Raw genomic sequence first — 57,671 nt, forward strand, 5'->3', positions numbered from 1 at the left:
TGCCAGCCTCTATCGCTGTCGTTTTACTCTTTCAGTTCACTTGGATTGGTGTAGTCATCGAAGCGATTGCGAATCGAACATTCCCAAGCCGTGAGAAAGTTATATCTATTATTATTTTATTTACTGGTACATTGTTTGCTGGTGGAGTATTTGAAGGTCTTGGACAAAACTTTTCTACGAAAGGTATTATTTTCGGACTATTAGCTGCCGTCTCTTTCTCATTCTATGTATTTGTAAGCGGGCGCGTTGCTACAGATGTTCCGCCTTATACGAAAAGCTTTCTTATGACAACGAGTGCTACTCTTATTGTATGCTTATTTTTCCCGCCTACCTTTTTAACAGATGGTACCTTACAAGCAGGCCTATGGAAATACGCTTTCTTCCTTGGACTGTTCGGGGTTATTATACCTGTCATTTGTTTTTCAATTGGGGTACCAAAAGTAGGAACAGGACTTGGTACAATATTAGGTGCAGCTGAATTACCAACAGCAATTATCGCTTCTATTACACTTGTTCATGAAGTTGTATCGCCAATGCAGTGGATTGGGATTGTGGTTATATTACTCGGTATTTTTACACCACAACTACTTACTGCTAGGAAAGAAAAAAAACAGCATACGATGCATAGTGCGTGAAAACATCAACTTGTATATAAATGTGAATAAAGTTGCGATATGTTAAACTTTATTACTACCTTCAAAATAACATATGATATTGCGGCTATTATTCTCGTAATCCTTGCTGTGCTTTTCTTTTTAAAAGATAAGAAAGAGGGTTATACAGCATGACAAAAGACCTTTCATTTATTTGAAAGGTCTTTTCCTTATATTTCACTTTACCGCCCCATATAACTTCTCTACCTCATGTTCAATTTGTTTTACATCGATTCGCTCAAATAATGGCTGCACATTATCAATTCGGTTTGGCAACGTGTTTTGAGGTTCCCAATTTACTTTAACACTCGATAATGTATTTCTAACTCTTTCACTTGAAAACGGTAAAAATGGTTCAAGCAGTTGTGCAAAGTTTGCTATCAGATAAACACAATTATAAATTGTTTCCTCACATGAAACTGGGTCCTCTTCTCTTTGTTTCCAAGGCTGCTTTTCATCAAAGTATTTATTTGCAAAGCGTACTGCATCAAATATTGTTTCTAGTGCCACCTTAAATTTAGTTTGTTCAATCGCCTCTCCTACACTTTTATATAATCCTTCTACCTTATCTCTCAGCTCTATATTAATATTTGCTTTTGGCACAATGCCATCATAATACTTTTCAATGAACTTCAATGTCCGGTTCACAAAGTTCCCGTATGCGCCTAATAGTTCACTATTATGACTGTAAATGAATTCACGCCATGAAAAATCAGTATCACGATTTTCTGGTGCATTTACTGTTAAAAAGTAACGAATAGAATCTGGATTATAGCGTTCCAATATATCAGGTACCCATACTGCCCAGTTTTTACTTGTCGATAACTTTCTTTTTTCTACTGTTAAATACTCATTCGAAACGATATGACGCGGGATCGCTTCTTCTCCTATTCCAAGTAATACCGCTGGCCAAATGATTGAATGAAATGGAATATTATCCTTACCATGTACATAATATGTTTTCGCATCTCTATCCCAAAACTCTTGATCAGCTTTCTCTGTTTCGTCAGCCCAGTGTTTACTCGCTGAATAATATCCTGTCACCGCTTCAATCCATACGTAAATTTTCTTATCTTCATATCCTTCCACCGGAATTGGTACCCCTATTGGTAAATCACGTGACACTGCCCTATCTTGTAACCCTTCCTTTAAATATCTCTCTGTTAATTGAATTGCATTGTCGCGCCATGTTCCTTTTTGCTTTGCAATTTCTACGGCCGCTTTAATTTGCTGCTGAAATTTATGCAATGCAAAATAGAAATGCTCTGTTTCCTGTACTGATGGCGTACTACCGCATAACTTACATTTCTTTTCTAACAAATCGAGTGGATCTAAAATAGCGGAACAAGCATCACATTGATCACCCCTCGCTGCTTCATGGCAATGCGGACAAATACCTTCTACATATCGATCCGGTAAAAATTGCGTACACGTTTCGCAATAAGCTTGTTCAACGACTTTTTTATAAATATAACCTTCTTCTAATAGTCGCAAAAAAACTTTTTGAACCGTTTCATGATGATGTTCACTATCTGTGCGTGTATAGCAATCATACGTAAAACCAAGATTATGAAAACATCGCTCGAATTCTTCATGATATTGATCAGCTATTTTCTTTACTGTAACCCCTTCTTGCTTTGCTCTAATTGCAATCGGTGTTCCATTACAATCACTTCCTGAAACATACAACACATTCTCACCTTTAGCCCTATAATAACGCGCTAAAATATCTCCTGGTAACAAACTAGCAATATGTCCAAGATGTAACGAACCATTTGCATACGGCCAAGCGCCTCCAATAAAAATACTCATCTTATATTCCTCCTTTAAAATATAAAAAGCCCCACCCCTATCTTAAAAAAGATAAGGGCGGGGCTGTATAAACAGTCGCGGTACCACCTTATTTCGTCAGTCATTCACATAACTAACCTTAACAAGTACGGAGCTATATGCTCTTATACTGTGGTTTTGATAACGAGTACCAACTCTCGTCGCCGCCTACTATTATCATTTGATAAGTTCAGGACGAAGCTCAAAGGCCATTGTTCAAATGAATATTCTTGCTTCTTCTCAGCTACCGAAGCTCTCTGGAAAGAATGGTTCCATTCTACTTTTCCTTTTCAACGCTTTTATGTATAACACGTATTTTACGACTTAATAACAGAAAAATCAAACTTTTATTTTTTAAAAACAGGAAACCCCACTCATTCACCGAATAACTATATGTTCACAAAAGGAGTGATAACATTGAATCAAAAGCAACTAAGTGCGATTAATGAAAAAAGCTGGAACGCAGCTGCTTATGAAGCTTGGACAAATCGCCACGGGGCGCCAGAGGATTATGCGAAAAAGCTCATGGAAGATCCAATACGCGAGGTAGATCATTATTTACCCTACATACAATCTCCAAAAGGAAAGCGTATTATTAATTTACTCGGATCAAAAGGCAACAAAGCAGTTGCTCTTGCTCTTTTAGGAGCCGATGTAACAGTTGTAGATATTTCAGCAAGTAATGAAAAATATGCAACCGAACTAGCCGAAGCTGCTGGTGTCTCTATTCAGTATATCGTTTCCGACGTACTAGATTTAAATCTATCCCAATCATTTGATATCGTGTTACTGGAACTTGGCGTGCTCCATTACTTTTTAGACTTAAAGCCACTCTTTCATATAATCTCTCACTTACTAAAACAAGATGGGACATTTATACTGCGTGACTATCATCCCGTTTATACAAAATTATTAGGAGTAGATCATCCATCATTTCGAGCAAATGGAAATTATTTCGATGAGGAACTTATTGAAGATGACGTAGCTTATAGTACTCTCCTTACGGAATCACAGAAATACGCTTTACCGAGAACAAAAATTAGGCGCTGGACACTAGGAGAAGTTATTACAGCAATGGCAGAAACAAATTTCAAGGTTGAAAAATTGATTGAAGAACACGGATCTCATCAAAGGTGGGTCTTCCCTTCTACTTCACCCGAAGGAATTGAAGAACGCATACCCGGTCTATATACATTAATTGCGACAACATGCAAAAAAGGATCCCTTCACGGATAGGATCCTTTTTTTGCATGCTTACGCATATAAGTTGAGGTTGGAGATTACCATAATTCTGTAGAATAGGACACAAGATATTTCAACATTCGTCTCTGACTTACGTCGTCAAAAAGGGGTATGACCAACATAACGAAGAGTAATGTTTTAGTTGATAGTGATAATCGTTATCAACTAATTAGAAGTATACAGGATGTTATTTCAAATTACAATAGCCTTTCTGGTTTTTATTTATGAATTTTTTGATATACAAATGTATACATTTTAAGAACATTTACTCATATCAATTTGCCTCCTTCCGTTATCTGCTATAATTTTCACTGAACAGATTAATAACTTCATAATAATGTTTTTATTAATTCCATTTTTTATATTTATAAATTATAATAAATAGTTTTTTGAAGAAAAGGTAGGGGTAACGATGAAATATGTTAGTATTCGAAAAAAACTACTCTTCACACTCTTAAGCATTTGTTCCTTATTTAGCATTGCTCTAATTATTATTCTTATATTCGCTATGAACCAAGCAAATGAAGTTGAAACATTAAAAAATGATGTATCAAAAAGAGCAACCATTTTAAAAGAACGCGGTGATTGGTTCCAGGCGCAAGTTGCTGGCTTACAAGAATATTTACTATCGCACGATCAAAAAGGATTAGATAAATTCAACCGGGAAGGAAAGAAATTAGCTGATACAAGAGAAAAAGTAACAAGTGATAAAAAACTCCCTGAAGGAATGAAAGAGGCCATTTTAATGGGCGCGAAATGGCGAAGCGTCGTAGACAATGAGGTTCTCCCCCTTGCACGTGAAGGGAAATGGGACGAAGCATCCAAAATTGCTTTAGCTCAAACAGATTACGTAAATGACCTTTTAAGTCGTTTTACTAAATATACAAATGAAGAGAACGAAAAACGTGATACATTAATTGCTGAAGTTCAATCTTCTTCATCTCTTATCCAATATATTATTTTCTTCTCACTCATTACATGCACACTAACTTCTATTTTATTAGCATGGTGGTTCTCTGGTAAACTCGTTAAACCGATTCGACAAATTGATGCGAAATTAAAAGAATTAGCTTCTCAAGATGGTGATTTGACTGCTAGATTGAATGTAACTAGTAAAGATGAAATCGGTGATATTGCACATTCCTTTAATCAAATGCTCGCTAACTTACAACGTATAATAAAGCAAGTTCAACAAACATCAACAAGTGTAAAAGAAGCTTCAGAAAATATGTTTATCGAAACAACTGCATCTATGGACACTACCGCACAAATCCAAGAGACTATGAATGCTCTTGATCATAATATTCGTTCGCAAGTGTCTAGCATCGAAGAAAGCTCAACAGCAATGGATGATATGGCAACAGGTGTTCAGCGTATTGCAGAATCTGCCTCTTCTGTTGCTAGCTTAGCTGTTACAACTTCAGAAAAAGCAGATGATGGCAGTAAAGTAATTGAAAAATCTATTACACAAATGAATACAATCAATGAAGCTGTTAACGCTACATCGCAAGTAGTAGAGCGACTCATTACACATACTAATCACATTGATACTGCCCTTCAATCCATTTCTAACGTTGCAGAACAAACGAATCTACTTGCTTTAAACGCTTCTATTGAAGCGGCCCGTGCTGGTGAACATGGTAAAGGATTTGCTGTTGTCGCTGATGAAGTTCGTAAACTTGCAGAACAATCTAAACTAGCTGCAACCGAGATCAACCATTTACTTCATCAAATTCAAGAAGACACAAAAATAGCTAATGAAATGATGACACAAGGTCAATCCGAAGCTTCACAAGGAATCACAGTCATTCGTACTGCTGGCTCTTCATTCTCAGCAATTGTTAACCACATTAATAAAGTCTCTACACAGATGCAAGAAATGTCTGCAACTGCTGAAGAAATGGCCGCAAGTTCTGAGGAAATGAATGCAGCTTTAAATAATATCGCTTCTATTTCAAACGAAGTTGCCGCTGAAACATCACAGACAGCACATTCAGCTGGTGACCAAGTAAATGTAATGAAAGACATTGCTACAAAGTCATCAGAAATGAAAACTGCAGTACAAGAACTTGAAGTTCTCGTTTCTCATTTCAAAACAAATGCATAAAGTGAAACTTTAATCAGTGGGGAGTTTTCTCCTCCCCACTGATTATTAGCCTTCACCAATCGGGCTTTTACGGGTCGTTAATTCCCCACCTAATTTTGAGGGGGAGTTTTACTGCCCGCAAATAGCGGGCAGTAAAAAAGAGGGATTTCTTTTTTTAGCCCCTCTTTTTTACTTTTAAATATATCTTTCTCTCTCCCACTCTGTCTGCTATAATTCCTAAAGGAAATAAGAAAGCTTTATTCCAACTTTAAATAGGAATAAGGCTTTCTTTTAAATTGTTATATAAAGTAATCCTAATACTCGAATTTCACAAAGGAGGTTTTTCAATCATATGAATTTTATTAGCATTCGAAAAAAATTAATGTTCATGATGGGAACGATTTGCGCTTTATTTGGCATCGCATTAGCTTTTATTTTATTCTTTGCTGTTGACCAATCTCATAAAGCTGAAGCACTACAAAAAGATATTTCCCCTCTTGCAACAGAATTAAAAGAACGTGGAGACGCGTATCAAGTACAACTTTCAGCTTTAAGAGGTTATTTACTGCAACACGATCAAGTCGAATTAGACAAGTTTCATGAAATGAGTAAGCTTCTTGAAGATAATAAAGCACAACTTCTTTCTAACCCTAACGCATCCCAATCTGTAAAAGATACTATGGAACTAGGCTCTACTTGGAGAATATTTATTGAAGAAAAAGTTTTCTCTCTTGCAAAAGAACAAAAATGGGAAGAAGCATTACAAGTTGCTTCTAAAGAAAATGGTACGGTTTATAAAGTTATTGGTAATTTCACAAACTATAGCAACGAACAAGCTAAGTTACGTGAACAATCCATTGAAAAAATTGATCAATCTTCACTGCTAATTGAATATATTGTTTTCTTATCACTTGTTATATGTATTATTGTTGCACTCATTCTTGCATGGTGGTTCTCTGGCAAGCTTGTTAAACCAATTGAACAAATTGATACGAAATTAAAAGAATTAGCTTCTCAAGAAGGTGATTTAACAGCACGTCTACAAGTAAATAGCAATGATGAAATCGGTGCAATTGCCACATCATTTAATAACATGTTAGAAAACTTGCAGCATATCATTAATCGTGTTCAAAAAACTTCTGTGGAAGTACAAAATGCTTCCGAAAACATGCTAGAAAAGACCAATACATCGCGTGATGCAACAATAAAAGTTCAAAGCTCGATGTCCAATTTAAATGCCAGCATCCAATCACAAACTTCTAGTATGGAAGAAAGCTCGACTGCAATGGATGATATGGCAATGAGTGTTCAGCGCATTGCAGAATCTGCTTCTTCTGTAGCCGAACTAGCTGTAGCCACGTCAGAACACGCTAACGACGGAAGTACTGTTATTCAAAAATCTATTTCACAAATGACGACGATTCATGAAGCAGTAAATGCTACATCAGAAGTGGTCGAACGTCTAATCACTCATACGAAATATATTGATGCAGCTGTACAATCTATTTCCAATATCGCTGAACAAACAAATCTACTTGCTTTAAATGCTTCTATTGAAGCGGCTCGTGCCGGTGAACAAGGAAAAGGATTTGCTGTCGTAGCTGATGAAGTTCGTAAACTTGCTGAACAATCAAAAACAGCGGCAACAGATATTAACCAGTTGCTACATCAAATTCAAAATGATACAAAAACTGCTAGCTCTATGATGTCTCAAGGTCGCTCTGAAGCATTTGAAGGTATTAACGTCATTCGTGAGGCAGGCTCTTCTTTCACAACAATCGTCGGTCAAGTGAATACAGTGTCTACTCAAATCCAAGACATATCAGCAACTGCTGAAGAAATGGCCGCAAGTGCTGAAGAAATGAATGCTTCACTTAATAACATCGCTTCAATTTCTAATGAAGTTTCAAGTGAGACTGTCGCAACAGCACAATTCGCTGCACAGAAAGTCGTTGTTATGAATGAAATGACCCTAACTGCAAAACAAATGAAACAAACAGTTGAAGAATTAGATCAGCTTGTATCTCATTTTAAAACTGAATAGCTTTCCAAAAAAATATTCCTCCTTTCAAGGGAGGAATATTTTTTTGAGCTCATTTCCTGCACTTTATACGCATATCCATTATAATGAGAATCGATATCATTAATATTTAGGGGGTGCTACACATGTCACAACAAGCATTTGAAGAAAAGTTATACGCGAACTTAGAAGCTGTTATTGACCCTGAATTAGGTGTTGATATTATCAATCTTGGATTAGTTTATGACGTTACAGCAGATGAAAATAATAATGCTGTCATTACAATGACAATGACTTCTATCGGTTGTCCAATGGCTGGCCACATCGTATCAGACGTTAAAAAAATATTATCAACGAACGTACCCGAAGTAAATGAAATAGAAGTAAAAGTTGTATGGAATCCGCCATGGACAAAAGAACGTATGTCACGTATGGCGAAAATCGCATTAGGTATTCGTGACTAAATAAGGAAAAGACCTGACAATCCAGTCAGGTCTTTTTTCTCTTATTATTTTACTCCTACAGCGTCATAAGCTTTCGTTACAGCTTGTACCTCTTTAGAGTTTTTACCGAATAAATCTTCTGCTGATTGAAGTGCAGCTTGGCGCATCATTTTGAAATCAGAGTTTGCAGTTAAATATTTAGTAAGAGCACGGTAGTAGATTTTTTCTGTCGCTTCACGGCCTACTCCTTTTACTTTCACGCCGTAATGGTCTCCACCTTCAGATACTAAATACGCTGCCTTATTGTTAATACTACTGTTAATATGAACGCCGCCATTATCAGCTGTACCAGTATAGCGTTTATTGTAATGATCTGGGTAACCTTCACCAGGTTTTAATGGATTCGGAATAGATGCTGGATCTTTCAGAGATCGAAGTGCATCTCCAGGTTTACCAGGTGTATAAATATCAGCACCTAAATCCCAGCTCTTCTTCTCAACCATGACACCCATGATATCAGATAACGATTCATTTAACGCTCCTGATTCATTTTTATATACAAGGTTTGCTGTATGTTCAGTTACAGCATGCGTTAATTCGTGACCAATAACATCTAGCCCTGCTGATAATGGAATAAATGTCTTACCATCTCCATCACCATACATCATTTGCACACCGTTCCACGCTGCGTTATTCCAAGATTCACCTACGTGAACAGCAGAAATAAGTTTCGCACCTTTATCATCGAAAGAGTTACGGTTAAATGTCTTTTTATAATAATCATATACTTTTCCTGCATTCACATGCGCATCAACTGCCGCTTTATCTTCGAAGAACTTAGATTTACTTGCAATTTCTTCTCCTGTATATCCAAGAATTTGTGAGAATAAATTAAACAAGTTTTCATCCATATTCTCTGCATCAAATGTATGGACACCTTGTCCTCGTGTACCATCAAATAAGTTGAACGCTCCTGTTTTCGTATCTTGAGCAATTTCAAATGATTGTCTAGCCCCTAATACTCCGTAACCAAATCCAGTAATGTGATCTACAGCATTATATTTCTCAATAACATTTCCATTTGTTGCATCAACAAAGTAATGCCAATATCCTGGAGCTGGTTTCGAAACCGACGCTTTTACAAGATATGCAAGATAGTATTGACCATCTTTTTCATACACATATAAATCTTTTTTCACACCATCATAATTCTTTACTTTACCAATTTCTTTCTCAATATTAGCTTTTGCAATCGTTTCTGCTTGTTCCGCACTAATACTTGCAGATGCAGGAATATTTTTATTATCTAAATTTGGAATAACTTGTCCGAAAAATGCTTTTACATTATTCTCTTTATCAAGCGTAACCGTTTGATCTGAACCATACACAGGAATGTTATTATGCTTCTCAACTAACTTCACATGTGTCGTACCTGATTCATCGTCTTTTTCTTCACCAACGACATTGAAATGTTTATCAATATTTCCTGCTAGTTTAAACATATCTTTCTTGCTCTCTAAATATTGAAATACTGTCTCTTTTTTATCTAGACCTTCTGGCGCTTTCCATTCTTCACCTATGTAAGCTGGTGTTTTGAACTCTTGGTGATACTGGATTTTTTGCTCTTCTGCTTTCGTCGTAGTTGCTCCAAATGCCCCAAACCCACTTGCGATAACAGTTAACGCTAATGCTGATGAAATTACTTGCTTTTTCAATCTAACACTCCCCATTCCCCTAAGAATTTTTGACACACTTAATACAATTCTAAATACTTATTCGTATACCTGTTTCCAAACATTGAGAAAGTTTTTTCTGATAATTCAACTCACCAAAAAGAGGACATCGTTTTTCGACGTCCTCTTTCCTATAACTTTTCATTCCGCTATTTATATGCTGGAAAACCCCACTGATTAAAGTTTCACTTTATTGTATTTTCATTTCAATTGCTAAATAGTGAGACTTCTCTTTCGCTTGAATGTGAATATCTTTTTCTACAGCCTCCGCTGCATCACGCATTACAAGTGTTTTACCATTTACAACGCTGCTACCTTCAATTTGTACAAGGTACAATTGACGTCCTTCTTTAACAGGAAAATGCATTTCTTTACCCGCTTCTAATGATAAAGAATATAAATTTGCATCTTGGTGAATACGAATTGGTGCATCACCTTCAGAAGGAGATACCATATGGAACCACTCATTTTCACGTTTACTCCAATCAAATTTAAACTCACCATAGTTTGGTTTATGACCAGCGCGATCTGGTAGAATCCAAATTTGTAATAGACGTAATGTTTCATTTCCTAAATTATGCTCACTATGAAATACACCAGTACCTGCACTCATATATTGAACATGCCCACGCTCAATTGTCCCGCGGTTCCCCATACTATCTTCATGTGTTAATTCACCATCTATAACGTAAGAGATAATCTCCATATCTCGGTGCGGATGCATATCAAACCCAGTTTGTGCCGCTATTAAATCATCATTCATAACACGTACTGCTCCAAAATTCATGTTGTTTGGATTATAATAATTTGCAAAAGAAAAATGAAAATGTGTATTTAGCCAACCGTGATTTGCTCTTCCCATATTTTTATGATCAACTTTTCTAAACATACCCTTCACCTCATATTATCTCGAAATCGAGATAATTATTTTTAATTTTATCACTGCAACTTCTTCAGTAATTCTAATAATTGTTTTTGTTCTTCTCTATTTAACTTATCAAATTGCTCTTTTTGGAATGTTTCTTGCGGCGGGACTATTTCTTCATATAGAACCTTTCCCTTTTCTGTTAATGAAATATATTTCGTCGTACCTTCTTGTTCACGCTGGATCAAATCTAGTTGCTCCATCTTATTTAAAAGTTGAGTAACATTTCCTTTCGTAACAAACAACTTATTTCCAAGTTCTTGCTGTGTTAAACGATCGTGTCCTCCAATTTGAACTAATACATCAAACTGAGCGGCAGATACATTCCACTTTTTCAAATGCTGATTCGTCTCACGAATACTTCTATTATAAAAGCGTGATAAACGAAACCATAATAGTAATCCAAGTCTTTCCTCTGCTTTCATTCCATCACCTCGCTCATTTGATACTATTAGTTTAGAACTAAACTGAATAAAGGTCAATTACTTATTTTTAATTAGCAACAAATAAAAGCACAGTGATTTTTCTCCACTATGCTTCAGATTAAATTTCTATTTTTGTATTCATCTAGCTTCCTCTCCGCGAAATGCCTCGCATCTTTCTCGATCCATCTTTCTTCGTATCGTTCATGTCCAACATATAGTACATCGTCCTTATGCTGCATCGCATGCCTGAATTCATGCAATAGCGTTTTGAGCACTTGCTCATACTCTTCCCACATACAAACGAAAATTAATTGTTTTTCTTTATGATAAAAACCACCTACCGGGAATAAAAACTCCTCTTCTTCTTCTCCTAATGATAAAAGTACATGATTCGCATCACACGTATCACAAAAAATAACTGGCGTTGCACTTACTTCAATAAGAGAAAACAAATCATTTCTTAACTTTTTGACATCCCAAGGAAGCTCCGAATCCAACACATACCAATTCTCAACTTGTTGATATACATTTTGAAACTGGAGTTCCATTTCTCAATAATCCCCTTTCCAAACTCCCTTTCCCTATATGTATGCCACAATATGGTAAATATTAAACATACTCTTTCACCCTTTAAAAAATGACAATAAAAAAGAATCTATGTCAGCATAGATTCTTTTTCCGTAATCACTTTTTTTTCATCATTTTTTTAAATATAAAATAACCAATTGCACAAACAATAGCAGCAAGCGCAAAATATTTCACATATGGCCCAGCTACTTTATTAATACTTTCCCACTCTGATCCTAATTTAAAGCCTAAATAGACAAATACAATTGACCATGGAATAACAGCTAATGTAGTTAGCGTAATAAACTTAGCATGTGACATTTTCGCAATACCTGCTGGTATCGAAATAGCATGACGCACAACGGGAATAAAACGTGCGGTAAAGATAACACCAGTTCCATAACGATTAAACCACGCTTCCGCATAATCAATATGTTTCTTCTGAATCAAAATATATTTTCCATATCGCTCAAGAACAGGTCTTCCTCCGTATCGACCGATCCAATAAATAAATAGCTGTGCGATTACACCGCCAATCGTACCGAACGCAACAGCACCCCAAAATGTAATGCTTCCTGTTGATACTAAATAGCCTGCATAAGACAATACGATTTCACTTGGAATAACCTCTAACATCAATCCAAGCATAATTCCCCAATAACCAAGTCCTTCTAGAAAAACTAAAACTGAATGAATCAACTCTCCTAACATCATTTACCTCTCTTTACTGTTTTCATTGCAAAAAATAAAAGTACAAGCGGTAAATATCTTGTACTTTTATTTTTTAAAATTTAGTTTGCCTTCGTATCCCACTTAAAGATTTTATTTAAAAATTTATATACATTCTTCGACTCTTTCGTAAGAAGAGGTCCTAAAATGGATAGTATAAGCACGTATAGCGCTGAGAATGGTTTCAATACTGACATTAAACCACCGGCGATACCGATATTGGCCATAATGATGGAGAACTCTCCCCTTGAAACGATTGTTAATCCAATATTTGTTGAAGCTTTATGGGATAATCCAGCTTGTCTTCCTGCAATCATCCCTGCTACAAAGTTTCCGATTATCGTCAGAAGTACAGCACCTAACGTTAACCATATTGCTCCGCCCAATGAGAACGGATCGATACTTAATCCGAAACTGAAGAAGAAGATAGCTCCGAAAAAGTCTCTAAATGGAACAACAAGATGTTCAATTCGATCACTATGCTCTGTCTCAGAGAAAACTAACCCTAAAAGAAGTGCCCCGATTGCTTCTGCAACGTGAATTGTTTCTGAAAAACCAGCGATAAAGAACAACGAAGCAAATACTACAATAATAAAGATTTCATCAGAACTAATATTGAGCAATCTATTTAATAACGGCGTAGCCTTTCTAGCTACTACGAAGAATAGAAGCATATATCCTAAAGCAATTCCAATTGAAGTGAGAGCACCTAAGAACGAAGCGTGATCCCCAAGGACTAAGCCAGAAACTACTGATAAATATACAGCAAGGAATATATCTTCAAACATAATAATTCCTAAAATTAATTCGGTCTCATTATTACCAGTTCTTCTTAAATCAACTAATACTTTTGCAACGATAGCACTAGAAGAAATCGTAATAATACCCGCAATAATTAAGATTTCAAGTAACGGGAAGCCCATTATAAATCCGTATAATAATCCAAGTGAAAAGTTAATTAAAATATAAATCGTTCCGCCAATAGCAATCGAACGTCCAGATTTAATTAGTTTTTTCATCGAAAATTCTAATCCTAGATAGAAAAGAAGGAACAGAACGCCAATCCTTCCAAGGAAGGATATCACACTTGCACTTTCAATAAATTTGAGATCGATAACACCTATTGTCGGCGCGTGCGGTCCTACTAACATGCCAAGAACAATTAGAAAAGGAATTACTGAGAATTTAAACTTCCCAGCAATTACCGCCGCAATTGCTACTAAAACTAAAGCTGTTCCAACTTCAAAAATTAAAGTATCCATCTAGTCAGTCCCCCTATTCGAAAGTAATTCATTGATAATCTTTTTAATTTCTTCTCTCTCACCGGAAACTACAAGCATATCTCCTTCTTCAATTACCGTTTCTGGTCCTGGATTAAATAGCTTTTTCATGTTCTTTTTCATAACTGCAATTATCGTTACGCTATATGTTTTTCTTATTTCAAGATCACCAATTGTTTTTCCAATTGCTGGAGCTGCATTCTCCACTTTGAACCACTCAATCGCTAAACCTTCAAAGACCATCTCAACATTTTCTAATGCCCGAGGTTTATATACCATCCCGCCTAATATTGCTGCAATTTGTCTTGCCTCTGAGTCACGCAATGAAATACTTGAGATGCTTTCTTCATGGTCTGTATCAAAATGATACATTTCTCTACGCCCATCATCATGAATGACAATCACCATTTTTTCGTTACCTTTCGTAACGATTTGAAACTTATAACCAATACCTGGAAGTTCACTTTCTCTTATATTCATACTAGTTCCTCCTCAACAATAAATAGTTTTTTATTTGAATTTTCTGTTTTTCTATCTTTTCTTCAACCAACTAATTTTAGAAATTCTAACCAGTCAGGATATCTGTGATTTGGAAATCTTTTATTGTAATAATAAGTGGCTCCTAAAAAGATACTTAAAGATGTAATGATGAAAAATAAATTACTTCTCATTTTCAAACTCTTAAGACTTACTTTCAATAAAGATTCTTCTTTCAAATTATCCCCTCTTTTTCGTTTTAAATTTAGTTTTTTAAAATGTAAATAATTCTAAAAATATAACGATGTAACTTAATCATAACATAAAATATATTTAAGTAACATATTTTTTTAGAAAATTTGATTCTGGTATATTTTTTGCATATAATTTTCTTATTACGAAAAAAAGGAAGTGTATTATATGGTTGATATCTTTAGCAGATTCCTTGAGGTAACGAATAATATTTTATGGTCATATATTCTTATTGCAATGTTAATCGGCTTCGGTCTTTATTTCTCTTTCAAATTAAAATTTGTCCAAATTACTCATTTCGGTGAAATGGTCAGTTTAATTAGTAAAGGGTTCAATCGAAAAGAAAAGAAAAAAGATAGCGTCTCTCCGTTCCAAGCTTTCTGTTTAAGTGCAGCAGCTCGTATTGGTATCGGGAACTTAGCTGGTGTAGCACTCGCAATTTCTATGGGTGGACCTGGTGCAATATTTTGGATGTGGTTTATCGCTATTCTCGGTGCAGCTACTAGTTTTGTAGAATGTACACTCGCGCAAATTTATAAAGTAAAAGATGGAAGCAGGTTCCGTGGTGGCCCAGCATATTACATGGAAAAAGGATTAAACAAACGCTGGATGGGCATCTGGTTTTCACTTCTCATTACAGTTGCATACGGATTAATCTTCAATTCAGTACAAGCAAATACAGTAACAATAGCGTTTGAAAATGCTTTTGGACTAGAACGAACTATCGTAGGAGCTGTATTAGCTTTATTAGTTGCTGTTATTATTTTTGGTGGTATTAAAAGCATTTCACGTATTACAGAAATGATTGTTCCTCCAATGGCAATCGTTTATATTGGTGTGGCTATTTTTGTCGTTATTAAAAACTTCAATATGTTACCAAGCATTTTTCTAGAAATATTTAACGGTGCATTTGGTTTAGACCAAGCCATCGCTGGTGGTATTGGAGCAGCAATCAAGTTCGGAATTCAGCGCGGTTTATTCGCGACAGAAGCAGGTATGGGTAGCTCTCCTAACGCAGCAGCAACATCAGATGTATCTCACCCTGTAAAACAAGGGCTTGTTCAAGCATTAGGTGTTTTCGTAGATACATTCTTAGTATGTACATCAACGGCGTTTATCGTATTATGTTCTGGACTTTACAAAGGATCAAATTTAGAAGGTATTGAATTAACACAACAAGCATTAAGTTCACAAATTGGACCGTGGGCAAGCACTTTCTTAGCGATTATTATTTTCCTATTCGCTTTCAGTTCTTTACTAGGAAACTACTATTATGGTGAAACAAATATCGCATTCATTAAGGAAAGCAAGACATGGTTACTGATTTATCGTGTTGCAGTTGTCGGAATGGTTTTCTTCGGATCAATCGCTGCCCTTCAAACAGTTTGGAGCTTAGCTGATTTCTTTATGGGACTAATGGTATTCACAAACTTAATTGCCATCTCATTCCTTAGCAAATTTGCCTACGCAGCATTAGTAGACTATATAAAACAAAAGAAACAAGGAAAAGACCCTGTTTTCCTTGCAAGTTCTATTCCTGGCTTAAAGAATACAGAGTGCTGGGATGGACAGGATGTAGAAGAAAAGAAACAAGCTATATAACAATAAAAATCCCTATTACCTCACCGTAATAGGGATTTTTATTTACAACAGTTCATAATTTGTTCAAATTAATTCCAGCAAAAGGGTTGATTTATACAAATTACTAGATTATAATAATTATAAATTAGTAATTCGTATAACATAATAACTCAAGAGGAGATTGATCATAATGAATACACAAGTAATCGAAGCATTAAACAAACAAGTAGCAAACTGGAGCGTTTTATTTACAAAACTACACAACTTCCATTGGTACGTAAAAGGACCTCAATTCTTCACACTACATGAAAAATTTGAAGAGCTTTACACAGAATCAGCTACTCACATCGATGAAATTGCAGAACGCATTTTAGCAATTGGCGGCAAACCAGTAGCAACAATGAAAGAATACTTAGAACTATCTTCTATTCAAGAAGCAGCTTACGGAGAAACTGCAGAAGGGATGGTCGAAGCAATCATGAAAGACTACGAAATGATGCTAACTGAACTGAAAAAAGGCATGGAAATCGCTCAAAACTCTGACGACGAAATGACATCTGACCTACTACTAGGCATCTACACAGAACTAGAAAAACACGCTTGGATGCTACGTGCATTCTTGAATCAATAATATATTAAAAGCGGAAGCGGCTCGTTCAGAACAGGAGGGTGTTGGAACTCCTGATTCCGAGGCGCTTTTTGCCTCGAATGAAGGAGTGAAACAACCGACTGTTCTAGCCGCTGGAGCTGGATATGACTTAAAAGCGGAAGCGGCTCGTTCAGAGTCGCTTTTTTCTATGGGGTAATCGCGCAGAAATTATATCAGCGATTTTCTAATTATATCGGCGATTCCATCAAATTTATCAGCGATTTTTGCATTATATCGGCGATTTCGTCAAATTTATCAGCGATTTTTCCAATATATCGACTTACCGACAAATCACGACAATAATAGCACTCCCCTCCACTACTTTTATCAATATATTACAATCTCTTTTATGTTAAAATATAGGAAACACCCTTTAGTAATTAGATCCAAAAAGCTTGTCCAAGTTCATCATTTACTACTTAAATGACGGGAGTGGTTCAGTTGAAAGACTATTTAATTAGAGCATTTTTCGCGTTAATAACAGTTGGGATTCTCTTACTCATAGCTAATATTTTCAATATACGTGTCGAGGTTAAAGACTATGCTTTCCTCGTTGTTGTAGCAATTGGTGGCGGCTGGGGTGGCTGGTACCTGTATAAAAAACAAAATAAAAATAACAATAAAGGCATTCCGAAATAATATGGAATGCCTTTATTCTATATTACATAATTAAGCTTAAACCACTAATAAAAGCAGTCCCAAAAAACATCATAAAAACCCATATTCTATGGTAAATAAAAAGAATTCATTTTGAATATAGAAATAGTCCAAAATCTTGCATAACAGAGGTATTCCCCATTTGCCGCAACATTGTGGCTATATTCCCACGGTGATATGCTCCGTGGGTGACGACGTGTAGTATTGTTTCAGAAACCGTCGTATCCAGGTGCCCAGCATATGGATTATCAACCTCAAACACTTTTTCATAATCTTGTTGACTACTTAAAAGTTCTTTATATCGCTTAGATAATTCATAAAAACTAGTTTCCATTTCCTCAATATTTTTTGTTTCCAGCTGTTCTTTCAATTGGTCTGTGTGTACCATTGCATCACTCATGCTTTTACCAGAAATAATCTCAAGCCAGGCTAAATCTGTGAGGTATATGTGAGACATTACTTTTGCCACCGAAGAAAAACCACTCTTAACTTCCTTATGGAAAATGTCTTGCGGTAGTTCTTTTAAGCGATTTAAAATAACTTCATTTGCCCATAAGTGGTAGTCATACATTTTTAATACAGAATGCCCCATGATTATTTCTCCTCCAATTTTCATTTTAATGATTAGATTATGATACATAACTGATTAAAAATTCCCAAAGGATTACATCTATAAAATTTATTCTGATTTCGATTAAAAAAACCTCTATTAACTTCATAAAAAACATTCCCTATCTTCCACAATCTGACCCTTTAACGGAACAATTCTATGTCACTCAATAATTCCTTATGCACCTTTTATTCAGATGTTCCTTTTTTAAGTCAGCAAAACATACCTCCATCTACTTCCCCTCTTCCAACGATTTCACATCTCACTATCAATATATTTAACCAAATTAAAAACACATGCCTTTTCAAGATAAAATGACATGTGTTTCCGAAATTCTCTATAAAATTGCACTATGATAATTGCTTCCACTTAGTCCCCAAAACAGGACGCTCGTAATTTTGGATTTTATGAATTAATTCGTCAGCCGTCTCAGCTGAAACGATTAACTCTTTATTCGATGGGTTCATAAAGCCTTCTTCAGCTGCGCGTTCAACCATTTGCAGAATCGGTCCGTAAAAGTCTTTAATGTTCAATAAACCAACTGGCTTATCATGTATACCAATTTGTGACCAACATACAACTTCAAATAATTCCTCAAACGTTCCGTATCCACCTGGTAATGCAATGAAAGCATCCGCAAGCTCTGCCATTTTCGCCTTACGCTCATGCATCGTTTCTACTTCAATTAATTCTGTTAGTCCTGTATGAACAATTTCACCACGGAATAAACCACGCGGCATAACACCTGTTACACGTCCACCTAGGCGAAGAACTTCATTTGCCACTTCTCCCATTAATCCAACGCATGAACCGCCATATACAAGCTCATAATCGTTCTCAACAAACATTTTCCCTAACTCTATTGCCTGCTCTTTAAATTCTGGTCTCTCCCCTAAATTTGAACCTGCAAACACACAAATCTTTCTCATCCCTACACCTCGAAACTATATATTGTTATGATACAATGGGTATTGTACAACATATTGAAGGGATGAGAAAGAAATGGATATCGTTGCATTTCAAAGATGGGTTGAGGAATTTTACGAAAAACGAAGCTGGTCACAGTATAATGCCTTTATTCGCTTAAATTTCTTAACTGAAGAAGTTGGGGAAGTTTCACGAGTTGTTCGCGCTATTGAAATCGGACGTGATCGTCCTGATGAAGATGCGAAAACAGAAGAAGAGCTAAAACAAGAACTAAAAGAAGAACTTGGTGATGTACTATCTAACCTTATTATTCTTTCGCAAAAATATGATTTAGATTTACAAGACATTATGGACGCACACGTCACAAAGCTTTCGAAAAGGTTCGAAGCATCCAAATGAGAATATTATCAATTATGGTATAATATTCTTGTCACAATAATAAGGGGGATTTTATGTTATCTAAAAAATTGCACGACGCATTAAATGAACAAATGAACTTTGAATTTTACTCTGCCCACGCTTATATGGCAATGGCTGCTTACTGTACAGGGGAAAGCTATGATGGGTTCGCTAACTTTTTCCTTGTACAAGCTGAAGAAGAGCGTTTCCACGCAATGAAGCTTTACAACTACATTAATGACCGCGGCGAGCGCGCTATTATTACTGGATTTGATAATCCTAATAATGAATATGAGTCTGTATTGAATGCTTTTGAAGTCGCTCTTGAGCACGAGCGTGAAGTAACGAAGCGCATTTATAACTTATCTGATATCGCTTGGGATGAGCGTGAACACGCAACAATTACTTTCTTAAAATGGTTCGTTGACGAGCAAGTAGAAGAAGAAGCTTCATTTGATAGCATCATCCAAAAATTAAAACGTATTACAAGCGATTCAAACGCACTGTTTATGCTAGATGCTGAATTAGAAAAACGTACATTTACGCCTCCAGCTGAATAGTATTTTAATCACCTTAATGAATATATTAAGGTGATTTTTTTATTTTCTCTCTAGCTTAAAATCACCTTAAATTTCCTTGTATTTGACATAGTACCAATAAGAAAATGGTATTATTTTCAATATAAAGTGAAACTTTAATCAGTGGGGTTTTGTTCATCCCCCACTGATTATTAGCCTTCACCAATCGGGCGTTTACGGGCAGTTGATCTCCCACCTAACTTCTTTGCTCCAGCCGAATTTTGAGGTGGGAGTCTTACTGCTCGTTAATGCGGGATAAAATAATATACGAGGAGAGAAAAAATGAATCAGCGTGTAGAAGCTGTTGATGCAATCCGTGGTTTCGCTTTGTTTGGTATTTTACTTGTCAATATGACCTTAATTCAATTTGGATTCTTCGCCAATGAAAAACCAACTTACATATTTGGAAAACTTGATGAAGGTGCTAATTGGTTTATTCAATTTTTCGGCACCCACAATTTCATGTCCCTATTCTCCTTTTTATTTGGTCTTAGCATTATTTTGCTACAAAAAAGTATTATTGTGAAAGGAAAGAAATTCTTCCCCACATACATAAGACGTATTATCATTCTTTTACTGCTAGGCTACATTCATGGCACCTTTGTTTGGGAGGGAGATATTTTATTTGCCTACGGGGTTATCGGGATTTTCTTAATGATGTTCATCAATCGAAAACCGAAAACGTTGCTCATTTGGGCATCTATTTTACTAGCACTCATTATGCTCGCATCTTACCAATCGGAATCAACATCGAACCCCTATGATGATCTCGCACCTTATACCGAAAAGGAACATAAGGTCCATGAGACTGGAAGCTATATGGATCATGTCAACTTTAGATTGACTGAAAATCCTTTTGATTATATGGGGATTAACGGTGTATTCGGATTAGTTTTCATATCAGTTTTCGCAATAATTTTTATGTCTCCACTTTTCTTACTCGGAATGTATGTGGGGAAAAAGGGCTGGCTATTTGAGGTCAATCAACATATACCTGCTGTCAAAAAAATTTGGCTTATCACTGGGATTTTCTCTTTTACAATTAAAATCTTAGCTATATTCGTGAAACATCCGATTTTAATTATGTTACAAGATAGTCTTACACCAGTAACCATGACCTTCTTTTACGGAAGCACGATTATTTTATTATTCCATTACAAAAAGGTAGCGCATTTACTAACATACATGGCGAACATGGGAAAAATGTCGGTTAGTAATTACTTAGCGCAATCTATTATCACAACAACTATTTTTTACGCATATGGATTTGGCTTATACGGTAAAATTGGCTATTTCTTCGGTATTCTTTTAACCATTGGAATTTATACGATTCAATTATTCGTTAGTACCTATTGGCTACAGAAATATCGAATGGGGCCTGTGGAATATATATGGAGACTGGGAACTTATTTGGAGAAACCACAATTTAAAAGAGACTTGGATAAAGCAAGCTAAACAAAAAGTCGTTTATCCTCCCGAAGTGAGAGATAAACGACTTCTTTGTTATTTATTAAAGCATAACCCCAACGATAACAGCTGATAATATACTTACTAACGTTGCACCGTATACAAGTTTTAATCCGAATGAAGATACAACGTTTGATTGTTTTCCATCGATACTCTTCGTTGCACCTGCGATAATTCCGATAGATGAGAAGTTCGCAAATGATACAAGGAAGATTGATAAAATACCTACTGTACGAGCTGATAACTCACCAGCTACTTTTCCTAGATCAAGCATCGCAACAAATTCGTTCGTTACTAATTTCGTTGCCATAATTTGTCCTGCTGTTAGCATTTCTGATGTTGGAATGCCCATTACGAATGCTAATGGCGAGAAGATATATCCTAAAATGCTTTGGAATGTGATTCCGAAAATTGAATCGAACACACCGTTAATTGCTGTAATTAATGCTACGAAACCGATTAACATCGCCGCTACTGTTACAGCGATAGAGAAACCTAGCATAATATATTCGCCTAACATTTCAAAGAATGTTTGTTTCTTATCTTCTTGTAATTCTAAAATGTCATCTTCTTCGCTCACATCATATGGATTAATAATATGAATGATAATGAATCCACTAAATAAGTTTAGTACAAGTGCTGTTACTACATATTTTGGATCAATCATCTTCATATAAGAACCAACGATTGACATCGATACTGTTGACATTGAAGATGCACATAGTGTGTATAAACGATTTTTTGGTAATTTGCTTAATTGATCTTTTACTGTAATAAATACTTCACCTTGGCCGACAATTGCCGCCGCTACTGCGTTATATGATTCAAGTTTTCCTAAACCGTTAATTTTACTTAATACGAAACCGACTGCACGAATGATAATCGGTAAAACTTTTATATGTTGTAAGATCCCAATTAGTACTGCTAAGAAAATAATTGGTAATAATACTGTTAAGAAGAATGGTGCTTGTCCATCATTTGCTAGACCACCAAATACGAAATTAACCCCTGCTTCCGCAAATTTTAAAATAGCGCCAAATCCATCTGCAATCCCTTTTACTAATACAAATCCGACCTTTGTATTTAGTAAGAAATACGCAAGTACCAATTGAATTACAAGCATAACTGCAATTGGTTTATATTTAATTTTCTTACGATCTGAACTTATAAGGAACCCTAGTACAAATACTACAAGTAAACCGACTAGAAACATTACTAACTTCATATGTGAATCCTCCACTTCCATGAGTTATCAGTCGTATAACGAATGACGTCTGACCATTAATATTAAAAAAATATGAACCCTTAAAATATTTTGAACTGTCTTCTAAAATCAGTAAGCGTTTACATAAATTGCAATTTATAACAGGTAGTCTCTTCTTCTCTACCGTATTTAACGTGTGAAATGGATACCACCTACAAATCAAATTGTAAGCGTTATCTAATCGAAATGCAATATAAATTTTAAAAGATTTTTACATGTTAATATATTCCTAACCGATTGGTTTTTTTATGTAAATTTACTATAAAAAATAGCCCTAGCTATGAGCTAGGGCCATCCTTTTTATAACATAACACCAACGATAATCGCCGATAAAAGACTTACTAATGTCGCACCGTATACAAGTCGTAATCCGAATGATGAAACAACGTTTGATTGGTTTTCATCAATCCCTTTCGTTGCACCTGCAATAATTCCGATAGATGAGAAGTTTGCAAATGATACAAGGAATACAGAAAGAATACCGACTGTACGAGCTGATAAATCACTAGCTACTTTTCCTAGATCAAGCATCGCAACAAATTCGTTCGATACTAATTTCGTTGCCATAATTTGTCCCGCCGTTACCATTTCTGATTGCGGGATTCCCATTACGAATGCTAATGGTGAGAAAATATATCCTAAAATAGCTTGGAATGTAATACCGAACACTGAATCAAACAAGCTATTGATTGCTGTAATTAATGCTACGAAACCAAGTAACATTGCTGCTACCGTAATCGCAATCGTGAAACCAAGCATAATATATTCGCTTAACATTTCAAAGAACGACTGTTTTTTCTTATTTTCTAACTTCAGTGTATCTTCTTCTTCCGTAATATCGTACGGATTAATAATATGAATAATAATGAAACCACTAAATAAATTTAATACAAGTGCTGTTACTACATATTTTGGCTCAATCATTTTCATATAAGAGCCAACGATCGACATCGATACTGTCGACATTGAAGATGCACATAGTGTATATAAACGATGTTTTGGGATTTTACTTAATTGATCTTTTACTGTAATAAATACTTCTGCTTGTCCAACAATTGCAGCCGCTACTGCATTATATGATTCTAATTTTCCTAAACCATTTACTTTACTTAGCATAGTACCAATGGCACGAATAAATATCGGTAAAATTTTAAAGTGTTGCAGAATTCCAATTAAAACGGCAAAGAATACGATTGGTAATAAAGCTGTTAAGAAGAATGAAACCTCTCCTTTATTAACAAGACCACCAAATACGAAAACGATTCCAGATTCCGCATATCCAAGAAGCGCTCCAAATCCATCTGAAATTCCTTTTACTAAAATATAACCAATTGGCGTATTTAATAAGAAATACGTTAAAGCTAGCTGAATAACAAGCATAATCGCGATTGGTTTATACTTAATCTTCTTACGATCAGAACTTATAAGAAAACCGAGTACGAATACAACTAGTAATCCTACAAGAAACATAACAAACTTCATTAATAAAATCCTCCATTTAACTCTTCATTAACGTTGAACGTCTGACCATTAGAAATACGAAATAAACCGAACTTTCCATTTACCCCTAAAACCATAGAAATGATTATAAAAAGTCGTCTAATCTCTTATTCTAAAGCCATTAACCATTCTAACACAAATTACAACTCACATCTGCATTTTTCTTTAAAAAAATTACATTTTATTATAAAACGCTCATTAATGTTCGTCTTTTACCTCTCTCCTTATTTTATCACCATAAAAAAAACGAGCATCAAATTTCTCTGATGCTCGTTCCTTTTATATTATACAGCTTTTTCTTTATCTGCTACTGCTGGCTTGTCCCAGCACTCTGTGTTCGTTAAACCAGGGATAGAATCTGCACTGAAGACTGGATCTTTTCCTTGTTTCTTTTGTTTCACATAGTCCGCTAATGCTGCATACGCAAATCTTCCAAGAAGTGTAATCGCAATTAAGTTTGTGATTACCATTAGACCCATAAATAAATCTGCCATATTCCATACAACTTGAAGCGTCGCAACAGAACCGAATAATACCATTCCCACTACCGCAATACGGTAAATCGTTAACCAAGTTTTACTTTGTTTAATAAATTCAATATTCGTTTCACCATAATAATAGTTTCCTAGTAATGAACTGAAAGCAAATAAGAAAATGATAATCGCTAAGAAGCCGCTTGCCCACGAACCGATTTGTGAACTTAACGCCACTTGCGTTAATTCAATACCTTCTAAATTTGTTGCCTTATATGCACCAGAACATAGTACGATAAACGCTGTTGATGTACATACTAAGAATGTATCTACTAATACTCCAATTGTTTGAATAAATCCTTGTTTAGCTGGATGTGTTACATCCGCTGTTGCAGCCGCATTTGGCGCACTACCCATACCTGCTTCGTTCGCAAACAATCCGCGCTGAATACCAAACTTCATTGCAGCACCGATACCGCCACCTACAGCTGAATCTAAACCGAATGCACCTTTAAAGATTTCTGTAAACATATCCGGTATTAAATAATAGTTTTTAATAACAACGAAAATAGCTACTGCAATATAAATAAGTGCCATTGGCGGAACGATCAGCTCAGACATACGCGCGATACTTTTCACACCACCAAAAATAATAACCGCAACTAATACTGCTAATACGATTCCAACAACATAACGCTCAATACCAAATGCATTTTCAAATGCTAATGTCACTGTATTTGCTTGTACTGAGTTAAAAATTAAACCGTAACTAATTGTAATAAGGATAGAGAACCAAATTCCCATCCAACGTTTATTTAAACCTTTTTCCATATAATAAGCAGGACCACCACGGAAGCCACTGCCATCTTTTATTTTATAAATTTGCGCAAGCGTACTTTCTACGAAACTTGAAGACGCCCCAATAATCGCAATAACCCACATCCAAAATACAGCTCCAGGTCCTCCCATAGAAATAGCTAGCGCTACACCAGCTAAGTTCCCGATTCCAATACGAGCTGCTGAACTCATACAAAATGCTTGGAATGACGATACACTTCCCTTTTTACGTGTCTTTCCAGTTAAACCATCACCCATTAATCGAACCATTTCCCCTAAATGAGTAATTTGTACGAATTTCAATTTAATAGAAAAATAAAGCCCTAAACCGATTAACATTGCGATAAGAATATATGACCAAAGAATCGTATTCGTTGATGAAACGAATTGTTCTAAAATATTCATACTGTCAGTCCCCTCCCTTTTTCTTCATAAATTGAATTATATTTAAAAAATATTCAAAAATCAACATTTTTCGACAGGTTATTACTTCCATATGTTAGGTTTTGTAACATAACGGTGTTATTTGTTATTATTTATGACTTTATATTTATAAAATGCACATACTAAAACAATAAATAATCCCATTGACAAAAACATCAACCTGTAACTATAATGATTACATCAAGTTGTAACAATCGTAATTACACTAAATTCATTCATTTTCACATACACACTTTAACAAAACACTTTGGAGGGATTCATTATGAAAATCGGAATTATCGGAGCAAGCGGAAAAGCTGGAAGTCGTATTTTAAAAGAAGCATTAGATCGCGGTCACGAAGTAACTGCAATTGTAAGAAATGCTGCAAAAATTATAGAAGACAACGTAAAAGTTTTAGAAAAAGATGCATTTAGCCTTACATCTAATGACCTACAAGCATTCGATGTTGTAGTAAATGCATTCGGCGCTCCAGCAGGCGAAGAACATCTTCATGTAGATGCAGGAAACGTACTAATTGAAGCTATGAAAGGTGCACCTAATACAAAATTACTTGTAGTTGGTGGTGCTGGTAGCTTATTTGTAGACGAAGAAAAAACGACTCGTGTATTTGATACACCAGGTTTCCCAAATGAATACCTTGCAACTGCTCAAAACCAAGGTAAAAACTTAGAAATCTTACAACAAACAAATGATATTACTTGGACATTCATCAGCCCTTCTGCACTATTCGCATTAGGAAAACGCACTGGCTCTTACAAAGCTGGTAAGGACAACCTTCTTGTTAACGCAAAAGGTGATAGCTACGTAAGTTACGAAGATTTTGCAGTAGCAGCACTTGATGAAATCGAGAACCCAAAACACGTAAACGAACGCTTCACTGTTGTTTCTGAAGCTGAGTAATAAAAAAAGCTCGTAAACATAGTGTTTACGAGCTTTTTTCATCATCTGTTATATTGATTCGGTTTATGTGGTTCATTTGGTGTATAGGGTTTATTTGGTTTATTATCATGTCCATTTGCTTTTTTCCAACTTACAGCTAATTCTGGACTTGTTTTCTCTTCACTACGCTCGAGTAATACAACCGCATTTTGAATAGTCGGTGTACCTTTATGTGCAATTCCTTGTAATTTCGTTAAATTGCCTGATACTTTAAAGCTAAATCCACCCGCTGGCGTTTGTTTCGGAATTAAGATGCGGAATTTTTCTCCCACATTAAATTCGGTTTTCGCTTCACCTTTTTCATTTACAAACTTCGCGCCTTCTGGTGCACCTGTTGCTTGCACTTTATACGTTCCACTTTTAGCGTTTGTTTGCACTGTATATAAACCAGTTTCAAAAAACTCATCTTTTAATACTGCTTCTTGTTCTTCTGTAGGAGTTACACTCATCGTAATTTCTTGTAGTTCTTCACTAGCACTTGCTTTTGCAACTATATCTTTCGTTACTTTTTCTACATTTTTATTACGGAAATCTAAATCATTAATATCAATTTGTTTTAACGCATTCCACACCGCAAGCTGCGTTGCGTAATGTGCATCTCTCCAATCAGAAACACCTAATTCTTGCGGGCTCTTCTGTGGATATCCGTTTAATAGTACGCGGTACACGTTAATATCCACTTTACCCATTTCAGGTAAATCTTGACCACTTGGCGATTTTAAATCTACATTTAAGCAAAAAGCAATTTTTCCATCTGCTGTTTTAATAAGCTCTGTTCGAATTGGTTTCTTCTTTGACCTACTGTAACTCCAATCCATTTGATACTTCGTATGGTCCATAACTTCTGCGAATGCTTTTTGAAGTGGGAATAATAAGTTCGCAAATACAAATAAAACACTCAAAAAAGTGGCCATTATCTTGAACGATCGTTTTATATTCATGTCTACAACCCCTTATAAAATAACAAATTTACTACTGTTTATTATTTAGTTAGAACATTTTTTTATGCATAGACAAAATAAAAAAGAGCGCAAACTTTTTGCACTCTTTGAACTTACCTCTATTAGAAATCAAAGTTATCCGGATCTGGACCGACGCGGTGGTTTTCATTTAAAGCATCAATCTTTTCCATATCTTCTTTTGTTAGCTCAAAATTGAAAATATCTGCGTTTGCAATAATGCGGTGTTCTTTCGTTGATTTCGGAATCGTTACAACTTCATTTTGAAGATCCCAACGTAAAATGATTTGAGCTGTTGTTTTTTCGTGTTTGTCTGCAATTTCTTTTAATGTTTCATTATCTAATAACTGACCTTGCATAAGTGGTGACCATGCTTCCATTTGGATACTTTGTTCTTTACAGAAAGCTTGTAGTTCTTTCTGCGTTAAACGCGGGTGATACTCTACTTGGTTAATCATCGGCTTAATTTCCGCACCTTCCATTACATCCTTCAGATGATGGATTTGGAAGTTACTTACGCCAATTGCACGCACGCGTTCTTCTTTATAAAGTGTTTCTAACGCTCTCCACGAATCTTTATATTTCCCTTCAACAGGCCAATGAACGAGATATAAATCTAAATAATCTAGCTCTAATTTTTTTAAGCTCTCTTCATATGCAGCAAGTGTCGTTTCATATCCTTGATCTGCATTCCACACTTTTGAAGTAATGAATAAATCTTCTCGAGAAATTCCTGCTTCTTTTATACCAGCGCGAATTCCTTCACCTACTGCTTTCTCATTTCCATAAATCGCCGCTGTATCAATACTGCGGTATCCAGCTTTAATCGCCGACTTCACAGCCTCTACAAGTTCTGGTCCATCTTCTACTTTAAACACACCTAAACCGAACCAAGGCATTTCTACACCGTTATGCAATACTGTTTTACTTTGTAAATGTTTCATTTTATTTTCTCTCCTTTATTTTGCTTGATCTCTTTTTTCTAATGCCATACTCCAAGCTGTTAAAATAACAGCGCCTACTACCATAATGCCGCCTACCCAAGCTGTATGAATTAACCCTAACGAGTTCGTTACAATACCGCCTAAATAAGCACCGAGGGCAATCCCTGCGTTAAACGCTGCGATATTCATTGCTGATGCGATATCAACGGCACTCGGTACGAATCGTTCAGCCAAAATAACGACATACACTTGTAGCCCTGGAACATTCATAAACGCGAATAGCCCCATAAAAATAATTGTGATAAGCCCGGCTACTTGAAATGGCGCCGTAAATGTTAGTACGAATAATACAATTGCTTGAATAAAGAACATATAAAATAATGCACGAATTGGATTATGATTCGATAACTTCCCGCCAATCATATTTCCAATCGCAATTGCAACTCCGTACACTAACAAAATGATTGTAACGGTACTCGATTTAAATCCTGTTACTTCTTGTAATAGCGGTGATAAATACGTAAACGTTACAAACGTTCCACCATACCCTAATGCAGTAATGATGAAAACAAGTAATAATCTCCCATTCGTGATGAGTTTGAATTGATCGCGAAATGATACAGACGTACCTCTTTTTAAGTTAGACGGAATTAGCATGCTGTTTGCGACTAAGGCAACGATTCCGATGATCACAATCACCATAAACGATGCTCTCCAGCCAAATTGTTGACCAATAAACGTTCCAATCGGTACACCTGTAATCGTCGCAACGGTCAAGCCCGTAAACATAAAAGCAATCGCGCTAGCACGTTTATTCTCTGGTACAAGTGCAGCCGCAATCGTTGAGCCAATCGACATAAAAACGCCATGCGCAAATGCAGAGACAACCCTCGCGATAAGTAACACAGTAAAACTCGTTGCTACCGCCGCAATTCCATTACCAATAATGAAAACAATCATAATCCACATTAATAACGTCTTTCGCGACATACTAGCTGTTAACGACGTTAAAACAGGAGCACCGAATGCTACTCCTAACGCGTATAAAGAAACGGTTAAGCCCGCTGTTGTAACAGAAACATGTAAATCCTCCGAAATAGATGGTAATAAACCGACGCTAATAAACTCGGTTGTACCAATTCCAAACGCACTAATTGCTAGCGCTAATAAAGCAAACATACTTCTTCGATTCGTCTGAACAGCCGAAGATGATACTGTATATGAATTCAATTGAACTCCTCCTTAATACGAGAAATCCAATCATAATAGTGTGATAAAAAGGCCTTTTTATCTTCTACAAAAATAACTTTACTGCTCATAAATGCTATTATGAATGGCTTCACTCTTTTTTTGAAGAACGCACTTTAAAGTACGATAGGTACCAAAAAGTAACATAGGCACTTTTTAGTACCGTACTACTCACTTCCCTCTTACGTATGCTATTATGAAACATATTCAACATAATAAAAAGTACGTACTTTAAAGTGCTATAGGCACTAAAAAGTAACATTTAAGTTTCACTTTATTTAGCTTCTTTTGTTGAAGAACTGAAATCTACATTCATCAAAGGAGATTTTCATATGAAAAAATATAATATTCCTGTGGAGGCAACTTTAGAGGTTATCGGCGGAAAATGGAAAGTCGTTATTCTTTGCCACTTAACGAAAGGTACAAGGAGAACGAGTGAACTAAAACGTTTAATGCCTGGTATTACACAAAAGATGTTAACACAGCAACTACGTGAATTAGAAGAAGATGGAGTTATTCAAAGAAAGGTGTACAATCAAGTACCACCAAAAGTAGAATATTCCCTTACTGATTACGGGTGGTCTTTAGAATCGATTCTTGATTCTCTTTGTACTTGGGGCGAATGTCATCTTGAAAAAAGCGGTAACACATCGATGCTAATCGCAGAGAGTGAACAATAAGAAAAAAGGAAAAAACGAACGTAAATTTGTTTGTTTTTCCCTTTTTTTATTATTATATAGGTATACTTCTTATCGAAGTAAAATAATTTATGCGCTTTCATACCTTGTCATTACTAGGTTATGGGCTCAATATCAAATAATTAGGAATCATTTTTATGTTAACATACGTGTATATAGTATATAATATAGGATATATATTATATACACTTTCCGATAAGGGAACTTTCCATTATGCGGACAAGCCATGTATCGGACAGTTCATAAATAATAGGTAAGACGTTATGGTTTTAAATTTATGTTTTCAGCCTACTTGCTGTCATAAATTTAAAGGCATTTTATTGTGTTTTGTGAAACTTTGTATAAAGTTTCATAACCGTTTACTATCTTGCCTATCAAAAATAAGAGTATTGCTATCGTAAAGGAGAATTGGAGATGCCAGAAACTATGACTCAAACAAAGCCAGAACAAGAAACTGTACAAATTTCTGCTAGCCAAGGACAACTTGATGTACTTGATCAGTTGTTAAAACCTGAGGTACAAGAATCATTAACAACACTAGTAGAACAGCTTCCAAAATTAACTGAGCTTGTTAACATTTTAACTAAGTCTTATGACTTCGCTCAAACTGTTGCTACTGATGAAGTATTAAAAAACGACACTGTTAGTGCAATCCAAGAACTTGTAGAACCTGTAAAAGATACAGTGAAAAGCATGGCTGCAACTGCTATCGAAGCGAAAGATCGTGCTGACGAAAGCAACGAAGTTATCGGCCTGTTCGGTCTATTAAAATTACTAAAAGACCCACAAGCACAAAAAATGTTCCGCTTTGTGAACGCATACCTTCAAGTTAGTGCAGAACGTAATAATAAATAATTTAACTTATAACAACAATTAGTAAAGACGGGGGATAACATACTATGTCAAAACAAATTGTCATCTTAGGCGCTGGTTATGGCGGTCTTCTTGCCGCTTTAAACGTACGTAAATACTACAGCAAATCAGAAGCACAAGTTACAGTGATCAACCAATATCCAACACACCAAATCATCACTGAACTACACCGCCTTGCAGCTGGTAACGTTGCTGAGCAAGCAATTGCAATGCCACTTACAAAGCTTTTCAAAGGTAAAGACATCGATCTTAAAATTGCAACAGTTGAGTCATTCTCAGTTGATAGCAAAGAAATCAAACTAGCTGGTGGCACTACGCTATCTTACGATGCACTTGTAGTTGCTTTAGGAAGTAAAACTGCTTACTTCGGTATTCCAGGACTAGAAGAAAACAGCATGGTATTAAAATCTGCTGCTGATGCAAACAAAATCTACAAACACGTTGAAGACCGTATTCGTGAATACGCGAAAACGAAAAACGAAGCTGATGCTACAATCGTAATCGGTGGTGGCGGATTAACTGGCGTTGAGCTAGTTGGTGAGCTTGCTGACATTATGCCTAAACTTGCAAAAAGCCACGGCGTAAATCCAAAAGAAGTTAAACTTCTTCTTGTTGAAGCAGGTCCGAAAATCCTTCCAGTATTACCAGACCACTTAATCGAACGTGCAACTGCTAGCTTAGAAGCACGCGGTGTTACATTCTTAACAGGTCTTCCTGTAACAAACGTTGCTGGTAATGAAATCGACTTAAAAGACGGTCAAAAAATCGTTGCTAACACATTCGTTTGGACAGGCGGCGTACAAGGTAACCCATTAATTGGTGAATCAGGTCTTGAAGTAAACCGCGGTCGTGCAACAGTTGATGCGCACCTACAATCTACTTCTCACAAAGACGTATTCGTTGCTGGAGATAGCGCTGTTGTCTTCGCTGCAGACGGTCGTCCATACCCACCAACTGCACAAATCGCTTGGCAAATGGGTGAGTTAATTGGATACAACTTATACGCAGCACTAGAAGGCAAAGCATTCGAAGAGTTCGCACCTATTAACTCTGGAACACTTGCTAGTCTAGGACGTAAAGATGCTGTTGCTACAATCGGAGCAAGCAATACTCCACTTAAAGGTTTACCAGCATCATTAATGAAAGAAGCAAGTAACGTTCGTTACTTATCACACATTAAAGGTCTATTCAGCTTAGCTTACTAATCTGAATATAAGCCCGAATCATGCCCTGCATGGTTCGGGCTATTTTTATCCGTAATTTTCTCTAACTTATTTATTCGGCAAAAGAATAATATAACCCTCTTTAATTATCAAAATATACTGACTTTTTTATGTCGAAATTGTGTATATGAAAAGAGCGGAAGTAGATATCTTCCCTACTTCCACTCTTTCACAAGAACTATTCTCCTAATTCCACTAAGCTGTAGTTCTTCTTCCCTTTGCGAATAATAATAAATCTTCCATCAAATGAATTTTCTACAGTAACATCAGTGCCTACATCCGTTACTTTTTCACCATTCATAGATATAGCCCCATTATTAATATCTTCACGCGCTTGACGTCTAGAAGGTTCAATTCCTAAATCAACTAACCACTCTACAATGTTTTTCGTCTCTTTTGAAGACTCAAATGTCGGCATCTCTTTAAATCCTTGTTCAATTTCATCAGCTGTTAACGATTTAATATCTCCGCTAAATAACGCAGCTGTAATTTTCACAGCCTGCAAAAATGCCTCTTCTCCATGAACGAATTTCGTCATTTCTTCTGCTAATACTTTTTGCGCTTCACGTTTATGAGGCTCTGTTTCTACCTTCGCTGCTAATTCATCAATTCTCTCTTTCGTTAAGAACGTAAAGTATTTCAAGTATTTAATTACATCACGGTCATCTGTATTCACCCAGAACTGGTAAAATTCAAACGCTGTTGTCTTTTCCGGATCAAGCCAAATAGCACCACCTGCTGATTTACCAAACTTCGTACCATCTGATTTTAATAATAATGGAATCGTTAATCCGAATACTTTCGCCTCATGACCTTCTAATTTACGAATTAAATCTAAACCGCTCGTAATATTTCCCCATTGATCACTACCACCGATTTGTAATTGAACATCTTCTTCTTTGTATAAATGATGGAAGTCCATTGCTTGCAAAATTTGGTACGTGAACTCTGTAAATGAAATTCCTGTATCTAAACGACTTGCGACAATATCTTTTGCTAACATGCTATTTATGCTAAAGTTTTTTCCGTAATCACGTAAAAACTCGATAATGTTTATTTTATGTGTCCAGTCATAGTTATTTACCATCTTCACTTCGCTATTCCCGCCGAAATCAAATAGCTTTTTCATTTGCGCTGTTAACGCATCTACATTATGCTGGACTACTTCTAACGTTTGCAATTGGCGCTCTGATTGACGACCACTCGGATCACCAATTGTTCCTGTTGCCCCGCCGATTAAAATAACAGGATGATGGCCAGCTAATTGGAATCTCTTCATCATCATAAAAGGAATCAAATGTCCGATATGCATACTATCGCCAGTCGGATCCACTCCGCAGTATAGTGAAATCTTTTTCTCTTCTACTAACTTACGTAAACCTTCTTCATCTGTCTGTTGATTCACAGCACCGCGCCATTCTAATTCATCAATAATATTCATCTTTTGTCATCCCCTTTATTTTTTAAAAACAAAAAGTCCCTATGTCTACGATAGACATAGGGACGATTATTCACCGTGTTACCACCCAGTTTGCATAAATAGCATAGCTATTCATACCACTCTTAGCAATAATATCGATTGCTATTCCGCTTAGCATTACCTAAGATACTCCAGAGTGTAATTCACAAGTTTGTTTGTGCTAGGTTCCACCAACCCCTAGCTCTCTTTGATAACAGTGACAAACTGCTACTGGGCTCTTTCAACGTATATTTTATTTGTTAAATTATTAGCCATTATATTGAATTGAAAACAAATTGTCAACAATATCCAAATGTTATTCCGAAATAATTCATACTTTAATACGTTTTTTTCTTCAAAGGTTACTGTAGATCTTCTCCAATAATCCTTACTTCTCGCTCTAATTTCACACCGAATTTTTCTTCAACTGTCTTTTGTACGAAATGAATTAAATCAATATAATCTTGCGCAGTTCCGTTATCAACATTCACCATAAATCCAGCGTGTTTTAAAGAAACTTCCACTCCGCCAATTCGCTTACCCTGCAGTCCTGATTCTTGAATAAGCTTACCCGCAAAATTATTTGGTGGACGCTTAAATACACTACCACATGAAGGATACTCTAACGGTTGTTTTGATTCACGCTTAAACGTTAAATCATCCATTTTTTCTTTGATTTCTTCACGCACACCTTCTTCAAGTTCAAACTTCGCTTCAAGGATAATGTAATGATTGTTCGCAAATACACTCTTACGATATCCAAATTCAAATGCATCTTTCGTTAAAGTGCATAGCTCTCCATCACCTGCCATTACAACTGCTTCTGTTAATACATAAGCTACTTCACCGCCATATGCACCAGCATTCATATATAACGCTCCACCAACTGAACCTGGAATACCACAAGCAAACTCAAGTCCTGTTAAATTGTGATCCAATGCAATTCGTGACACATCAATAATCGCTGCACCACACCCCGCAACAATCGTTGTCCCCGTTACAGTAACACCTGTAATATGAATTAAACTTACTGTAATCCCGCGAAGACCACCGTCTTTAATAATGACATTCGAACCGTTTCCTAAAAACGTAACTGGAATATTGTGTTGATTCGCATACTTGATAACTTCTTGAATTTCAACATAATTTGTAGGCGCAACGAACACATCTGCTTTTCCGCCAACTTTAATATGCGTATGATTCTTTAACATTTCATCTTGCTTCACATGACCTTCAGGCAATACTGTACTTAAATATTTATAAACCTCGTGCATATTCATTTTACGATTCCTCTATTTCTATAATCTTTTTATCCCGCTATCCACGGGCCCATAATATCCCCACATAACAATGCGCTACAAATAAAAAGCCCAAGTGGTGGATAAAGTGTACATAAAGCACACCTATAAACCTCTTAAATTATAAGAGGTTCCACTCATATTAAAATATATATCGCATAATAAAGCAACCCAAATGGGCTACTAAACTTGACATGTAACCATATAGACAACAATTTGTAAAATATATAGGTTTTTCAAAGCAATACCCTTCAATATCTTACTATACCATACGAAAGAAAAGTGGTATTTTTTTGTAATTTTTACTTTATTTTCAACAATAAAAAAAGAGCGCATCCCACAGAATGTGCCCTTTCTATACTCTTTAAATTATTTTTCGTTCTCTTCTTTTTCCTTATCAAACCATAATAGCTCATCATCATCAACTTCACCATTATAATTGATTAGAATCTCTTCGCCCGCTTTTATATCTTTGTAAGCAAAGAAGTTAAACGTATGATTCTCAAAGACAATATCATACGTTGCATTCGGCTTATATGAATGATTAAATAACATGCCGTATCCTAAAAGGAATGCCGTATGATTTACCCCATACTCAAATGCGTAGTCAGCAAGTAACGTTTTCTCAATGTGTTCATGCTGTTCATTCGGATAAGAGATAACTGGTGCTGAATGCATCAACTCACCCTTTTTAATATCACGAGTTGCAAATACACCTCTATTAAATTCTCCATCACTAAGTTCAGAAGTCTTAACTTCAATCATATGCGTCACCTATATATTTCTTTCTTCGAAGTATTTTTCTCCTTAAGCTTGGCAGAAAACGCGGAGAAAAGCAATTAAATTCCTACCAAGTGGTCGTTTAAATGCAAAAGAGCACATCATTTGCGCTCTTTTAAAGTGAAATTGTTTGTCTAAAATATTCTTTAACGACTCCACTTGCTAATTAACCGCATGTGACAGCCTTTAAGATATTACTTTCTACACTTATACGTACCAATTATTTCAATTTAAATACCGCACTAACTGGGTTATGATCACTATTTTCAAACTTTAAGTCTTTCCCTTGTACATTTACAATTTCAACATTCGGTGAAACCATAAATCCATCAATAATAGTGACAAAGTTTTCATCTTCCACATATTTCTTCACATCATCCCTTACCGTCATAACAGATGGATCTACAGCCCATTGAAATCCTCCGTCCGCAAAGTCCTTTGGTAACTCTACTAGCCATTCAGGACGCTCCTTTACAAACTTAGGATCGCTTAATTGGACATTAGAAAGTAACTGGTTCCAATCTCCGCCTAATATGACGTAATCACCATTTTGATACCACTTGTTCATATATTCTTTTAAATACTCTGCTTGTTGTTTTCTAATTTTTCCGCCCTCATCATAAGCAGATAAATGTACATTTACGAGCCTAACATACTTTCCATTATTAACAGGGATTTTATGTTCAACAATCGCTCGATCTAAATCGAATAAACGCTTCGGCCAAGGCTCCATTCCTGGTAGTTGGAACCGCGTTGCTGTTTGAACTGTATATTTAGAAAATGTACTTAATCCGCCCTCAGCATATCCCAGCGGTTTTGTGACTGGGACAGGAACCCACTTAGTATCGTAGTTCTTCCCAAATGAAGAAGCATAATCAGGTAATCCTTTTTTCAAAAGCTCATGTTCATTTACATCAAATGATCGGTGGGATTTTATATCAACTTCTTGCAATAACGTAAAATCGCTATTCTCATTTTGTAAAAATGAAAGCATATTTTTCAAGTTCACTTCAGTCTGTTCTTTACTACTCGAACCAGAACCCTTTCCACCGTCCATAAAGAAGTCTTGATCCTTATCTAATCCAGCATATCCAATATTAAATGTTGTAACTTTAAAGTCATTTCCTTGCTGCAGTACACGCTCTTTGTTATTTTCAACCTTTACGTCTAAAACATTCGCTGGTTGTTCTTTTGTAAGTGTCATATACGCTAGAAAACCACCTAGAATACCAGCTACTATTAAAATAAATATTAATACTATTTTTAAAAATTTCTTCAAAACACATGACCCCTTTTTTGTAAAATAACATTTTATTTTCTGTATTTTCAGTTAAATGAAGATAGATTAAAGACACAAGAAATATTTTACCATAAAGAAAACTTCATATCATTATATTTAGCTAACAAATAATCGTTGTACCCCTCACTGCAATTGTCTTGAAATTCAATCATAACATTTCAGAAGACAAGACTGTAAAGCAATTACAATCCACAACAGAGAAATTGCAACTTCAAAGAATATACCGATCCTACTTTTCGTTAACATATTTATTGGTAATCCAAAATAATATTTAGTACACTATAAAGTGAAACTTTAATCAGTGGGGGTTTTGTTCATCCCCCACTGATTATTAACCTTCACCAATCGGGCATTTACAGGCAGCCCGACTCCCACCTAACTTCTTTGCTCCAGCTGAATTTTGAGGTGGGAGCTTTACTGCCCGCAAATAGCGGGATAAATAGAACTTATAGGCGATGGAGTTCGCCGTAAATGCGAATTAGCTAATGACTCCTACCAGTATGGCTACTGGTAGGGGTCTATTTTTTTTGAGTACACTATTAGAGAGGTGAAGAAGTTGAAATATATTATTGTTGGCATAGCTGGTATATTAGGAGCTCTTTCCCGTTATTATTTAGGTTTTACTATCGATACGCTTTGGCATCATTCATTACCACTCGCTACATTAACGATTAACTTAATTGGTTGTTTCTTACTTGCTTTGCTAACCACCTATATCGCTCGGTTAAACATCTTACCCTCCGAAGTTATTACCGGGATTGGAACCGGATTTATCGGTTCATTTACAACGTTTTCAACATTCAGTGTAGAAACTGTACAGTTAATCAATCATTCACATTTTAGTATCGCATTTTCATATGTATCATGCAGTATGCTAGGTGGTCTAATTATGTCTGGGCTTGGCTATAAACTTGGAGATTTTTTACTACAAAAACACCTTGAGGAAGGTGAAATATCATGATTAACGCTTTATTAGTAGCAACAGGAGGATTCTTCGGTGCCATTACACGATTTGCAATTAGTAATTGGTTTAAAGAAAGAAACAAAACTTCATTTCCGATTGCTACATTCCTCATTAATATAACGGGAGCATTTTTACTCGGATATATAATTGGCAAAGGGATAACTACAAGTTGGCAATTATTATTAGGCACAGGGTTTATGGGCGCCTTCACTACATTTTCAACGTTTAAATTAGAATCCGTTCAGCTTTTCAACCGCAAAAAATTTGGCATACTATTTTTATATTTAAGCGCGACTTATATGATTGGTATCATCTTCGCATTCCTCGGGATGAAGTTAGGTGGCATATAAAAAAGCGACTCTTTTACCGGTCGCTTTCTTTCATAAAAAGTATGTCCCGCCATACGGAATTGAAAATAAACCAGCTGGATACACATCATAATGTACAATTTGCACAGGAAGCTGTGAATACGGCATATACTGACTCTGCATCATTTGCGCTACCTGTGCTTGTTGTTGCATTTGAATAGCCTGATGCACTGCCTGAACTGTCATCTGTGCCCCGGCCAATGTAATAGCTGGCCCTACTTGTCTTCCAAGGTGAAAATAATGGTTCATCATTATTCAGCTCACTTTTTATTTTTCTTCCATATCATATGTCTCTATTTCATAGTAAGTGTTTTATCGCGCTTGCTTTTTTCGAAACATCGAGAAAACAGCCACGAATAAGATCACAATAATTCCAGTAAAAACAAATAAATAAGCTAATGGAATTAAGAAAAATGGTTCGACTACAGTTCCATCTGGCTTCACTTCGGAACCAATTATATTAAACATAAGTATACATAACACGCCTAAAAATATCGGACTAGACGCCAATAAATACTTTTTCTTCATCATAACTCCTCCTTTTTATACTCTAAAATGTCACCTGGCTGACACTCTAAAGCTTCACATATCTTCTCTAAAGTTGAGAATTTAATTGCTTTTGCTTTTCCATTTTTTAATATCGAGACATTCGCCATTGTAATTCCTAATTTCTCAGATAGCTCTGTCACACTCATTTTTCTTTTCGCTAACATTACATCGAGATTTACTACAATCGTCATAACAGAGCACCTCAAATCGTTAAGTCATTATCATCTTTTATTTCACTTGCTTTTCTAATTAAATGAGAAAGTAAGGAAGTAAAAATAGATATAACGACCGAGAAGAATAAAATAAGTAACAGAATAACTAAAACGCTCGTATGATAACTTCCAGCTACAAAAATATATAGTAATGCTCCGATATATAAAACACCTTCAGTCATAGATAAAATACTAATCCTCTTTAATCGATTCGCATTTTTTACAGTAAAGGCTTTGTGTGAGGCAATATCTGAACATATTTTCCATCCTAAAAATAAAGCGCTAAAAAATGGAATTCCTGTGATCCAAATGAACAGTACGAATGGCTTATATAGTCCCTTCAAATTTTCTGAAACTAACAATACCGCTCTTCCCGTTTCTGGCCCAATATATATGCAGAACAATAAACCAAAACATCCGCAAAGAATGATAATTAACTTTAACCATAATGACAATTCTTTTTGTTTCACAAAAATCCCCTCCTGAACTAACAGCATTTATCTATTGCTGTTTTTTCAACTTTGAAGTGATAAATCCAAATAGCAACACACCAATACCACTAAAGAACAATAGGTAGCTTACTGGTACTAGGAAAAAGAAAGGTTCTACAAGAAGCCCATTATCCGCCACTTTACTAGTTGTACCGTGCATTAATAAACAGGTAACTCCTAACGATATTAGTACGATAGCTAATAAAAATTTATTTTTCATAATATATTCTCCTTTAATTTCACAATTAATTTTTCCGCATTCCTTTTGCTATCCTCATAATAAGCCCCACTGCATTATAGGTCAACAACTATTTATTGTTTCACGATAAATAGTTGTTGTTTTAATAATAAAAAAGACTATAGACTGGTCTTATCCCTGTCAAGTAGACAATATTAAAAAGACTAAGCAGCCATCGAGATTCGATATTCTATCGGAGCTCGGTGGTTGAGTCGTTTTTGGAACCGTTTATAGTTATAAAAATAAATATACTCTTCAATTGCTTGTATTAAATCTGCTTCTGTTTTAAAATGATTCAAATACAACATTTCCGATTTAAAATGGGAGAAAAATGACTCAATACAGGCATTATCATGGCAGTTTCCTTTGCGAGAGTGGCTGCCAATGATACCTAAACCTAAAAGTCGTTTGTTGTAGGCGTGAGATGTGTACTGGAATCCCTGATCTGAATGGAGAATGGTTCCACGCACATCTCTTTTTTGTGCCAACATTTCAATTGTATCTAATACAAGTTCATTATCGTTGCGCTTGGATATTTTCCAAGAAACAACTTCGTTATTATAAATATCTTGTACAACAGAAAGATACCGAAATCCCTCTTGGAATCGTAGGTAAGTAATATCTGTAACAAGCGCTTCATTTTGTTGGCGATCTTTGAATTCACGGTTTAAAACATTCGGAAAAACATTGGAATAGTTCCCTTTAAAGAAGCGACGCTTCTTTCGAATAATAGATTGAATGTTGAGCTCGCTCATTAAGCGATATACTTTTTTGTGATTTATAAAATATCCCTCTTCCTGTAAAGCGATTTTCATACGTGGATAACCATATTCCTTGTGCCTTACGTGAATAGATTGTATTACTTTTTTTAATCGTTTCTCGGATTCTAGTCGCATGTTTTTCATACTTTTTGTATGAATCCACTTATAGTAACTTGAACGATGTACACCCGCAAATTTCGTAAGCCATATAACTGGATATTTCCCCTTTAATGATTCAATGATATGATACCTCACCGTATATTTTAGTGCACCTCCATTTACAGATTCGGATACTGCTTTTTTAAATATTCAACCTGTGCCTTATAGTAGTCACGTTCCTCTTCAATCGTCTTAAAATGAACGCGTTTGCCTTTTAGAGGATTTGATATACCTTTCATTCCACCATTTTTTCCACGAGTATCTGTAATTTCACCAAATTCTTTATATTTTTTCACCCAATTTTTTAGTTGTGTAGAGCTTCTAATCTGATATTTTTCCTTTATCATATTGTAACTTCCTTCTCCGTTTAAATAACTTTGAACAGCCGCTAACTTTAATTCTTCTGAATATGTAATAAATATTGAACCTTTTTTAGTCATGAAAAATCCCCTCCAAGTAATAGTGTAACATCCATGTATGTGCATGGTCTTTTTACACTGTCTACTTAAAGGGGATAATATCAAGACAATCATTGTCTATAGTCTTTTTACTCTAAAATATTCTTTTTGGAACATACACATTCTTATCGCATTATGGTAGTTGCCATCAACGAAGAACTCATCTTGCAACTCACCTTCTACTATAAATCCGACCTTTTTATAAACGTGTACAGCTTTTTCATTCTCTTTATCGACAACTAAATATATTTTATGCATATTTAATACGGAAAAAGCGTAATCCATTGCTAAACGCGTTGCATCAGCTGCATAACCGTAACCTTGGTAACTCGGATCAATAATAATTTGGAATTCAGTTCTACGGTGAATATAATCGATTTCTACTAATTCGACCAATCCAACCATCTCATTATCTTTCTCAACGATAAATCGGCGCTCACTTTGATCATGTATATGTTTATCATATAAATCCTGCAGCTCCACAAATGCCTCATACGGTTCTTCAAACCAATACGACATAATATGTGCATTATTATTAAGTTCGTGTACAAACTTTAAATCTTCCCGTTCTAAAGGACGTAATTTTAATTCCTTACTCATTTCTATAACCTCCAAGTAAAATAACCTCTTCACTTAATTTCTCATTTTTTTTAGATTTCAAACGTCCTACTTACATTGTAAACTTTCAAGTAACTTGAAGGTCAAGATGTAAAAATAGTGCAAACAAAAGTCTGCACTACTACTCTTTCTTCAAATCCCTCATATTGGATATGTATAAAGCAATGACTAAAACAAGAATAGACCCTGCATATAACAACGTCTCCATCGGTTCATCGTGAGACACGATAATTAATCGAATTAAAGCCGTAATCCCGATATAAATAAAATACCGTAATGGAAAATGATAATTCGATTTAAAATACTTAATAATTAATGCGATAAACTCGAAGTATAAGAAGTAGACAATGATGCTTTCAACTAATTTATACGGTGTGTATTTCTTCGCTGAAAATATGTATTGAATAAAAGTAATCGTCTCGTTAATTAAAAAGATAGATAAGACAATTGATAATATGATTAACGCTATATTTAATATCCACTGCAAAACACTAGCTATATAATGATCAATATTAAATGATTTCATTTTCACTATAGACTCCCTTTCGTGTAAGTACTTGTTCATTATAACAAACTTACAATTATAGGAGTGTTAAATCAAATATGATCGTCCTCTTTCACTAGCACTTCACCATTAGGATATCTTTGCTTAATATAGTCGCTTCCCCAATCGCAAAGTACTTTTAAAACTTCTTTTAATGATTGTCCCTGTTTCGTAAGAGAATACCCAACTTTCGGTGGTACTTGATTGTATACTTTTCTAGACACAAGCCCATCTTTTTCAAGCTCTTTCAATTGCTCAGTAAGCATTTTTTGCGTAATACCAGTGACCAATCGTTTTAACTCGCCCGTTAATGCGGGATAAAAATCAAACGACTTTATTATCTCTATACAAATAGGGATTAGCAAATAATGTTACTATAACCTCAAAAAAAGAAATCTTATTTTAACTTTCCTATCGATAGGTTAACACGATAATTCCCGTACTTTAATAGTCGCCCCAGAAAGTTATCCAATTCTTCATTAGAAGCAAAATGTGTTTTTAATAAATAACATCCCTCACCACTTATACGATGCACTTCAGAAATTCCTTCTTCTCCTTGAAAGAAATTCATAAACTCTTGATGATTAACTGTTGTTACAAACAAAGTAACAAATGCAGTCACTATTTGTCCTAATTTGATTCGGTTTATTGCGATTGTATATTGTTCAATAATCCCTAAATCCTCTAATCTTCGAATTCGATTTCCTACAGCCTGCCCCGTCATATGTATTTTTTGACCAAGTTCTTTCCATTGTATTCTTGAGTTTTCTCCTAATAATTTCAGTATCTCAAAATCTGTTTGATCAATGATATAAACCAATCCTTTCATCGTGAAAGTAGAAAGCCAGAAAGTGTTTCGCCAACTTATTCTGCTTGTCGATACAATTCACTATACTTAGTTTATCCTCTTACATCACATTGTTTATCAGTTATATTTACTTATAACACAGAGGACGCAACAAAAAAATACATCTAGATTTAAAGGAGGTTACAAATATGTTATTACAAGATATTCTATCGTTCAATGAACAATTTGTAGAAAATAAAGAATACGCTCCTCGTGAAGCGACAAAAATGCCTAAAAAACGTATGGTTGTTGTTTCTTGCATGGACGCTCGTTTAATTGAGCTACTTCCAAAAGCTTTAGATATACACGATGGTGATGCAAAAGTTATCAGAAATGCAGGTGGTAAAATTGCTTCTGCTTTCGATAGTGTTATGCAAAGTGTTGTCGCATCAGTATATGATCTAAATGCAGATGAAATCTTCCTTATCGGACACCAAAGATGTGGTGCGAGCCAAACTAATCCAAAAGGAACACTTCAAAAAATATTAGATCGTGGAGTAGCTTCACCAGAAATTTTATCAGCGATTGAATATGCTGGTGTTGACCTTGAAAAATGGTTATTTGGATTCGATGATGTCAACGGTTCAACTCAAGCTAATGTTGATTTAGTAAGAAATCATCCACTTATTCCAAAAGATGTTCCTGTACATGGTTTAGTTATTGATCCTCACACAGGTAAATTAGATTTAATAGTTGATGGATATAAAGCATTAAATGGTATGAAAAATTAATTATTACTTAAATGAAGGGAAGTTATTAGATATGAATAGACAAGAAGCTACGCAAAAAATTATGGAAGCAAAAATTGCAAAAGGTTTAACATGGGAAGAAATTTCAAAAGTAAGTGAAAACTCTGAGACTTGGGTTGTAACAGCGTTATTAGGACAAGCTACAATGACACGTCCAGAAGCAGAAAAAATCGGTAAACTATTAGAATTAGATGAAGAAGTAGTTCAAGCATTAACAGTAGTTCCACTTAGAGGTCAAGTAATGCAAATGCCTCCTACTGACCCAATCTTATATCGATTATATGAAATGATGTTACAATACGCACCAACTCTTAGAGAATTAATCCTAGAAAAAGCTGGCGAAGGTGTAATGAGTGCAATTAACTTCAATCTAGGTGTGGACACACAAGAAGATCCAAAAGGTGGCGACCCTCGTATCGTGATTACACTTAACGGGAAATTCTTACCGTTCCGTACATGGTAATTAATTAAAAATCCATCTATATAATTAAAGTAATTTTATAGATTTACAAAATCCATCCTTTTTAATCTAGCTGTGTAGAAAGGATGGATTTTTACTATGAGATTCTTTTTATACAAGGGAGAATAATATGAATAAAAAATACGTCGATACGAGCTTTAGTATTCTACAGTGGTTTGTGTTTTTATTAGCAAATGCAATTGCATTGCCTATCATTATTGGTGGCATATTCCATTTATCAATAGAAGATATCTCAACATTAATGCAACGAACTTTTTTAGTTGTAGGAGTAAGTTCATTTATACAAGCATGGTTTGGGCATCGCTATCCCATAGCGGATGGGCCAGCCGGTTCATGGGTAAGTATATTTGTCATATTGGGACAAGTCGCTATGCATCAGGGACAAAGTGCAAAGGATGTATTACAACTTTTAGAAGGCGGATTAATTATTGCAGGTATATTACTCTTCGTCCTTGGTATAACAGGGCTTGTTCATCGAATTCTACGTTTATTTACACCCTTGGTTACAGGAACTTTTCTTTTAATATTATCTCTTCAGCTTAGTGGTGTGTTACTAAAAGGAATGATGGGATTACAAGGAGCTGTAACTCATCCTGATTATACAACGGCTGCTATTGCGCTCTTTGTTTTTGCCCTTATTACTTTCTTATCAATTAAAGGGAACGGATGGATGAAAAGTTACGCTGTGTTACTTGGAATTTCATGTGGTTGGCTTTTGTATGCTGTATTAGGAAAATCATCTCATATGCCTTCACACACACCGTTAGTTAAGTTACCAGAGCTATTTTCTTGGGGCACACCTAGATTAGATATTGGAATGGCTCTAACTGCAACTTTATTTACATTTCTTTTAGTTGCAAATACAATCGCTGCTATTTCGGCTGTAAAACAAGTGGCTCCGTTATCTAAAGAAAATGAAAAGCAAATACTGAACCGCGGCGTGTGGGCCGGAGGTATATCGCATATTATCTCGTCGTTGTTTTCTACAATTGGAATTGTACCATTACCTGCATCAGCAGGATTCATTCAACTAACAGGACAAAGAAAAGTGAAGTCGTTCCTTATAGCAAGTCTTATATTAGCAGGAATTTCTTTTATTCCTTCAATTGTAAACTTTATATCCTTGCTACCAGGTCCTATTGCTAATGCCGCACTTTTAGCAACATTTGTCCAAGTAATAGGCATTTCATTTCAATCCATTTTACGTGAAGAATTAAATCAACGCCGATTAACTATATTAGGAATTTCATTATTAATCAGTTTGGGAATAATGTTTCTTCCAGAAAGTGCGTTTAGCGGAATTCCTTCTTCCTTACAATATGTTTTAAGTAATGGATTACTTGTGGGTACCATGCTTGTCATTCTATTGGAACAGTTTTGGAAAGAGTAAAATTTGTGACTAAGTAAAAAAGCGCCCTGCTTACAGGGCGCCTTTTTATACCTAATGACTAATACTAGCAGTTGGGTATAATGTTGTTCCTCCAATTGAAACTTTTATTTCATTTGTTAATGGAACATTTTGTTCATTAATAATTGTTCTCCACCATTCCCATGCAAGACCAGTACATTCTCTTGCTACGATTTTTATATTTTTTGAATTTGGTGGAAGAGGGATAACTGTAGAGTAATGAGCCGTTTTGTCTTTGCCGCTACCATCCCATGTTTTATGTGTTAGTACTTCTTTACCATTTTGATCAAATGTGAATTCATCCCAAGATACATCAAATTGCGCAACGTAAGCACCGTAATGATCCAGTGTCATTTTAGCACTTGAATATTCTGTAGTTGTCGTCTCGATATAATCTGTATTGTTATGAACAGCAGCAGTTGCATTATCTTTTAAAAAAGTACTTGTATATGAAATTGGGTATGCTGGATTTTTAAGACTTAATTCAGCATTATCTTTAATGATATTTCGGATTTCATTGAAATCTTTAGTAACAACCTTGTTATGCTCTTTCGCATCTCCGCCTAATACTACAGCAGTAAAGGTACTTTCTTCAAAAATATCTTTGTACTGTCCATTCGTTTCGACGCTGTTATTCTTAAGTAAGGCTTTAAAAGCAGCTTGTACATCTTTGCTCTTAGATGTTGTTTCTAATTTTACATAAACAGTTCTACCATAAGCTACATTTGAGACCATAACAGGTGGAGCCGAATTACTTACACCTTTACGAGTTAACTCACCAAAAGTAACACTATTATCAAAAAGATCGGATGGATTGTTAGGTAGTTCAGCACTTACGGTATAAAATATTTGCTTATATGCCGCTACCATCACTTTTTTCTCTCCATTTGCAACCGCATTAAAATCAATGTTTAGACTGTTATCAAGATATTTGGCGTTAACGTTAAGGGCACTTGCGATTTGTGATTTACTATAAACCATAGATTCTGTATACTGCATTCTTGCGGGTAACGTATGTGTTTTAGAATACTTTTCATTCCAAGTAGATACTAAATCATCTACTGCTCCAGCCACATTACCATATGTCGGATTCTGGACAGTAATTGTATTTTCTTTTCTCATGCCAGGTAAGTCTATACTAATATTTAAAGGCTTTCTCTTAGCCACTAATAAACTAGGTTGATTGTCTGCAAAAGCTTTATTTGCAAGTTGTACCGCTCCTGGATACGTACGATTCGCCACAGAATCAATAATCGAAATATCGACTGGTGAAGTTGTAAGTGATTTTTTCTCGCGTTCCACTACTACAAATTTACCATTTGAATTGATACTTTCTTTCGGAACAAAACTCTCTACTTTATCACCATTTACAGCTAAAACCCCTTGATTATTATATTTAAGATTTGCTATACCAGTATCAATGCCACTAGCATTTTTGGTTACATCAGTTGTATTACCTGCTTGTGTTTCTGCGAAGGAAATAGATGAATAATTAATAGTGCATAGACTAACTAATAAACACGCAAGGAACTTTCTTCTTTTAGTGTTTTTCTTAATATTCAGAAAAATCACCCCGTTCTTTTTTTAGTAAGATATGATAATGATTGATAAATGATAGCTAACTAATAAACCTACATAAATGCTTTCAAAAGTTCTTGAATTAACGGGATTACGCCACCTACAAATTTCAAAACTGCCATTGCGATTTCCATATTATTTCCTCCTTTTTATTGCTACGAAAATGTGATTTATCTTTATGCCCTCATTATAGTGACCCCTTACACTTTTATCAATACACTCTTATATGCAATATTACATACAAAAAAAACAAGCTGAATTCTTATAAAAAGTTATACAGAGATAAATTTTTCGTTTGGTAAATACTTGAAAATGCGAAGCGTTCCTTTGCATTTCATGAGTAATTTACAAGTTTATTGTTGGAAGCATCGCAGGACCGGAAGTAATGAAATACATGTAGGACTGTTACGAGCAGCCAGAAATATTAAGAGTTATCATGGGCAACCGCATTAAAAAAAGCTGCTGCCTATAAAATACAGACAGCAACTTCAACTAGAGTAGCAGGCATGATTTACACAAGCTACAGTATTTTTTGACATACTCATTTTTCACATTTTGTAACTAATAAACAGCGATTGGCCCATAAGGACCCTTGATAATTTCTATTTTTGTTTCAAAAATATCTGTCAAAATTTCCGGGTCCATAACCTCTTCTACTGTTCCAAAAGCAGCAATTTGTCCATCTTTCATAGCACAAATTTTATCAGAATATTTGGCCGCAAAATTTATGTCATGCATAACAGTCAAAATTGTTCTTCCAAATTCATTAGCCGCACGTCTCAAATGCTCCATCATTTGAACAGAACGAGCAACATCAAGGTTGTTCAGAGGCTCGTCTAAAAGTACATATTCAGTCTCTTGGCACAATACCATCGCTACATATGCCCTTTGTCTTTGACCACCAGAAAGCTCATCTAAATATCTATTCTCTAAACTAGTTAAATGCAAAAAATCGATATATTTAGAAATAATAACTTCATCTTCTTTAGTTAATCTTCCCTTTGAATAAGGAAAGCGCCCAAATCCAACTAGTTGTCTAATAGTAAGCCTAGTTACAAAATGATTTTCTTGTCGCAATATAGTCAAAATTTTTGCTAAGTCTTTTGATTTGGATTCAGAAACATCCATGTTTGCTACCTGAATTTGACCTTCATCTATATCTAAGAGTCTTCCAATCATCAAAAGTGTCGTGGACTTTCCAGCGCCATTTGGTCCAATTAAAGAAGTAAAGCCCGCTTTTGGTATTTCAATATCCAAAGGTCCTATTTTTACCTTATCAGTATAGAACTTTTTAACATTATCAATTTTTATCATAAAGCCCTCTTCCTTAAAACTATAGTTAAGAATATGATTCCACCAAATAATTCAATAATAACTGAAACTACACCTTGAGCATGGAATACATGATACATTAAAAAGTATGCACTCGTCATTATCAAAAATCCTATAGCAAAAGCCATTGGAAAAATATATCTATGATCATAAGTTGACGCCGCCTGATAACTCAAAGTTGCTACTAAAAAGCCGTAGAAAGTAAGTGGCCCAATTAGAGCTGTTGAGATGGACATTAAAATAGCTACTAATACAAGCGTATAAATTACACTAGGTTGATATTTAACCCCAAAAGAAGTAGCAACATCCTTTCCTAGTGACAAAACATTCAAATTCTTAGAATGAGCCAAAATTAATACTGCTACAATTATGACCATAGGAATTACAATAGGAAAATATGCAGGATCTGCATGATTAACAGAACCAAATAACCTTGCTTGTAAAATATCAAACTCTGAAGGCGCAAGTAGTTTTCTCATGAAAGTTGACACAGAATTTAGCCCGGTACCAATAATAATTCCAACTAAAAGCATAAGTTGTAAATTCCCGTATTTACCGGAAAGTAACCATCCATAAAGTATCAAACTCATGAAGACCATAACAACAACTTGAAATAAAAATGATCCAATTCCACTAAAATTTATCAATGCACTAGCACCAAAGAAGAATATTGTACTCGTTTGAATTGCTGAATAAAGTGATTCGAAACCTAAAAGCGAAGGAGTAATAATTTTATTATTCGTAATAGATTGGAAAGCAACTGTCGACAAACTATGACAAACTGCAGCAATAATCATAGCAACAATAGCTACTATCCTTCTCTTAACAACTGGGATAAAAGAAGGTGAATCTATCGGAACTGGATTGTTATAAACTAAAAGTCCATATGAAGAAAGAAGACCTAAAGCAATCAATGTTATCAGTAAAATCCAATAACGTCTTGCTTCCTTCTTAGAACGAAAAGCACTAGCTGATCTATTTTCATTATGAAGGCTAGAATCGATTTCGACATTTTCTTTATTTTTATATTCTAATGTGATCATCGTAGCCTCCTTGGTTTTCTTTGCCTCAATAAAATAGTAATAAACACGACTGCTCCCACTGTTGCAAGTATTAAAGAAACAGGTACTTCAAAAGGCTTTATAATTGTTCGAGAAATGATGTCACAGGCAGTTATTGTCCCCATTCCGATCACGCACACCCAAGGTAAATTACTCCTAAGATCATCACCTCTAAACATTGAAACAATATTTGGAACAATTAATCCCAAGAAAGGTAAGTGTCCAATAACAGCTGCAACAATTCCAACTGCAACAGAGATAAGGCCAGTCCCAAAAAGAACAATTCTATTGTAATTAACTCCAAGGCTTGTTGCGACATCTTCTCCTAGTCCAGCTAAAGTCAATCTATTAGCATACATAAAAATAAGCAAAGTAATGATAACAATCAGCCATAAATATTCATATCTTCCAACCTGAACGTTAGCAAATGAACCTACAAACCAAGTTTCAATACTTTGCGTCATTTGAAAAAGGAGTCCCAAAAAAGTAGACACTGCAGAAATAACTGCTCCAAGCATCAATCCAATAATCGGGACAATTAAAGACGAACGAAGTTTAACTCTTCTTAAAAATAAAAAGAAAATCATAGTTCCTATAAAAGAAAAAATGATTGCACCAGTCATTCTTTGAACTAAAGTCGGGGCAGGGAATAATAAATATACAAAAAGCAGGCCTAAGCCTGACCATTCAATAGTCCCCGTTGTAGTAGGTTCAACAAAACGATTCTGTGTAATGAGTTGCATTACGAGTCCTGCCATCGCCATTGCAGCACCAGTAAGCATTAATGCAACTGTTCTCGGAACACGAGTTATGAAAAACATCTCCATTCCGTCCTCTTGTCCGCGTATATCATAAACTCCAGTAAACAGTGATATAATCCCTAAAATTATAACAACTATAATCGCTATTATAAAAGGTTTTGTCCATAATTTATTGTGATTATAAAACTGGGGTTGAGAAGTATTCTCAACCCTAGAAATTATATTTTTTGACACTGTTTCGTACTCCTTTACACTACTTAGCTAAAGTTTTTGCAATATTACCAAATAACTCTATGTAAGTCTGAATTGATTCATTTGTGTAAGTATCTTCTGGTGCATAAACAACCTGTTTTTTAGAAACAGCAGTTGTGTTTTGAAGAGCAGGTGATTTAGAAATAACATCTTTAGCAGGAGCTGAAGTAGCAGCATCAGATGTTGCAGCATCACGATCTAATACGAAAAGCCAATCAGGATTTGTTTGTGCAATAGCTTCAACAGAAACGTCATCACCTTTATGACCTGCAGTAGAATTAGACACTTCTAGTGCTGGAGTCCAACCGAAAATCTCATACATTGGTCCCCAAACGCGACCAGAGTGAGGAGCAGCAAAACCAATATTCCCACCAGTAACAATAACACTCATAACTTTATCTTTTCCATTATAAGCAGATTTTGCAGTTTCAATAGATTTATCAAAATCAGCTACTAATTGTTTAGCTTCTTTATCTTTATCAAAGATTTTTCCTAAAGTAATTGTAGAACTTTTAAGTCCATCTACTAAATTTTTCCCAGGCGTAGTAGATTTCTCAGAAACATCAACATTAAGATCAATAACAGCTGCATTTGGCACTAATTTTTTGATTTCTTCGTAATGGCCAGCAAATCTTTGACCAACGATTACAAGTTCAGGGTTTGCAGCTGCTATAATTTCAAGATTTGGTTCGCGGTGATTTCCAATATTTTGAACTTTGCTATCCTTTACATATGCTGAATCTGCAGGCATTACATCCTTTGGAGCAGCCGCTAATTTAATTCCCCAATCAGCTAAAGTTTCAAAAGTTCTATTATCCAAAGCAACTACATTTTTTGGATTTACAGGGACTTTAACAGTTCCATGTGCATCAGTGATTTCAACCGTTTTTGGCTTATCACTACTATCACCTTTATTAGCTTTCGAAGTTTCCTTACTTGAATCTGAGCAAGCTACTAACATTAAAGTGAAAATTGCTAGAATACTTACTAATTTTAAAAGCATAGTTTTTTTCATACGTATACTCCTTATAATGTAATTTAGTTCGAAAATGATAACGTCCATAGATTAAATTAGATAGTAACCTTTATGCATCTAAATCGCTATTGATAATCATTTTCATTTGAACATCCTGTTAATAAGTATAGTCATTAATTATGTGAAAATCTTGTGAATGGTGCGAGTTAATAAAATTAAACATAAATTAGATACAGTCTCATCTAATGCGCACCAGAGTCATCCCCCACACGTACTAATCAATAGATTGGGCACCTTATAAACCATGATTCCTACTGCAAAAAAAATGACCATTAATAGCTAATTTTTTCATAATCCATTGCCTGGTAGCAATATTCTTTTTATAGTTTCCGTCTTTTAATATTTCTCAGAAACTATTTGATTATCAGATTTAATAGAAAAAACGAGTAAAACTGAATGAAGCAGTTTTACTCGTTTTTTCTATTATGCTAGATATTGTTTATTATGACAAACTGTACTTTACCTATTATCTTATTTTTATCATTCAACCATTGAATAGCCCCTGCCATGTATCGTTTGAATATACCTGTCTTTCTTCTCGCACTTTAACTTTTTTCTTACATACCCAATATATAAGTCTACTACATTTGGATTTACTACTACGTTAAATCCCCAAACCTGATTCAAAAGCATTTCACGGCTCAATATTGTATTTTTATTCTTGATTAAAAATACAAGTAAATCATACTCGCGCTTAGTAAGCGAGAGATTTTTACCACCTTTTTTCACAATATTGCTAGATGCATCAACAAAGAGATCTTTAAACTGAAAAAAGTTTGTCTCATTTTGCTGGATACAGTCACTTCTCCTTAAAATAGCTTGAACCCTTGCTACTAATTCTTCTTTCACAAATGGTTTTCTTATATAATCATCTGCTCCTGCTTGTAGCCCTGCTATGCAATCCTTGCTAGAAATATTGTCGGTCACAATAATGATCGGTGTCGTTTTAACAAGTCGTATTTGTCTGCAAATTTCTGGTCCCGATATACTTAATGAATCCCAATCCAATATGATAATATCCCAATCTTGTTCATATATTATATTTAAACCTTGGTTTTCATTGTGAAGTTTTAAAATGAAATAGCCTTCTTGCGTTAGACCGCTTACGATTTTCTTTGCAAAAGACCGTTCATTCTTAATTACCAACACCTGCTTCACCGATGGTTCACCTCTACTTCAATATAACTTAGTTAGATAAAAAATTATCCCAAAAAAATAATTTAAGATTTATAAATATTAAATTCCTAAAACAAGCCATTATAACAGTTTATTAGGATAACTCTATACAATCTTACAATAGATATGGATAAAAACACAAAATATATGAAGATTTAAATAAATGTTATTTAATCATTAAGGGGCAGCTATAGTATCTACCTGCTTATCATCAATAACTATTTCTTCACTTTCTGTTTCAGGGGTACCGCCCCATCCCCATCAACTTAAGCATTTTATAAAACCACAAAACAAAAAGAACCATAACCCCGCCAATCTGGCAAAGTTATGGTTCATATCATACAAAATAAAAAACCACCAAATATGTATTGGTGGAGACGGTGGGAGTCGAACCCACGTCCAAAAATATCGGCACTTAAGCTTCTACGAGTGTAGTCGATATATTAGCATTTCGCGAACTCTTCGGCCTATCGACAGGCTTCCAAGTTGCTAGTCTGATTGTTCTCTTCCTTCGCCCTCAGACGGCGAACTCCGGCGTAGTCCACTTAGTTTGAGTCCCTTACCCTACCACATGGACGATGGAGGGAGGAACCTTTAGTGCAATTAAGCAGCTAAAGAAAGATTGTTTTGTTTGCCAATTATAGGCTTTGACGTTTTAACGAGGCCGATCCCCTCGACTCGCAACCTAAGCTCGAACTATCCCTGTCGAATCCGTAACGTCCCCATGATAAAAATGGAGCATACGAAGAAATATCGTGATAGCTACTAAGAGCTGTTTTTCAATGTGCAACAATCTTACATAAGTTATTATATCATACGCGCGCCGTTTTACAAATGTAAATATCTGTATTACATCTTTTGACGATCACGGAACACGCGTGCAATTTCACGTTTAGCTTCTTTCTCTTTTAAATCGTGACGCTTATCATATTGCTTCTTACCTTTTGCTAAACCAAGTGCCATTTTCGCAAATCCATTTTTCAAATAGATTCTAACTGGAACTAATGCATATCCTGTTTCTTTTGCGTAACCTGCTAGCTTATCAATTTCTTTTTTATGAAGAAGTAACTTCCTTGTACGTAGCGGATCGTGATTGAAACGATTCCCTTGTTCATATGTATTAATATGCATATTATGAACCCATACTTCACCGTTATGTATACGTGCAAACGCATCTTTCAAGTTCACGCGTCCAGCGCGAATCGACTTAATTTCCGTTCCTTGAAGGACAAGCCCTACTTCGTATGTTTCTTCGATGAAATAATCATGAAATGCCTTTTTATTTTGCGCAATAACCTTACCTGTACCTTTTGGCATATAACGTCCCTCCTCTATTTTTACCATTGTAACAAATGTAAACAAAAAGCGAAAGTGGCTCGCTCAGAATGTGAGGTGGATGGAGCTTCTGACCTTGAGGCGTTCTTTGCCTCCTGGGAAGAAGCGAAGCCACCGAACACTCTAGCCACTGTAGCTAGATTAAACAAAAAGCGAAAGTGGCTCGCTCATAATGCGAGGCGAAGCCACTCTTTTCTTACTTGCGCTTTTTCTTTTTCTTCTTGAATCCTGGTACATTTTCAAAGAATCCTTTTTTCTTCTTGCCATTACTATTACTATTACCATTACTATTACTATCTTTTTTCCCTGGCTGACTAGCGGATGTGGATGCTGATGCTTTTCCTTTTCCTTGGCCACCACGATCAAACTTTCTTCCTGTGCCGCGTTCGCCACCGCGCTCATTACTACGCTCGCTACGTCCACCGCGTTTCTTTCTGCCTGTTCTTGGCTGTTCAATCACAACTGGACGATCTTTGAACTTGCGACGAGGTGTGCCTTTCATGCCAACGATTTCAAAGTCGATTGCTCGCTCGTCTTTATTTACGTTAATAACACGAATTGTAATTTCGTCACCGATGCGGAATACGTTACCTGTACGTTCTCCAATCATCGCAAAATGTTTTTCGTCATAACGGTAGTAATCATCTGTTAAATAGCTAACGTGTACAAGACCTTCAATTGTATTTGGAAGCTCTACGAATAAACCGAAGTTTGTTACAGAGCTAATCATACCGTCATACTCTTCACCGATCTTATCAACCATATACTCTGCTTTTTTCATTTCGTCTGTTTCACGTTCTGCTTCAACAGCGCGGCGTTCCATATTAGAAGAGTGCTCTGCAATCTCAGGTAAGTTTTCACGCCATTTCGCTTGCGTTTCGTTGTCTACTTTACCATTAATGATGTATTCACGAATCAATCTATGAACAATCGTATCTGGGTAACGACGAATTGGCGATGTGAAATGCGTGTAGAACTCAGTTGATAAACCGAAATGTCCTAAGCTGTCCGAATCGTAACGTGCTTGCTTCATAGAACGAAGCATAACTGTTGAAATGACTACTTCTTCTGGCTGACCTTGAACCATTTCAAGAATTTGTTGCAGCGCACGAGGATGTATTTCGTTCGCACGTCCTTTTACTGCATATCCGAAGTTTGTTACAAACTCGAAGAAACGCTCAAGCTTATCTTCTTTCGGATCTTCATGGACACGGTACATAAACGGTACGTTCATCCAGTGGAAGTGCTCTGCTACTGTTTCGTTCGCAACAAGCATAAACTCTTCAATTAACTTCTCTGATACAGAACGATCACGCATTACAACATCAGTCGGTTTTCCTTCTTCATCTACTAGTACTTTCGCTTCTTTAAAGTCAAAGTCAATCGCACCGCGGCGCATACGTTTTTCACGTAAAATTTGTGCTAACTGCCCCATTTCTTTAAACATTGGTACTAGCGGCTCGTAACGTTCAATTAGCGCTTCGTCTTCATCTTCTAAAATGCTTCTTACGTCAGCATACGTCATACGCTCTGTCGTTTTAATTACACTTTGGAAAATCTCATGCTTTACAACATCACCTAGATTGTTGATTTCCATTTCACAAGATAGTGTCAGACGGTCTACTTTCGGATTTAATGAACAAATACCGTTTGATAAACGATGCGGAATCATCGGAATTACACGGTCTACAAGATATACACTCGTTGCTCTCTCCGCTGCTTCAACATCAATTGGAGAACCTTCTTGAACGTAATGACTTACATCCGCAATATGAACGCCAAGCTTATGGTTACCGTTCTCAAGCTTCGTTACTGTAACAGCGTCATCTAAGTCTTTCGCATCCGCACCATCAATTGTAACAATCATTTGATCACGTAAATCACGGCGATCTTTTATATCTTCTTCTGAAATCGTTTCTGGTACACTGTTTGCATGTTCCATCACTTCTTCAGGAAATGCTAAAGGTAAATGATGTTTATGAATGACAGATAAAATATCTACTCCTGGGTCATTTTTATGACCTAGAATTTGAATAACTTCACCTTCTGCGCTTAAACGGTTCTCTGGGTAGCCCGTAATTTTCACAACTACTTTATGGCCTTCTACAGCGCCCATAGATGCACTTTTCAAGATAAAAATGTCACTTGTCCAGCGTTTATTATCAGGTATAACAAATCCAAAGTTCTTTGACTCTGTATATGTACCAACTAGTTCCTTCGTTCCACGCTCTAAAATACGAACAATCGCGCCTTCTTGGCGTGATCCACTTGATTGCGCGCTAACACGTGCTAATACTGTATCACCATGAAGTGCGCCATTTAATTCTGTAGGCGGGATGAAAAGATCATCATCTCCTGTTTTCTTCTCTTCTGGAACGACGAACGCAAAACCACGTGCGTGCCCAATTAATTTACCGCGTACTAAATTCATTTTTTCTGGAAGACCGTAGCGGTTACTACGTGTGCGGATAACAAGCCCCTTCTCTTCCATCATTACAAGTGCCTTTACGAAATCTTTAAAGC

Annotated in this window: 59 protein-coding genes, 1 other RNA gene, 1 riboswitch and 2 other annotated features (2 of these 63 running past the window's edge); of the genes, 20 read left to right on the top strand and 40 right to left on the bottom strand. The window is 35.6% G+C overall.

Annotation, left to right across the window (positions count from 1 at the left end; translation table 11 throughout):
• On the top strand, window positions 1–635 hold the 3' portion of the coding sequence (locus MHB76_RS24030; RefSeq protein ID WP_002159962.1) for an EamA family transporter. The gene continues 268 nt to the left of window position 1, outside the view; only the last 635 of its 903 coding nucleotides appear in the window; the start codon falls outside the window, past its left edge; it ends in the stop codon at window positions 633–635.
• A gap of 195 nt (window positions 636–830) precedes the next feature.
• Here the strand turns inward: MHB76_RS24030 and metG are convergent, their stop codons facing one another.
• Window positions 831–2,465 (bottom strand): methionine--tRNA ligase, encoded by a 1,635-nt coding sequence (gene metG / locus MHB76_RS24035; protein WP_002159961.1) that lies wholly within the window; start codon window positions 2,463–2,465, stop codon window positions 831–833.
• Window positions 2,466–2,515: 50 nt separating this feature from the next.
• Window positions 2,516–2,786, bottom strand: a binding site (T-box leader).
• 114 nt (window positions 2,787–2,900) lie between these two features.
• Between metG and MHB76_RS24040 the strand changes: the two genes are divergently transcribed.
• The 4 genes from MHB76_RS24040 to MHB76_RS24055 all read left to right on the top strand — a co-directional run bounded on the left by MHB76_RS24040 (window position 2,901) and on the right by MHB76_RS24055 (window position 8,295).
• Window positions 2,901–3,719, top strand: a complete 819-nt coding sequence (locus tag MHB76_RS24040) for a methyltransferase domain-containing protein (RefSeq protein ID WP_199710096.1) — start codon at window positions 2,901–2,903, stop codon at window positions 3,717–3,719.
• Window positions 3,720–4,137: 418 nt separating this feature from the next.
• The gene (locus tag MHB76_RS24045) at window positions 4,138–5,832 is read left to right on the top strand and encodes a methyl-accepting chemotaxis protein (protein ID WP_199710097.1); all 1,695 of its coding nucleotides are present in this window, start codon (window positions 4,138–4,140) and stop codon (window positions 5,830–5,832) included.
• A 331-nt stretch (window positions 5,833–6,163) separates the two neighbouring features.
• Window positions 6,164–7,855, top strand: coding sequence for a methyl-accepting chemotaxis protein (locus MHB76_RS24050; protein ID WP_199710098.1), 1,692 nt, complete (start codon window positions 6,164–6,166; stop codon window positions 7,853–7,855).
• 122 nt (window positions 7,856–7,977) lie between these two features.
• Entirely contained in the window at window positions 7,978–8,295 is a 318-nt protein-coding gene (locus MHB76_RS24055) for an iron-sulfur cluster assembly protein (RefSeq protein ID WP_199710099.1), read from the top strand.
• A 44-nt stretch (window positions 8,296–8,339) separates the two neighbouring features.
• Here the strand turns inward: MHB76_RS24055 and MHB76_RS24060 are convergent, their stop codons facing one another.
• From MHB76_RS24060 to MHB76_RS24090, 7 genes are all read right to left on the bottom strand, one after another.
• The gene (locus MHB76_RS24060; RefSeq protein ID WP_340987878.1) at window positions 8,340–9,989 is read right to left on the bottom strand and encodes a M4 family metallopeptidase; all 1,650 of its coding nucleotides are present in this window, start codon (window positions 9,987–9,989) and stop codon (window positions 8,340–8,342) included.
• A gap of 208 nt (window positions 9,990–10,197) precedes the next feature.
• Window positions 10,198–10,896, bottom strand: a complete 699-nt coding sequence (locus MHB76_RS24065) for a pirin family protein (protein WP_340987879.1) — start codon at window positions 10,894–10,896, stop codon at window positions 10,198–10,200.
• A 50-nt stretch (window positions 10,897–10,946) separates the two neighbouring features.
• Complete coding sequence (locus MHB76_RS24070) at window positions 10,947–11,357, bottom strand: MarR family winged helix-turn-helix transcriptional regulator (RefSeq protein ID WP_078173422.1); 411 nt, start codon at window positions 11,355–11,357, stop codon at window positions 10,947–10,949.
• 113 nt (window positions 11,358–11,470) lie between these two features.
• Window positions 11,471–11,905, bottom strand: a complete 435-nt coding sequence (locus MHB76_RS24075) for a DUF3920 family protein (protein WP_002159954.1) — start codon at window positions 11,903–11,905, stop codon at window positions 11,471–11,473.
• Window positions 11,906–12,041: 136 nt separating this feature from the next.
• Window positions 12,042–12,635, bottom strand: coding sequence for a DedA family protein (locus MHB76_RS24080; protein WP_002159953.1), 594 nt, complete (start codon window positions 12,633–12,635; stop codon window positions 12,042–12,044).
• Between the two features lie 80 nt (window positions 12,636–12,715).
• On the bottom strand, window positions 12,716–13,915 hold the full coding sequence (locus MHB76_RS24085) for a cation:proton antiporter (protein WP_002112739.1): 1,200 nt from the start codon (window positions 13,913–13,915) through the stop codon (window positions 12,716–12,718).
• Window positions 13,916–14,413 carry a cation:proton antiporter regulatory subunit gene (locus tag MHB76_RS24090; RefSeq protein ID WP_002159951.1) on the bottom strand — a complete coding sequence of 166 codons (498 nt, stop codon included), beginning with the start codon at window positions 14,411–14,413 and terminating at the stop codon, window positions 13,916–13,918.
• 417 nt (window positions 14,414–14,830) lie between these two features.
• Here MHB76_RS24090 and MHB76_RS24095 point away from each other — a divergent pair, with 417 nt between their 5' ends.
• From MHB76_RS24095 to MHB76_RS24105, 3 genes are all read left to right on the top strand, one after another.
• On the top strand, window positions 14,831–16,264 hold the full coding sequence (locus MHB76_RS24095) for an alanine/glycine:cation symporter family protein (protein ID WP_078173421.1): 1,434 nt from the start codon (window positions 14,831–14,833) through the stop codon (window positions 16,262–16,264).
• A 169-nt stretch (window positions 16,265–16,433) separates the two neighbouring features.
• On the top strand, window positions 16,434–16,874 hold the full coding sequence (locus MHB76_RS24100; RefSeq protein WP_002112747.1) for a Dps family protein: 441 nt from the start codon (window positions 16,434–16,436) through the stop codon (window positions 16,872–16,874).
• 459 nt (window positions 16,875–17,333) lie between these two features.
• Window positions 17,334–17,531 carry a hypothetical protein gene (locus tag MHB76_RS24105; RefSeq protein ID WP_000656311.1) on the top strand — a complete coding sequence of 66 codons (198 nt, stop codon included), beginning with the start codon at window positions 17,334–17,336 and terminating at the stop codon, window positions 17,529–17,531.
• Window positions 17,532–17,637: 106 nt separating this feature from the next.
• On the opposite strand, the gene MHB76_RS24110 is transcribed toward MHB76_RS24105, so the two are convergent.
• Both MHB76_RS24110 and MHB76_RS24115 read right to left on the bottom strand, forming a co-directional pair.
• Complete coding sequence (locus tag MHB76_RS24110) at window positions 17,638–18,141, bottom strand: DinB family protein (protein ID WP_078173419.1); 504 nt, start codon at window positions 18,139–18,141, stop codon at window positions 17,638–17,640.
• Between the two features lie 368 nt (window positions 18,142–18,509).
• Window positions 18,510–19,088, bottom strand: a complete 579-nt coding sequence (locus tag MHB76_RS24115; protein ID WP_002159949.1) for an LOG family protein — start codon at window positions 19,086–19,088, stop codon at window positions 18,510–18,512.
• Window positions 19,089–19,161: 73 nt separating this feature from the next.
• Between MHB76_RS24115 and MHB76_RS24120 the strand changes: the two genes are divergently transcribed.
• From MHB76_RS24120 to MHB76_RS24130, 3 genes are all read left to right on the top strand, one after another.
• Window positions 19,162–19,485: a MazG nucleotide pyrophosphohydrolase domain-containing protein gene (locus MHB76_RS24120; protein ID WP_000355746.1), complete on the top strand. Its 324-nt coding sequence runs from the start codon at window positions 19,162–19,164 to the stop codon at window positions 19,483–19,485.
• A 53-nt stretch (window positions 19,486–19,538) separates the two neighbouring features.
• Window positions 19,539–20,045: a ferritin gene (locus tag MHB76_RS24125; protein WP_078173418.1), complete on the top strand. Its 507-nt coding sequence runs from the start codon at window positions 19,539–19,541 to the stop codon at window positions 20,043–20,045.
• Window positions 20,046–20,345: 300 nt separating this feature from the next.
• Window positions 20,346–21,518: a DUF418 domain-containing protein gene (locus MHB76_RS24130; RefSeq protein WP_078173417.1), complete on the top strand. Its 1,173-nt coding sequence runs from the start codon at window positions 20,346–20,348 to the stop codon at window positions 21,516–21,518.
• A gap of 55 nt (window positions 21,519–21,573) precedes the next feature.
• On the opposite strand, the gene MHB76_RS24135 is transcribed toward MHB76_RS24130, so the two are convergent.
• The 3 genes from MHB76_RS24135 to MHB76_RS24145 form a co-directional block, all read right to left on the bottom strand.
• The gene (locus MHB76_RS24135) at window positions 21,574–22,755 is read right to left on the bottom strand and encodes a NupC/NupG family nucleoside CNT transporter (RefSeq protein WP_002112757.1); all 1,182 of its coding nucleotides are present in this window, start codon (window positions 22,753–22,755) and stop codon (window positions 21,574–21,576) included.
• Window positions 22,756–23,094: 339 nt separating this feature from the next.
• The gene (locus tag MHB76_RS24140) at window positions 23,095–24,276 is read right to left on the bottom strand and encodes a NupC/NupG family nucleoside CNT transporter (RefSeq protein WP_002112759.1); all 1,182 of its coding nucleotides are present in this window, start codon (window positions 24,274–24,276) and stop codon (window positions 23,095–23,097) included.
• A gap of 302 nt (window positions 24,277–24,578) precedes the next feature.
• A complete protein-coding gene (locus MHB76_RS24145) occupies window positions 24,579–26,009 on the bottom strand; it encodes an alanine/glycine:cation symporter family protein (protein ID WP_002112761.1) in 1,431 nt (476 codons plus the stop codon).
• Between the two features lie 301 nt (window positions 26,010–26,310).
• Between MHB76_RS24145 and MHB76_RS24150 the strand changes: the two genes are divergently transcribed.
• Complete coding sequence (locus MHB76_RS24150; protein WP_002112762.1) at window positions 26,311–26,949, top strand: NAD(P)-dependent oxidoreductase; 639 nt, start codon at window positions 26,311–26,313, stop codon at window positions 26,947–26,949.
• Between the two features lie 41 nt (window positions 26,950–26,990).
• Here the strand turns inward: MHB76_RS24150 and MHB76_RS24155 are convergent, their stop codons facing one another.
• The 3 genes from MHB76_RS24155 to MHB76_RS24165 form a co-directional block, all read right to left on the bottom strand.
• Complete coding sequence (locus tag MHB76_RS24155; RefSeq protein ID WP_002198906.1) at window positions 26,991–27,929, bottom strand: thioester domain-containing protein; 939 nt, start codon at window positions 27,927–27,929, stop codon at window positions 26,991–26,993.
• A gap of 122 nt (window positions 27,930–28,051) precedes the next feature.
• Window positions 28,052–28,891 (bottom strand): aldo/keto reductase, encoded by an 840-nt coding sequence (locus tag MHB76_RS24160; RefSeq protein ID WP_078173416.1) that lies wholly within the window; start codon window positions 28,889–28,891, stop codon window positions 28,052–28,054.
• A gap of 15 nt (window positions 28,892–28,906) precedes the next feature.
• Window positions 28,907–30,070, bottom strand: coding sequence for an MFS transporter (locus MHB76_RS24165; RefSeq protein WP_176107964.1), 1,164 nt, complete (start codon window positions 30,068–30,070; stop codon window positions 28,907–28,909).
• 401 nt (window positions 30,071–30,471) lie between these two features.
• Here MHB76_RS24165 and MHB76_RS24170 point away from each other — a divergent pair, with 401 nt between their 5' ends.
• From MHB76_RS24170 to MHB76_RS24180, 3 genes are all read left to right on the top strand, one after another.
• The gene (locus MHB76_RS24170; RefSeq protein WP_002159942.1) at window positions 30,472–30,819 is read left to right on the top strand and encodes a winged helix-turn-helix transcriptional regulator; all 348 of its coding nucleotides are present in this window, start codon (window positions 30,472–30,474) and stop codon (window positions 30,817–30,819) included.
• A 432-nt stretch (window positions 30,820–31,251) separates the two neighbouring features.
• A complete protein-coding gene (locus tag MHB76_RS24175; protein ID WP_002159941.1) occupies window positions 31,252–31,692 on the top strand; it encodes a DUF1641 domain-containing protein in 441 nt (146 codons plus the stop codon).
• 44 nt (window positions 31,693–31,736) lie between these two features.
• Window positions 31,737–32,915, top strand: a complete 1,179-nt coding sequence (locus MHB76_RS24180; RefSeq protein WP_002112768.1) for an NAD(P)/FAD-dependent oxidoreductase — start codon at window positions 31,737–31,739, stop codon at window positions 32,913–32,915.
• Window positions 32,916–33,111: 196 nt separating this feature from the next.
• Here the strand turns inward: MHB76_RS24180 and tyrS are convergent, their stop codons facing one another.
• The 4 genes from tyrS to MHB76_RS24200 form a co-directional block, all read right to left on the bottom strand.
• Window positions 33,112–34,374, bottom strand: coding sequence for a tyrosine--tRNA ligase (gene tyrS, locus MHB76_RS24185; RefSeq protein WP_002159940.1), 1,263 nt, complete (start codon window positions 34,372–34,374; stop codon window positions 33,112–33,114).
• Between the two features lie 55 nt (window positions 34,375–34,429).
• Window positions 34,430–34,646: a binding site (T-box leader), on the bottom strand.
• A 108-nt stretch (window positions 34,647–34,754) separates the two neighbouring features.
• Window positions 34,755–35,672: a UDP-N-acetylmuramate dehydrogenase gene (murB, locus tag MHB76_RS24190; RefSeq protein ID WP_078173414.1), complete on the bottom strand. Its 918-nt coding sequence runs from the start codon at window positions 35,670–35,672 to the stop codon at window positions 34,755–34,757.
• 387 nt (window positions 35,673–36,059) lie between these two features.
• Window positions 36,060–36,455 carry an SET domain-containing protein gene (locus tag MHB76_RS24195; protein ID WP_002159938.1) on the bottom strand — a complete coding sequence of 132 codons (396 nt, stop codon included), beginning with the start codon at window positions 36,453–36,455 and terminating at the stop codon, window positions 36,060–36,062.
• A 235-nt stretch (window positions 36,456–36,690) separates the two neighbouring features.
• A complete protein-coding gene (locus tag MHB76_RS24200; RefSeq protein WP_078173413.1) occupies window positions 36,691–37,749 on the bottom strand; it encodes an endonuclease/exonuclease/phosphatase family protein in 1,059 nt (352 codons plus the stop codon).
• A 463-nt stretch (window positions 37,750–38,212) separates the two neighbouring features.
• A riboswitch (Fluoride riboswitch) is annotated at window positions 38,213–38,272 on the top strand.
• 54 nt (window positions 38,273–38,326) lie between these two features.
• Here MHB76_RS24200 and crcB (MHB76_RS24205) point away from each other — a divergent pair.
• Together crcB (MHB76_RS24205) and crcB (MHB76_RS24210) are read left to right on the top strand one after the other, a co-directional pair.
• Window positions 38,327–38,731, top strand: coding sequence for a fluoride efflux transporter CrcB (crcB, locus tag MHB76_RS24205; RefSeq protein WP_078173412.1), 405 nt, complete (start codon window positions 38,327–38,329; stop codon window positions 38,729–38,731).
• Window positions 38,728–39,084 carry a fluoride efflux transporter CrcB gene (crcB, locus tag MHB76_RS24210; RefSeq protein WP_016106584.1) on the top strand — a complete coding sequence of 119 codons (357 nt, stop codon included), beginning with the start codon at window positions 38,728–38,730 and terminating at the stop codon, window positions 39,082–39,084. The genes crcB (MHB76_RS24205) and crcB (MHB76_RS24210) overlap by 4 nt, the downstream gene beginning before the upstream one ends.
• 30 nt (window positions 39,085–39,114) lie before the next feature.
• Here crcB (MHB76_RS24210) and MHB76_RS24215 read toward each other — a convergent pair whose 3' ends face one another.
• From MHB76_RS24215 to MHB76_RS24260, 11 genes are all read right to left on the bottom strand, one after another.
• On the bottom strand, window positions 39,115–39,354 hold the full coding sequence (locus MHB76_RS24215) for a DUF3947 family protein (RefSeq protein ID WP_002159934.1): 240 nt from the start codon (window positions 39,352–39,354) through the stop codon (window positions 39,115–39,117).
• 60 nt (window positions 39,355–39,414) lie between these two features.
• A complete protein-coding gene (locus MHB76_RS24220) occupies window positions 39,415–39,630 on the bottom strand; it encodes a DUF3955 domain-containing protein (RefSeq protein ID WP_078173411.1) in 216 nt (71 codons plus the stop codon).
• Complete coding sequence (locus MHB76_RS24225; protein ID WP_002112778.1) at window positions 39,630–39,842, bottom strand: helix-turn-helix domain-containing protein; 213 nt, start codon at window positions 39,840–39,842, stop codon at window positions 39,630–39,632. Before MHB76_RS24225 ends, MHB76_RS24220 begins: the two co-directional genes overlap by 1 nt.
• 11 nt (window positions 39,843–39,853) lie before the next feature.
• On the bottom strand, window positions 39,854–40,333 hold the full coding sequence (locus MHB76_RS24230; RefSeq protein WP_078173410.1) for a DUF2975 domain-containing protein: 480 nt from the start codon (window positions 40,331–40,333) through the stop codon (window positions 39,854–39,856).
• Between the two features lie 31 nt (window positions 40,334–40,364).
• A complete protein-coding gene (locus MHB76_RS24235; RefSeq protein ID WP_002159931.1) occupies window positions 40,365–40,574 on the bottom strand; it encodes a DUF3955 domain-containing protein in 210 nt (69 codons plus the stop codon).
• Between the two features lie 182 nt (window positions 40,575–40,756).
• The gene (locus tag MHB76_RS24240) at window positions 40,757–41,608 is read right to left on the bottom strand and encodes an IS3 family transposase (protein ID WP_016103639.1); all 852 of its coding nucleotides are present in this window, start codon (window positions 41,606–41,608) and stop codon (window positions 40,757–40,759) included.
• A 23-nt stretch (window positions 41,609–41,631) separates the two neighbouring features.
• A complete protein-coding gene (locus tag MHB76_RS26355) occupies window positions 41,632–41,952 on the bottom strand; it encodes a transposase (RefSeq protein ID WP_016103355.1) in 321 nt (106 codons plus the stop codon).
• A gap of 96 nt (window positions 41,953–42,048) precedes the next feature.
• Window positions 42,049–42,570, bottom strand: a complete 522-nt coding sequence (gene speG, locus MHB76_RS24245; protein WP_002159930.1) for a spermidine N1-acetyltransferase — start codon at window positions 42,568–42,570, stop codon at window positions 42,049–42,051.
• Between the two features lie 139 nt (window positions 42,571–42,709).
• A complete protein-coding gene (gene psiE / locus MHB76_RS24250; protein ID WP_002159929.1) occupies window positions 42,710–43,114 on the bottom strand; it encodes a phosphate-starvation-inducible protein PsiE in 405 nt (134 codons plus the stop codon).
• 71 nt (window positions 43,115–43,185) lie between these two features.
• Window positions 43,186–43,497, bottom strand: a complete 312-nt coding sequence (locus MHB76_RS24255) for a winged helix-turn-helix transcriptional regulator (RefSeq protein WP_033714903.1) — start codon at window positions 43,495–43,497, stop codon at window positions 43,186–43,188.
• Between the two features lie 32 nt (window positions 43,498–43,529).
• A complete protein-coding gene (locus MHB76_RS24260) occupies window positions 43,530–43,961 on the bottom strand; it encodes an Lrp/AsnC family transcriptional regulator (RefSeq protein ID WP_002159927.1) in 432 nt (143 codons plus the stop codon).
• Window positions 43,962–44,128: 167 nt separating this feature from the next.
• Between MHB76_RS24260 and MHB76_RS24265 the strand changes: the two genes are divergently transcribed.
• The 3 genes from MHB76_RS24265 to MHB76_RS24275 all read left to right on the top strand — a co-directional run bounded on the left by MHB76_RS24265 (window position 44,129) and on the right by MHB76_RS24275 (window position 46,599).
• The gene (locus tag MHB76_RS24265; RefSeq protein ID WP_340987893.1) at window positions 44,129–44,710 is read left to right on the top strand and encodes a beta-class carbonic anhydrase; all 582 of its coding nucleotides are present in this window, start codon (window positions 44,129–44,131) and stop codon (window positions 44,708–44,710) included.
• 31 nt (window positions 44,711–44,741) lie between these two features.
• Window positions 44,742–45,191 (top strand): cyanase, encoded by a 450-nt coding sequence (gene cynS, locus MHB76_RS24270; RefSeq protein ID WP_001081567.1) that lies wholly within the window; start codon window positions 44,742–44,744, stop codon window positions 45,189–45,191.
• 127 nt (window positions 45,192–45,318) lie between these two features.
• Window positions 45,319–46,599 (top strand): purine/pyrimidine permease, encoded by a 1,281-nt coding sequence (locus MHB76_RS24275; RefSeq protein ID WP_078173409.1) that lies wholly within the window; start codon window positions 45,319–45,321, stop codon window positions 46,597–46,599.
• Window positions 46,600–46,650: 51 nt separating this feature from the next.
• Here MHB76_RS24275 and alo read toward each other — a convergent pair whose 3' ends face one another.
• The 9 genes from alo to rnr all read right to left on the bottom strand — a co-directional run.
• Window positions 46,651–48,189 carry an anthrolysin O/cereolysin O family cholesterol-dependent cytolysin Alo gene (gene alo / locus MHB76_RS24280; protein WP_016106590.1) on the bottom strand — a complete coding sequence of 513 codons (1,539 nt, stop codon included), beginning with the start codon at window positions 48,187–48,189 and terminating at the stop codon, window positions 46,651–46,653.
• Between the two features lie 567 nt (window positions 48,190–48,756).
• Window positions 48,757–49,509, bottom strand: a complete 753-nt coding sequence (locus MHB76_RS24285) for an iron ABC transporter ATP-binding protein (RefSeq protein ID WP_078173408.1) — start codon at window positions 49,507–49,509, stop codon at window positions 48,757–48,759.
• Window positions 49,506–50,570 (bottom strand): iron chelate uptake ABC transporter family permease subunit, encoded by a 1,065-nt coding sequence (locus tag MHB76_RS24290; RefSeq protein ID WP_078173407.1) that lies wholly within the window; start codon window positions 50,568–50,570, stop codon window positions 49,506–49,508. The genes MHB76_RS24285 and MHB76_RS24290 overlap by 4 nt, the downstream gene beginning before the upstream one ends.
• Complete coding sequence (locus MHB76_RS24295) at window positions 50,567–51,583, bottom strand: ABC transporter permease (protein WP_002129872.1); 1,017 nt, start codon at window positions 51,581–51,583, stop codon at window positions 50,567–50,569. Before MHB76_RS24295 ends, MHB76_RS24290 begins: the two co-directional genes overlap by 4 nt.
• 19 nt (window positions 51,584–51,602) lie before the next feature.
• Window positions 51,603–52,616, bottom strand: a complete 1,014-nt coding sequence (locus MHB76_RS24300) for a siderophore ABC transporter substrate-binding protein (RefSeq protein WP_078173406.1) — start codon at window positions 52,614–52,616, stop codon at window positions 51,603–51,605.
• 501 nt (window positions 52,617–53,117) lie between these two features.
• The gene (locus tag MHB76_RS24305) at window positions 53,118–53,795 is read right to left on the bottom strand and encodes a response regulator transcription factor (protein WP_078173405.1); all 678 of its coding nucleotides are present in this window, start codon (window positions 53,793–53,795) and stop codon (window positions 53,118–53,120) included.
• Between the two features lie 387 nt (window positions 53,796–54,182).
• Window positions 54,183–54,537, bottom strand: a transfer-messenger RNA (tmRNA) gene (ssrA, locus tag MHB76_RS24310).
• Between the two features lie 125 nt (window positions 54,538–54,662).
• Window positions 54,663–55,130, bottom strand: coding sequence for an SsrA-binding protein (gene smpB, locus MHB76_RS24315; protein ID WP_002034685.1), 468 nt, complete (start codon window positions 55,128–55,130; stop codon window positions 54,663–54,665).
• Between the two features lie 214 nt (window positions 55,131–55,344).
• Window positions 55,345–57,671 carry the 3' portion of a ribonuclease R gene (gene rnr, locus MHB76_RS24320; protein WP_439823122.1) on the bottom strand. Its footprint extends 106 nt past the window's final position, so only the last 2,327 of its 2,433 coding nucleotides appear in the window; its start codon lies off the right edge, out of view — the gene reads right to left on this strand; the stop codon is at window positions 55,345–55,347.

The organism is Bacillus sp. FSL M7-1345 (genome assembly GCF_038006985.1).
GTDB lineage: Bacteria > Bacillota > Bacilli > Bacillales > Bacillaceae_G > Bacillus_A > Bacillus_A cereus_U.

What these genes read in the sequence shown, in the direction of transcription:
- metG (WP_002159961.1), bottom strand. Translation starts at nt 2,465, where the DNA reads ATGAGTATTTTTATTGGAGGCGCTTGGCCGTATGCAAATGGTTCGTTA.
- MHB76_RS24045 (WP_199710097.1), top strand. Translation starts at nt 4,138, where the DNA reads ATGAAATATGTTAGTATTCGAAAAAAACTACTCTTCACACTCTTAAGC.
- MHB76_RS24050 (WP_199710098.1), top strand. Translation starts at nt 6,164, where the DNA reads ATGAATTTTATTAGCATTCGAAAAAAATTAATGTTCATGATGGGAACG.
- MHB76_RS24055 (WP_199710099.1), top strand. Translation starts at nt 7,978, where the DNA reads ATGTCACAACAAGCATTTGAAGAAAAGTTATACGCGAACTTAGAAGCT.
- MHB76_RS24065 (WP_340987879.1), bottom strand. Translation starts at nt 10,896, where the DNA reads ATGTTTAGAAAAGTTGATCATAAAAATATGGGAAGAGCAAATCACGGT.
- MHB76_RS24070 (WP_078173422.1), bottom strand. Translation starts at nt 11,357, where the DNA reads ATGAAAGCAGAGGAAAGACTTGGATTACTATTATGGTTTCGTTTATCA.
- MHB76_RS24075 (WP_002159954.1), bottom strand. Translation starts at nt 11,905, where the DNA reads ATGGAACTCCAGTTTCAAAATGTATATCAACAAGTTGAGAATTGGTAT.
- MHB76_RS24080 (WP_002159953.1), bottom strand. Translation starts at nt 12,635, where the DNA reads ATGTTAGGAGAGTTGATTCATTCAGTTTTAGTTTTTCTAGAAGGACTT.
- MHB76_RS24085 (WP_002112739.1), bottom strand. Translation starts at nt 13,915, where the DNA reads ATGGATACTTTAATTTTTGAAGTTGGAACAGCTTTAGTTTTAGTAGCA.
- MHB76_RS24090 (WP_002159951.1), bottom strand. Translation starts at nt 14,413, where the DNA reads ATGAATATAAGAGAAAGTGAACTTCCAGGTATTGGTTATAAGTTTCAA.
- MHB76_RS24095 (WP_078173421.1), top strand. Translation starts at nt 14,831, where the DNA reads ATGGTTGATATCTTTAGCAGATTCCTTGAGGTAACGAATAATATTTTA.
- MHB76_RS24100 (WP_002112747.1), top strand. Translation starts at nt 16,434, where the DNA reads ATGAATACACAAGTAATCGAAGCATTAAACAAACAAGTAGCAAACTGG.
- MHB76_RS24110 (WP_078173419.1), bottom strand. Translation starts at nt 18,141, where the DNA reads ATGGGGCATTCTGTATTAAAAATGTATGACTACCACTTATGGGCAAAT.
- MHB76_RS24115 (WP_002159949.1), bottom strand. Translation starts at nt 19,088, where the DNA reads ATGAGAAAGATTTGTGTGTTTGCAGGTTCAAATTTAGGGGAGAGACCA.
- MHB76_RS24120 (WP_000355746.1), top strand. Translation starts at nt 19,162, where the DNA reads ATGGATATCGTTGCATTTCAAAGATGGGTTGAGGAATTTTACGAAAAA.
- MHB76_RS24125 (WP_078173418.1), top strand. Translation starts at nt 19,539, where the DNA reads ATGTTATCTAAAAAATTGCACGACGCATTAAATGAACAAATGAACTTT.
- MHB76_RS24130 (WP_078173417.1), top strand. Translation starts at nt 20,346, where the DNA reads ATGAATCAGCGTGTAGAAGCTGTTGATGCAATCCGTGGTTTCGCTTTG.
- MHB76_RS24135 (WP_002112757.1), bottom strand. Translation starts at nt 22,755, where the DNA reads ATGAAGTTAGTAATGTTTCTAGTCGGTTTACTTGTAGTATTTGTACTA.
- MHB76_RS24140 (WP_002112759.1), bottom strand. Translation starts at nt 24,276, where the DNA reads ATGAAGTTTGTTATGTTTCTTGTAGGATTACTAGTTGTATTCGTACTC.
- MHB76_RS24145 (WP_002112761.1), bottom strand. Translation starts at nt 26,009, where the DNA reads ATGAATATTTTAGAACAATTCGTTTCATCAACGAATACGATTCTTTGG.
- MHB76_RS24150 (WP_002112762.1), top strand. Translation starts at nt 26,311, where the DNA reads ATGAAAATCGGAATTATCGGAGCAAGCGGAAAAGCTGGAAGTCGTATT.
- MHB76_RS24155 (WP_002198906.1), bottom strand. Translation starts at nt 27,929, where the DNA reads ATGAATATAAAACGATCGTTCAAGATAATGGCCACTTTTTTGAGTGTT.
- MHB76_RS24160 (WP_078173416.1), bottom strand. Translation starts at nt 28,891, where the DNA reads ATGAAACATTTACAAAGTAAAACAGTATTGCATAACGGTGTAGAAATG.
- MHB76_RS24165 (WP_176107964.1), bottom strand. Translation starts at nt 30,070, where the DNA reads ATGTTTGCTTTATTAGCGCTAGCAATTAGTGCGTTTGGAATTGGTACA.
- MHB76_RS24170 (WP_002159942.1), top strand. Translation starts at nt 30,472, where the DNA reads ATGAAAAAATATAATATTCCTGTGGAGGCAACTTTAGAGGTTATCGGC.
- MHB76_RS24175 (WP_002159941.1), top strand. Translation starts at nt 31,252, where the DNA reads ATGCCAGAAACTATGACTCAAACAAAGCCAGAACAAGAAACTGTACAA.
- MHB76_RS24180 (WP_002112768.1), top strand. Translation starts at nt 31,737, where the DNA reads ATGTCAAAACAAATTGTCATCTTAGGCGCTGGTTATGGCGGTCTTCTT.
- tyrS (WP_002159940.1), bottom strand. Translation starts at nt 34,374, where the DNA reads ATGAATATTATTGATGAATTAGAATGGCGCGGTGCTGTGAATCAACAG.
- murB (WP_078173414.1), bottom strand. Translation starts at nt 35,672, where the DNA reads ATGAATATGCACGAGGTTTATAAATATTTAAGTACAGTATTGCCTGAA.
- MHB76_RS24195 (WP_002159938.1), bottom strand. Translation starts at nt 36,455, where the DNA reads ATGATTGAAGTTAAGACTTCTGAACTTAGTGATGGAGAATTTAATAGA.
- crcB (WP_016106584.1), top strand. Translation starts at nt 38,728, where the DNA reads ATGATTAACGCTTTATTAGTAGCAACAGGAGGATTCTTCGGTGCCATT.
- MHB76_RS24215 (WP_002159934.1), bottom strand. Translation starts at nt 39,354, where the DNA reads ATGATGAACCATTATTTTCACCTTGGAAGACAAGTAGGGCCAGCTATT.
- MHB76_RS24220 (WP_078173411.1), bottom strand. Translation starts at nt 39,630, where the DNA reads ATGAAGAAAAAGTATTTATTGGCGTCTAGTCCGATATTTTTAGGCGTG.
- MHB76_RS24225 (WP_002112778.1), bottom strand. Translation starts at nt 39,842, where the DNA reads ATGACGATTGTAGTAAATCTCGATGTAATGTTAGCGAAAAGAAAAATG.
- MHB76_RS24235 (WP_002159931.1), bottom strand. Translation starts at nt 40,574, where the DNA reads ATGAAAAATAAATTTTTATTAGCTATCGTACTAATATCGTTAGGAGTT.
- MHB76_RS26355 (WP_016103355.1), bottom strand. Translation starts at nt 41,952, where the DNA reads ATGACTAAAAAAGGTTCAATATTTATTACATATTCAGAAGAATTAAAG.
- speG (WP_002159930.1), bottom strand. Translation starts at nt 42,570, where the DNA reads ATGAGTAAGGAATTAAAATTACGTCCTTTAGAACGGGAAGATTTAAAG.
- psiE (WP_002159929.1), bottom strand. Translation starts at nt 43,114, where the DNA reads ATGAAATCATTTAATATTGATCATTATATAGCTAGTGTTTTGCAGTGG.
- MHB76_RS24260 (WP_002159927.1), bottom strand. Translation starts at nt 43,961, where the DNA reads ATGAAAGGATTGGTTTATATCATTGATCAAACAGATTTTGAGATACTG.
- MHB76_RS24265 (WP_340987893.1), top strand. Translation starts at nt 44,129, where the DNA reads ATGTTATTACAAGATATTCTATCGTTCAATGAACAATTTGTAGAAAAT.
- cynS (WP_001081567.1), top strand. Translation starts at nt 44,742, where the DNA reads ATGAATAGACAAGAAGCTACGCAAAAAATTATGGAAGCAAAAATTGCA.
- MHB76_RS24275 (WP_078173409.1), top strand. Translation starts at nt 45,319, where the DNA reads ATGAATAAAAAATACGTCGATACGAGCTTTAGTATTCTACAGTGGTTT.
- MHB76_RS24285 (WP_078173408.1), bottom strand. Translation starts at nt 49,509, where the DNA reads ATGATAAAAATTGATAATGTTAAAAAGTTCTATACTGATAAGGTAAAA.
- MHB76_RS24290 (WP_078173407.1), bottom strand. Translation starts at nt 50,570, where the DNA reads ATGATCACATTAGAATATAAAAATAAAGAAAATGTCGAAATCGATTCT.
- MHB76_RS24300 (WP_078173406.1), bottom strand. Translation starts at nt 52,616, where the DNA reads ATGAAAAAAACTATGCTTTTAAAATTAGTAAGTATTCTAGCAATTTTC.
- smpB (WP_002034685.1), bottom strand. Translation starts at nt 55,130, where the DNA reads ATGCCAAAAGGTACAGGTAAGGTTATTGCGCAAAATAAAAAGGCATTT.